This window comes from Saccharothrix sp. S26 (genome assembly GCF_021390395.1).
GTDB lineage: Bacteria > Actinomycetota > Actinomycetes > Mycobacteriales > Pseudonocardiaceae > Actinosynnema.
Window position 1 is genome coordinate 173015 of record NZ_JAJUWT010000018.1, and the last position, 57671, is coordinate 230685.

Consider the following 57671-nt stretch of genomic DNA (forward strand, 5'->3'; position numbering starts at 1 on the left):
TCGGCGCGTTCCACCCGCGCCAGGCGTGAGGGGGTGATCGCCACGCCGTAGCGTACCCGGCTGGCCAGGCAGGGCATGGCCGGTTTGTCCCAGGTGGACAGTGCCCAGAGGCGGCTCACCGCGCGCACTTCGGCCTTGGTCATCCCGAGGTCGCGCAAGGGGGTGCGCACGCCGATCTCGTCGCCGGCGCGGATGCCGGGCCGGAACGGGTCGTGCGCGTCGTCGGCGTTGACCCCGGTCGCCACCGTGTGCACGCCGTGCTCCCGCGCTACCGCTGTGATGGTGTCCAGGACGGTGGACTTGCAGAAGTAGCAGCGGTCGCGGCCGTTCGCGGCGTAGGAGGGGTTGTCCAGTTCGGCGGTCGGGGGCGTGAGGTGCCGCACGCCGAGGCGGTCGGCGAACCCGGCCGCGGCGGCCAGCTCGACGGCGGCCAGGCTCGCGGAGTCGGCGGTGACGGCGAGCACCGCGTCGGGTCCCAGGGCGCGGGTGGCGGCGGCGAGCACGAGCGCGGAGTCCACGCCGCCGGAGAAGGCGACGGCGACCGGGCCGATGCCGGTCAGGTGCGCCACGAGTCGGGCGGCGGTGGTGCCGGTGTCCATCAGTGCTCCTCGGGGCTTTCGGCGGCCAGGGCGAGCACGGTGCGCAGGGGCAGGCCGGTCTGCCGGGCGACGGTGACGGCGTCGTCGTACTCGGGCTTGCTGTGGTGGGGTCCGTGCTTGCGGCGCACCTCGATCCCCTGGACGTGCGTGGTGTCGGTGGTGCGGGGCAGGGCGGTGCGCCGCACGGCGGTCCGCCGCACGCCGAGAGTGCCGGTCTCGACCAGCATCCGCCGCTCGACCACGTCGGCGGCCTCCGGTGTCGCCAACGCGTGCAGCACGTGCGCCGGCCTGCCCTTCTTCATCGTGGCGGGGGTGATCCAGCTGTCCAACGCGCCGGAGTCGAGCAGCGCGCAGACGACGTACCCGAGGACTTCACCGGTGACGTCGTCGAGGTTGGTCTCCAGCACCACCAGGTCGCGGACGTCGGCGGGCTCGCGGTCGCCGAGCCTGACCACCGCGACGTTGGGCCGGTCGGGCAGCGTCCTGGTGCCCACGCCGTAGCCGGTGGTCGACAGGCGCATCTCCGGTGCGGGCTGGTAGTCCGCGCCGATCGCCAGCAGCAGCGCGGCGGCGGTCGGCGTCACGGTCTCGCCGGGCAGGGTGGTGCCGACGACGCGTGCGCCGCGCAGCAGGGCCGAGGTGGCGGGGGCCGGGCACGGCAGCACGCCGTGCGCGGTGCGGACCGATCCGGTGCCGATCGGCAACGCCTCGCAGTGCACGGTCCGCACGTCGAGGGCGTGCAGGGCGGCGGCCACGCCGACGACGTCCACGAGGGTGTCGTGACCGCCGAGTTCGTGCAGGTGCACCTGGTCGGGGTCTTCTCCGTGCAGGCGTCCTTCGACCTCGGCGATGGCGCGCAGGGCGGCGACCGCGGTGTCGGCGACGGCACGGTCGCGCACCCGGGCCGCCATGGCGATCAGCTCGCCCGCCTTGCGGCTCGTGGCGTCGTCGGTCACCGACACGACGGCCTTGCGGCCGGTGAGGCCGTGCGTGAGCACCGGGGTGACGGTGAGGTCCCAGTCGGTGAGGCCGGTGTCGGAGACGGCCGCTCGGATCGCGTCCAGGGGTGCGCCCGCGTCTACCAGGGCGGCCAGCAGCATGTCACCGGCCAGCCCGGTGAACGGCGAGATCACGCAGACGCGGCTCACGGCGTCCTCCGCGCCGCCACGCGGGCGAGCCGGAACGCGGCCATCGCGGCGCCGAACCCGGAGTCGATGTTGACCACGGTGATGCCGGCCGCGCAGGAGGCGTGCATCGCCAGCAGCGCGGTGATGCCTTCCAGACCGGCTCCGTAACCGGTCGAGGTGGGCACGGCGACCACCGGGCACGCGACCAGACCGCCGACCGCGCTCGCCAGCGCGCCTTCCATGCCCGCGACCACGATGACGGTGTCGGCGGCCCGCAGCCGGTGCTGCTCGGCCAGCAGCCGGTGCAGGCCGGCCACGCCGACGTCGGTGACGGTGGTGACGTCGAGTCCCACGGCGGTGGCGACGGCGGCGGCCTCCCGTGCGACCGGCAGGTCGGCCGTGCCCGCCGCGGCCACGACCACGCCGAACCCGGTCGACTCGGCCGGACGCCAGGTGAGCAGGCGCGCGTCGCGGTCGTAGACGCCGTCCGGCACGGCGGCCAGCACGGAGGCCGCCGCGTCGGGCTCCACGCGCGTGGCCAGCACAGGGCCGTCGTTGTGCCGCAACAACGTCCGAACGATTCCGGTGATCTGGTCAGGCGTCTTCCCGCTGCCGTAGACCACCTCGGGCAGCCCTTGACGCGCTTCGCGATCCACGTCGACCCGGGCGAACCCCAGGTCGACCGCGCCCGGTCCGGTCATGCGCGCGCTCCGTTCGTGAGGGTGGCCGGGTGTGCGAGGAGTTCGCCGCCGATCTCCCGAAGCAGCGCGGGTGCCTGTTTCATCGCGGTGTCGATGTGACCGGCGCGCTCGAGCAGCGACCAGGTGGCGACCACGCCGACCTCTCGCAGCCGTTCGGCGGTGAGCTGGACCGAGCCCGCGACCACGGCGACGGGCACGCCGTGCCGCCGTGCCGCCTCGGCCACCCCGATCGGCGCCTTGCCCCGCAGGCTCTGCTCGTCGAACCGGCCTTCGCCGACCACGACGAGCGAGGCGTCCCGCAAGGCGTCCTCGACGCCGATCGCGCGCAGCACGAAGTCGGCCCCCGACGTCCGCCGGGCGTTGAGGGCGGCCAACGCCGCGAAGCCGGTGCCACCGGCCGCGCCCGCGCCGGGTGCGGCGCTCAGATCCCGTCCGATCGCCTCCGCCATGGCCGTGGCGAACCGGCGGAGCCCTCGCTCCAACAAGTCAACGTCCCGGGGTGAGGCGCCCTTCTGCGGCGCGAACACCGCGGCGGCGCCGTTCGGCCCGGTCAGCGGGTTGTCCACGTCCGAGGCCAGGGTCACCCGCGCGTGCGCCAGCCTCGGGTCCAGCCCGGACAGGTCGACGCGGGCCACGGCCGTCAACGCGCCGCCGCCGGGGCCGACGGGGCCGCCCAAGGTGCCGGTGATGCGTGCGCCCAACGCGTGCAGCAGGCCCGCGCCGCCGTCCGTCGTGGCACTGCCGCCGACGGCGAGCACGATGTCCCGGCAGCCGTGGTCGAGCGCGGCGCGGATCAGCTCACCGGTGCCGTAGGTGTCGGCGGTGAGCGGTGTGAGCCAGCCGTCGGGCAGCACGTCCAACCCGCTGGCCTGGGCCAGTTCGATCACGGCCCGTCCGTCGCGCACGGCGAACGCGGCGTGCACCGGCTCGCCCGTGGGGCCGGTGACCTCCACGCGCACCTCGTCGTAGCCGGCGCGCACCAGTGCCGCCACGGTGCCCTCGCCGCCGTCCGCGACGGGCATCGCCACCGCGTGCCCGCCCGCGTCGGTCACGCCGTCGACGACGTGTGCGCAAGCCTGTTCGGCGGTGAGGGAGCCGCGGAACTTGTCCAGGCAGACCAGGATCGTCCCGTTCACCGGTCCGACCCTTCCACGTAGGGGATCGTCTGCGGGCCTTCGGGCAGCACGCACAGCCGGGCGTCGGGACCGGCCTCGGCGAGAGCTTCGGCGACGGTGGCCGAGATGTCCGCGGTCTGCCGCAGGTGCGCGGTCGCCAGCTCGGCGTCGCTGAGGTGGGAGGTGTGCATGACGACCCGGCAGTCGGCCTGGATGCGTGCCTGGATCTGGACCTGCCACTGGTCGGGCACGGTGGTCGACCGAGCGGAGATCTCCGCGAACAGCGCCGCCGGCGAGTCGGCGGAGGCGAGCACCTCGCGGTAGGAGCCGTGGTCGGGGAAGCCGTCGCGGCACTCGGCCGCGCACACGATCACCCCGCCCGGCCTGACCACCTGGTAGGCGGCCGACATGCCCTTCACCGACTGGTAGAGGTTCTGGTCGAGCGGGTAGCCGGAGTTGGTGGTCACCACCACGTCGTAGAGCTGCGGCACCGGCCGCATGGCGACCTCGCGGGCGGTGCGCACGGCCTCGGCGTGCATCGCGAGCAGGTCACCGCCGAACGCGGCGACGACCTGCTTGTCCTGGTTGAGGACCACGTCGAAGCCGAACGTCACGCCGGTGGCGTCGGCGATGGCGCGCACGTCGTCGTGCACGGGGTTGCCCTCGACGATCCCCCACGTCGCCCGCGGGTCGCCGATGCGGCGCGCGTCGTGCAGGACCAGGACCGTCTCCAGCGCGGCCAGGCCCGGCGCGACGAGCTTCGGGCCGCCCGAGAACCCGGCGAAGAAGTGCGGCTCCACGAAACCGGTCGTGATGCGCACGTCCGCGGCGACCCACTCGCTGTTCAGCCACACGGGCACGTCCGCGCCGAACTCCCCCATCCACGTCAGGCTGCCGCGGTCGCGGGCATCGTGGTTGACGATCCGCACCGAGTCCACCACCTCGTCACCGAACATCCGGCGCAACTCGGCCTCCGTGTTGCCCCGGTGCGTCCCCGTGGCGACCAGCACCACGACGTCGTCGAGGTCGACCAGGCCGTCCAGCTCCTCCAGGATCACCGGGACCATCAGCTCCCGGGGCTGGGGGCGCGTCCCGTCGCAGGCGGAGATGGCCACGGTCTGGCCGGGGCGCACGCGCTCGCGCAGCGGCGGACCCGCGACCGGCGCGCGCAACGCCCGGCGCAGAACCTCCCGCGGCGCTTCGGTGGCCCGGTGATGCTTGGGCGTGACCACGGTCGTCACCGCCGGGTCGACCCGCAGGTCCAGCCCTGTCTCGCCATAAGCCAGTCGCACGGTGCGCATCAGCCGGTCCTCACTCCGTAGACGCGGGCGGCCGTGCCGCCGAAGACCTGGTCCCGTTCCGCAGTGGAACAGCCGTCGAGGAGTTCGGCGGCGGTGGCGAACACCCGTTCGTAGTCGGCGGCCAGCAGGCAGACCGGCCAGTCGGAGCCGACCATGAGCCGATCCGGGCCGAACGCCTCCAGCGCGATGTCGACGTAGGGCCGCAGGTCGGCCGCGGTCCACCGCGACCAGTCCGCCTCGGTGACGAGACCGGACACTTTGGCCACCACGTTCGGTTCGGCGGCCAGCTCCGCCAGGCGGGTCGCCCAGGGTTCGACCTCCTGACCGGCGATGTCCGGTTTGGACAGGTGGTCCAGCACGAACACCATGTCCGGCACCGCTCGCACGGCCTCCAACGCCGCCGGGAGCTGGTGCGGCCGGGTCAGCACGTCGTAGACGAGCCCGGCATCGCGCACCGCGCGCAACCCCGCCAGCACATCGGGGCGCACCAGCCAGTCCGGGTCGGGTTCGGACTGCACCAGGTGCCGGACACCTGTGAGCCGGTCGCCGCCGGGTCCGCGGCGCAGCCGGTCCAGCTGCTCGGCGACGTCGGGCGCGGTGAGGTCGACCCACCCGACGACGCCCGCGACGAGGTCGAAGGAATCGGCCAGGGCCAGGAACTCCGCCGTTTCCTCGACGTCGGGGAGCACCTGGACCAGCACGGTGGCGTCCACGCCGGCCCGTTGGGTCACCGCGCGCAGCTCCGCCGGGCCGAAGTCACGCCGGATCGGCTCCAGGGCGGGCTCGTCGAGCCAGTCCTGCGGCCGGGCGGAGAGGTTCCAGAGGTGGTGGTGGGCGTCGATCCTGATCACTGCGCTCACTCCTGCTCCAGCGCGTCGAGTTCCGCCCACAGCGCCTCGGGGATGTCGGTGGTGGCGTGGGCGGTGTTGTCGGCGACTTCACGCGCGTTCCGTGCGCCGACGACGACACCGGTCACCGCCGGGTGCCGCAACGGGAAGCGCAGCGCGGCGGCGGCCAGCGGTACGCCGTGCGCGGCGCAGCGCTCGGCCAAGGCCACTGCTCGCCGTCGGACGTCGTCCGGGGCAGGTGCGTAGTCGTAGGTGGCGTGGGCGGTCGGGTCGGCGAGGATGCCGCTGTTGAAGACGCCCCCGACCAGCACGCCAACGTCGCGCTGCGCGCACAGCGGCAGCAGTTCGTCTGCGGCGCCGCGGTCCAGCAGGGAGTACCGGCCCGCGACGAGCACGCAGTCGAGGTCGGTCTCGGTGACGAACCGGGTGAGCATCGCGGTCTGGTTCATGCCCGCACCGATCGCCCGCACCGCGCCCTCCGCGCGCAACCGGGCCAGCGCCGGGTACGCGCCGGTGACCGCGTCCTCCCAGTGGTCGTCGGGGTCGTGGATCAGCACCACGTCGAAGGAGTCGAGACCGGAACGCTCCAGGCTCTCCGCGAGACTGCGGTAGACGCCGTCGGCGCTGTAGTCCCGCACCCGCACCAGGCCCGGCTCGCCGTGGAAGCCCTCGTCGCCGGGTGCCGTGTCGCCGGGCACCAGCAGCCGACCGACCTTCGTCGACACCGTGAACTCCGCCCGGGGTCGGGAGGCCAGGAACGCGCCGAGGCGCCGTTCCGCCAGACCGGCGCCGTAGTGGGGTGCGGTGTCGAAGTAGCGGATCCCGGCGGCCCACGCCGTCTCCAAAGCGGCAGCGGCCTCGTCCTCGGTCACCGCCGAGAACAGCCCGGCCAGCGGCGCGGTGCCCAGGCCGAGACGGCTCACCGTGACGTCGGAACGGCCCAGCGGCACCCGCTCGGTGGACCACTGCCGGGTCGCGGAGGTCATCACGCCTGGCCCAGGACGTGGCGCTGCCGCCCGAGCCCGTCGATCTCGAGCTCGACCACGTCACCCGCGCGCAGGTACGGGAAGTCGTTGGCCCCGAAGGCGACCCCGGCCGGGGTGCCGGTGTTGATCACATCACCGGGCTCCAGCACCATGAACTGGCTGAGGTACCACACCACGTGACGCACACCGAAGATCATGTTCTTGGTGTGGCCGTCCTGGCGCGGCTCGCCGTTGACGCGCAGCCTCATCCCCAACGCCTGGGGGTCGCCGACCTCGTCGGGGGTCACCAGCCACGGCCCGAGCGGGTTGAACGTCTCGCAGGACTTGCCCTTGTCCCACGTGCCACCGCGCTCGTGCTGGTAGGCCCGTTCGGTGACGTCGTCGGCGATGGCGTAACCCGCGATGACGTCGTCGGCGTCCTCCGGCGAGTCCAGGTAACGCGCGGTGCGACCGATGACGACCGCGAGTTCGATCTCGTAATCGGTCTTGGCGCTGCCGCGCGGGATGAGAACCGTGTCGTCGGGACCCACGACCGTGTTCGAGGCTTTCAGGAACACCACCGGCTCGGCCGGCGGCGGGGTCGCGGTCTCGGCGGCGTGGTCGGCGTAGTTCAGGCCGACGCACACCACCTTCCCGGGCCGGGCGACGGGAGCACCCACACGCATGCCGCTGACGTCGATCACGGGCAGCACGCCGTCCGCCATGGCCGCCCGGACCTGCTCGACCCCGTCGCCCGCCAGGAACGCGCCGTCGATGTCGGTCGTCAACGAGGTCAGGTCGTAAGCGACGCCGTGGGCGTCCAGGACAGCGGGCCGCTCTTGGCCCGCCGGGCCCACGCGCAACAGCTTCATCGGAGATCTCCTCGGCCATGGGAAGTCGGAATCGAACGGGACGTCACCCCTGGACTTGGGTTGTAGCCGTCCCGGTCCACGTGCTCGCGCAACCACCGCTCGGTAGTGGTGATGTGCATCAGCGCAGCGGCCTGGGCGACGGTGGCGTCACGGTCGACCAGTGCGTTGTAAATCGCTTCGTGCTCGGCGAGCGTGCGGCTCGCCGCGTTGTCGTCGACCAGCCCGCGCCAGACCCTGGAGCGGACCGTGCGACCGGAGATCCCTTCCAGCAGGGTCGTCAACGTCGCGTTGCCGGTGGCGGCGACGACGGCCCGGTGGAAGGCGGCGTCGTGCTCGTTGAGCAGCTCCACGTCGTCGCGGGCGGCGCGCATCGCGTCGAGGTGCTTCTCGACCACGGCGAGCTCCGAGTCGCTGATCCGCGTGGCCGCCAACCCGGTCGCCACCGGCTCGAACAGCCGGCGCACCTCGGTGAGCTCCAACAACGTGTCGCCGTGGAGCAACTCCACAGCGGACGCGATGCTGCCGAGCAGCACCTCGGGCTCCAGGCTGGTCACGTAGGTGCCGTCGCCCCGCCGGATCTCCAGCACCCGCGCGACCACCAGCGCCTTGACCGCCTCCCGCATGAGGTTGCGGGACAGGCCCAACTCGGCGGCCAACTGCTGCTCGGGGGGCAGCTTGCTCCCCGGCGGCAGCTCACCCGACTGGATCAGATCTCTGATTCGGTCGATGGCCTTGTCGGTCAGTGACATCGGTGTCCCCCAAGAGGTGGCTTACGCGGCGACAGGCTAGCAATACATCCCATCTCTACGGAAGAGGTGGGATGACGTGCGCTCCGAGAGTGGCCAGCGTCGGCGCATCTTCCTGCATCTTTAACGATCCAATGTTGCGAATCGACGCTCAAGCTGGACATCGGAGCTTCGGCAACCTATAAATCCATCCCATGTCCGGCGTTGAGTGGTTGCACCGCGGACATGTCATGGACACACAACGAAGGGGTAGTCGCGATGACTTCGACCCGAGGCCGAGGCTTTCGAGCCGGAAGTGCCGGGCACGATGACTGAGCTGATCACCGCCGTCGACGCGGTCGACGTGCGGTTCCCGACCTCGCTCGAGCTCGACGGCTCCGACGCCATGAACCCCGAACCCGACTACTCCGCCGCCTACGTGACCCTGCGGACCAGCGAGGGCGCGGAGGGCCACGGGCTCGCCTTCACCGTCGGGCGCGGCAACGAGGTCGAGGTGGCCGCCGTGCGCGCCCTGGCCCCGTTGGTCGTCGGCCTGCCGGTGGACGACGTGCTGGCCGACCTGGGGGCGTTCTCGCGCCGCCTGACCGGCGACAGCCAGCTTCGGTGGCTCGGCCCGGAGAAGGGCGCCATCCACATGGCCGCCGCCGCCATCGTCAACGCCGTCTGGGACCTGTACGGGCGGCGCGAGGGCAAGCCGGTCTGGCAACTGCTCGCCGAGCTGTCCCCCGAGCGGTTGGTCGACCTGGTGGACTTCCGCTACCTCGAAGACGCCCTCACCCGCGACGAGGCGCTGGACATCCTGCGCCGCGCCGAACCGGGCCGCGCCGAGCGCACGGCCCACCTCCTGCGGCACGGCTACCCGGCCTACACCACCACACCGGGGTGGCTGGGCTACGACGACGAGAAGCTCGTGCGCCTGTCGAAGGAGGCCGTGTCCGACGGCTTCACCCAGATCAAGCTCAAGGTCGGCGCCGACCCCGGCGACGACGTGCGCCGCCTGCGGCTGGCCCGCGAGGCGGTCGGACCCGACATCCGGATCGCGGTCGACGCCAACCAGGCGTGGGGCGTGCGGCAGGCGATCGACTGGATGACCCCGCTGCTGCCCTACGACCCGTACTGGATCGAGGAACCGACCTCGCCCGACGACATCCTGGGCCACGCCGCGATCCGGCGGGCGATCGCGCCCGTGAAGGTCGCCACCGGCGAGCACACCCACAACCAGGTGATGTTCAAGCAACTGCTCCAGGCGGGCGCGCTCGACATCCTGCAACTCGACGCGAGCCGCACGGCGGGCGTCACCGAGAACGTCGCCATCCTGTTGCTGGCGGCCAAGTTCGGCGTCCCGGTCTGCCCGCACGCGGGCGGCGTCGGGCTGTGCGAGATGGTCCAGCACCTGGCGATGTTCGACTACGTGGCCGTCAGCGGCACCACCGAGGACCGCGTGATCGAGTACGTCGACCACCTGCACGAGCACTTCACCGACCCGGTGCGCATCCGCGACGGCCACTACCTCGCCCCGACCGCACCCGGCATCAGCGCCGAGCTGCACCCCGAGTCCGTCGCCGCCCACCGCTTCCCGGACGGGCCCGTGTGGAACCGGCAGGCCACGGCATGAGCGCGCCCGAGTTCACCGGCCTGACGGCCGTGGTCACCGGCGGCGCGTCCGGCATCGGCCTGGCCACCGCCCTGTTGCTGGCTTCCCGGGGCGCGCGGGTCGCGTGCCTGGACCTGGTACCGGACGGCGTGCCCGAGCCGCTGATCGGGATCCGGGCGGACGTGTCCGACGACGTCGCGGTCCGGGCCGCCGTCGAGGAGGCCGCGCAGCGACTCGGCGGCATCGACGTGCTGGTCAACAACGCCGGCATCGGCGCCCAAGGCACGATCGAGGACAACCCCGACGACGAGTGGCGGCGGGTGTTCGAGGTCAACGTGTTCGGGATCGTCCGCACCACCCGCGCCGCGTTGCCCTACCTGCGCGAGTCCCGCCACGCGGCGATCGTCAACACCTGCTCCATCGCCGCGACCGCCGGCCTGCCCGACCGCGTCCTGTACTCCTCCACCAAGGGCGCGGTGCTCGCCCTCACCCGCGCCACCGCCGCGGACCTCGTCCGCGACGGCATCCGCGTCAACTGCGTCAACCCCGGCACCGCCGACACCCCGTGGATCGGCCGCCTGCTCGACCGCGCCGACGACCCCGAAGCCGAACGGGCCGCGTTGAACGCCCGTCAGCCGATGGGTCGCCTCGTCACCGCCGACGAGGTCGCCGCGGCCATCGCCTACCTGGCCAGCCCGCTGTCCGGTTCGACCACGGGCACCGACCTCGCCGTCGACGGCGGCATGAGCGGACTGCGCGTCCGTCCCCGCTCCTGATCCCCCCAAGTTCCCAGAGCAACGTCGCTAGGAGAACCGCCGTGAAGACCACCAACCGCACCATCGCCGCCCTCGGCGCAGTCGCCGCGCTCACCGCAGCCCTCACCGCCTGCGGCGGTTCCGACGCCGGGTCCGCCGGGAACGGCAAGCCCGTGGTCGGCCTCGACTTCCCCCGTTCCGACACCGACTTCTGGAACTCCTACATCAAGTACAGCCCCGACTTCGCCACCGACTTCGGGCTCGACCTCAAGACCACCAACTCGCAGAACGACGTCGCCAAGCTCACCGCCAACATCCAGACCTTGATCAGCCAGGGCGTCAAGGGCGTCGCGATGGCCCCGCAGGACACCGCGGCCATCGCGCCCACGCTGGAGCAGCTGTCAGCGAAGAAGATCCCGGTGGTCACCGTGGACACCCGGCCCGACACCGGCGACGTCTACATGGTGGTGCGGGCCGACAACCGCGCGTACGGCGAGAAGGCCTGCCGGTTCCTCGGCGCCAAGCTGGGCGGCAAGGGCAAGGTCGTGATGTTGCAGGGCGACCTCGCCTCGATCAACGGCCGCGACCGCACCGAGGCGTTCAACGACTGCATGAAGGCCAACTACCCCGACATCACGGTCTTCGGCGAGGCCACGAACTGGGACGGCGCGGTCGCCGCGCAGAAGCTGCAGACCGACCTGACCGCCCACCCCGACATCAAGGGCGTCTACATGCAGTCCAGCTTCGCCCTCGCCGGCACCCTCCAGGTGCTCAAGCAGAAGAACCTGCTGGTCGGCCCGGACGACCCGAAGCACGTGTTCGTGGTCTCCAACGACGGCATCCCCGAGGAGCTGCGCAACATCGCCGAGGGCAAGATCGACGCCACCGTCTCGCAGCCGGCCGACCTCTACGCCAAGTACGCGCTGCACTACCTGAAGGCCGCGATCGACGGCAAGACGTTCGCGCCCGGCAAGACCGACCACGACAGCACGATCATCCAGGTCCGTGAAGGTCTGCTGGAGGACCAGCTCTCCGCGCCCCTGGTCACCGCCGACGGCGGCACCTACGACGGCGTTCCCAGCCTCAAGGCCGACGACAGGTCCCTCTGGGGCACCGAGCACCTCTGATCGGAAGGCGAGCACCGAGATGGTTACCGCCGCGCCCGTCGCCGAGGCGACGGGCATCACCAAGCGGTTCGGGTCCACAGTGGCCCTGCACGACGCCTCCATCAGGATCGAAGCCGGGCAGACCCACGCGTTGGTCGGGCGCAACGGCGCGGGCAAATCCACACTGGTGTCCATCCTCACCGGCCTGCAAGCCCCGGACGAGGGTGAGGTCAGCTTCGGCGGCGAGCCCGCGCCGCGGCTCGCCGACCGCGACACCTGGCGGCAGCGGGTGGCGTGCGTCTACCAGAAGTCGACCATCATCCCCGAGCTGACCGTCGCGGAGAACCTCTTCCTCAACCGCCACGACCACGGCCCCGGTGGCCTGATCAGCTGGAAGGCGGTGCGCGACAAAGCACGCGACCTGCTGGAAACCTGGTCGGTCGACGTCGACGTGCGCACACCCGCACGAGAACTCGACGTCGAACAGCGGCAGTTCGTGGAGATCGCCAGGGCACTGTCGTTCGGAGCCCGGTTCATCATCCTCGACGAGCCCACAGCCCAGCTCGACGCGGCCGCCATCAACCGGCTGTTCGCCCGCATCACCGACCTCCAGCAACAGGGAGTCACCTTCCTGTTCATCAGCCACCACCTGCAGGAGATCTACGAGATCTGCGACACGGTCACGGTGTTCCGCGACGCCCGGCACATCCTCACCGCCCCGGTCGACGACCTGCCCCGCACCGAACTGGTCGCCGCCATGACCGGTGAGGCCGCAGCGGAGGCCGTCAGCCGGCGCCGAGGACCATCGGCGCACGCCGCCAAGGTGCTCAACGTGGCCGGATTGTCCCTCCCTGGTGTGTACGACGACGTGTCGTTCACCGTCCGGGCCGGCGAGATCGTCGGTCTCGCCGGCGCGGCGAGCAGCGGCCGCATCGAGATCGCCGAAACCGTCGTCGGACTGCGGACGGCCACCGGCGGCACCGTCGAGATCGCGGGCGCCCGGCCGCGGCCGGGCAGTGTCCCGGCCGCGTTGGCGGCCGGTGTGGGTTTCGTCCCCCAGGATCGCCACCACCAGGGTTACGTGCCGGACATGTCCATCGCCGACAACGGCACCCTCACCATCCCGGACCGGCTCGGCCGCGCCGGGTTCATCGACGGCCGCCGGCGCGACCACTTCGCCCGATCGATGATCGACAAGCTCGCGATCAAGACCCCGGGACCGCAGCTGCCGGTCTCCGGCCTGTCCGGCGGCAACCAGCAGAAGGTCGTGACGGCACGCGCGCTGGCCAACGACCCGAAGCTGCTGGTGCTGATCAACCCGACCGCGGGCGTCGACGTGCGGTCCAAGGAATTCCTGCTGGGCAAGGTCGAGCAGATCGCCGAATCCGGCACCGGCGTGCTCATCGCCTCCGACGAACTCGACGACCTGCGCCTGTGCGACCGCGTCCTGGTGGTGTTCCAGGGCCGATTGGTCGCCGAGATACCGGGCGGTTGGCACGACCACCAGCTCGTGGCCGCGATGGAAGGAATGAACCTCGATGTCTGAGAGCAAGACCGCCGTCGCGGTCACCGGGAACGGCTCGACCGGCGGGACCGCCGGGAAGGGCTCGTCATCCCGGTCCACCGGCAAGCGGAGGATCGCCTTCGCCCGGCTGCGCGACCTGGCGCTCATCCCGGCGATCATCGTGATCGCGATCGTCGGCCAACTGGTCAGCCCGGTGTTCCTCCAGGCCGACAACCTGATCAACATCCTCCAGACCATGTCGGAGATCGCCGTCCTGGTCCTGGCCCAGACGATGGTCCTGATCGTCAAGAAGATGGACCTCTCCCTGGAGTCCACCGTCGGCCTCGCACCCGGGGTCGCCGCATGGCTCACCGTCCCGGTCGGCGCGGGCCACGGACTGGGCCTGCTGCCGGGCGGCTGGTCGGTGCCCATCACGTTGGCCGTCGGCGTCCTGGTCGGCGTCGTCAACGCGCTGTTCATCATCCGGTTCGGGCTCAACGGCTTCATCGTCACGCTCGGCATGCTGATCGTGCTGCGCGGCATCCTCACCGGCATCTCCGGCGGCCAGACGTTCTTCCGCCTCCCCGAATCCATGCTCTACCTCGGCACCACCCAATGGCTCGGCATGCCCGCCTCGGTCTGGCTGTGCCTGATCCTCTTCGCGATCGGCATCGTGGTCCTCGGCTTCACCACCTTCGGCCGATCCCTGTACGCGATCGGCGGCAACGTCGACGCGGCCAAGGCAGCCGGCATCCGCACCGACCGGGTGCTCTGGATCGTCATCGTCACCGCCAGCCTGCTCGCCGCCCTCGGCGGCCTCCTGCTGTCCGGCCGCCTCGCCTCGGTCGCCTCCGGCCAGGGCAACGGCTACATCTTCACCGTCTTCGCCGCGGCCGTCATCGGCGGCATCAGCCTCAACGGCGGCAAGGGCACGATGTTCGGCGCCTTCACCGGCATCCTGCTGCTGTTCATGATCCAGAACGTGCTCACCCTCGGCGGCGTCCCCGCACAGTGGATCGGCGCCCTCAACGGCACCATCATCCTCATCGCCCTGGCCGTGTCCCGCATCACCGGAGGCAAAGCACAGGATTAGCAGGGTTTCGTCAGGTGGTGTCGACCTGCGGTTTCTGTGGGTGGTAGTGGCCTGGACGGGTTGTCTGCAGGTGTGGCAGACACCGGTCCAGGCCGCGAGCAGATGTTGGAGTTGGCGCAGGACGGCCTGAAGGGGCGGGCCTGCGCAGGGCTTTTGGGGTGCGGCGCAGCTTGGTGCAGATGGCCTGGGCGACCGAGGCGAGGGTGACGTGGCGGTGCCGGCCCAGCCAGGAGCGACCCTCGAAGTGGTCAGGCCGGGACCGTCCTTGAGTTCGCGGTGGTCGTGCTCGACGCGCCAGCGCATCTTGGCCGGTTTCATCGGTGGGCCATCCGGCCAGTAGCCGGCACTCGGGCCGGCTGCCGTGCGCGGCGCGGGTGATGTTGCGGTTGGCCGGACGTACCCGCAGGGAAGGAAGCGCGAGCGCAGGCTCGCGGTCGGGTTGGCGGCGGTTCTGCGGGAGCCGTGGCGCCAGAGCACGAACCGCCCCGCCGAGCGCCCGGCCTCGGTCACGAAGGCCTTGGCGGTGACGGGTTTGTCGGGGTAGGTCGTCCTGATCGGTGGGCGGCCGGTGCCCGACCAACTCGGCGGAACGGGGACCGACGAGGCGGGATGCGGGCTGGCGGAGGCCGAGACCGCCACCGCGTGGGCCAGGCCCGTGACCGGCGTCGCCGCAGACGTTCGCGTCAGAGGAGCGTCGCATACATCGGATGTATGTTCGACCCAGCGCCAGCAGGAATGAGCGAGTCGCCGCCCGAACCGACGATGCGGGCCTCAGGTGGTCGAGTCGCGGATCGTGATACCTCGAGTGACGACCAGAAGCCCTTTCCATCGATCGCCCCGGCCCACGCGGGCCAAGCATGCCGATTCGACGACTACGCACGGTCGGCTCGCGGCCCCCTAGAGGGCTCCCGTCCAACGGTAAAGCCCAGTGGTGGCTATAGCTGGCACGTCTGGCCAACTTCCGCACCCGCTGTGTGATTCAGGGGTGACGAACGGCATACATCGGATCTATGCTTCCGGTCGCCCGGCCTCAGGTTGCCCTGACGGTGCCGGCCACAGATCTGTAGACAACACCCAATGGAGGGTGTCCATGCGTAGATCGCCATCCACATCATCACTCGCGGCCGCCGTCGCGCTCGCCGTGGTGGCTGCCGGGTTGGGCCTGTCGCCCGACCGGCCCACCGCGGCCCAGGCCCAGCAAGCGCCGGACGGCAACACGCTGTGGTACGACGAGCCCGCCGACGACTGGGAGACACGTGCGTTGCCGATCGGCAACGGGTCGCTCGGCGCGATGGTGTTCGGCGGCGTGCTGTCGGAGCAGTTGCAGTTCAACGAGAAGACGCTGTGGACGGGCGGCCCCGGCGCCTCGGGGTAAAACTCCGGCAACTGGACGCAGCCGCGTCCCGGTGCGCTGGAGGAGGTCGTCGGCGCGATCGACCGGGACGGCTCGGCCGACCCCACGTGGGTGGCCGGCAAGCTCGGCCAACCCAGGTCCGGCTACGGCAGTTACCAGACCTTCGGTGACGTGCGCCTGGACATGGCCGGCCAGTCCGGCACCACTACCGGCTACCGCCGTGAGCTCAACATCGGGCACGGCACCGCGAAGGTCCGGTACACCGACGGCGGCGTGACGTATTCCCGGGAGTACTTCGCCAGCTACCCGGCCAAAGCGGTGGTCGGACGCCTGACGGCGGACCAACCGGGCAAGACGTCCTTCACCTTGAGCTACACCTCGCCCCGCTCGGACTTCACCGCGACGGCATCGGGCGGTCGGTTGACGATCCGCGGCACCTTGGCCGACAACGGGATGATCTTCGAGTCGCAGATCCGGGTCGTCACCGACGGAGGGACCGTGACGGGCAGCGGCGGCGCGCTGACCGTGGCCGGAGCGAACAGCGCGACGTTCATCCTGGGCGCGGGCACGAACTACGCCGACACCCACCCCACCTACCGGGGAACGGACCCGCACGGCGCGGTCACCGCGACCGTCGACGCCGCGGCGGCCAAGTCGTACGCGACCCTGCACTCGGAGCACGTGACGGACCACAAGTCGCTGTTCAGCCGGGTCAAGCTCGACATCGGCCAGGTGATGCCGAACAAGCCGACCGACGACCTGCGAGCCGCCTACACCGGTGGCAGCTCGGCCGACGACCGGGCCTTGGAGGCGTTGTACTACCAGTACGGCCGTTACCTGCTGATCGCCTCCTCCCGCGCGGGCTCGCTACCCGCGAACCTCCAAGGCGTCTGGAACAAGTGGACCCACGCGCCGTGGTCGTCGGACTACCACACCAACATCAACCTCCAGATGAACTACTGGCCCGCTGGCCAGGCCAACCTCCAGGAGACAGTCGAGCCGTACCTCCGGTTCGTCGAGGCGCTCCAGACACCCGGCGAGGTCAGCGCGCGGAACATGTTCGGCACCGCCGGCTGGGTGGTCCACAACGAGACCAACCCGTTCGGCTTCACCGGCGTGCACGACTGGGCGACCGCGTTCTGGTTCCCCGAGGCCAACGGTTGGCTGGCCTCCCAGCTGTACGACCTCTACACCTTCACCAAGGACCGGGCCACGCTGGACCGCGTCTACCCGCTGCTCAAGGGCGCCAGCGAGTTCTGGGTCGCCAACCTGCGCACCGACCCGCGCGACGGCAAGCTCGTCGCAACGCCGAGTTACTCCCCCGAGCACGGTCCCTTCACCGCGGGCGCCGCGATGGCCCAGCAGATCGTGTGGGGTCTGTTCACCGACACCATCGCCGCGGCTGCCGAACTGGGCGTCGACGCCGGATTCCGTTCGGAGCTCCAGTCCAAGCTCGGGGCGATGGACCCCGGTCTGCGCATCGGGACCGGCGGCAGACTCCAGGAGTGGAAGAGCGACAGCATCGTGGGCGAGTCCGGTCACCGGCACGTGTCCCACCTCTACGGCCTGCACCCCGGCCACCAGATCCGGCCCGGGACCGCGTTCGGTGACGCCGCGAAGGCGACGCTGGCCGACCGCGGTGACGGTGGCACCGGGTGGAGCAAGGCGTGGAAAATCAACTTCTGGGCGCGGCTGCTGGATGGCGACCACGCTCACAAGATGGTCTCCGAGCTGCTCAAGTCGTCCACGCTGCCCAACTTGCTCGACAACCACCCACCGTTCCAGATCGACGGCAACTTCGGCGCCACGGCGGGCATGACCGAGATGCTGCTGCAGAGCCACAACGGCGAGGTCCACGTCCTGCCCGCCAAACCCGCCGGCTGGCAAACCGGCTCGGTCACGGGTTTGAAGGCGCGGGGCAACGTCACGGTGGGCGTGTCCTGGGGCAGTGCGAACAGCGTCGACATCACCGCGAAGCCCGCGAACACCGGGAATCTGACGCTGCGCAACGGCATCTTCACCGGCCGATACACCGTGACCGACACCACGACCGGACAACCGGTCACGGGGACCGCCGACGGCGATCGCTTCACCTTCACCGCCACCGCTGGGCACACCTACCGCGCCGCGGGGAGCACGAAGTCGACCAACCTCGCGTTGAACGCGTCGGCCAGTCAGTCGAGCACCGAATACGGCGGTGTGGCCGGGCGCGCGGTGGACGGGGTGACGAACGGGGCATTCTGGTCCGGCTCGGTGACGCACACGTCGGAGCACCCGGTGGACGCGAACCCGTGGTGGCAGGTCGACCTCGGCGCGTCGCACGAGGTGAGCACCGTGAGGCTGTGGAACCGGACGGACTGTTGTGCCGATCGGTTGCGGCAGTTCTACGTGTTCGCCTCCGACACGCCGTTCACGTCGAACGACCCACAGGTCACCGCAGCGCAAAGTGGCGTGTGGAGCCGATTCGAGAGCACGGCGGTGAGCACGACGCTGTCCATCCCGATCGGCCGGAAAGCACGCTACGTGCGCGTGCAACTGACCGGGTCCGACAGACCGCTCTCCCTCGCCGAAGTCCAGGTCTCGGGCTGACCACCGATCCACGCGGTCCGGCGTGAAGTGCCGGGGAAGCGCGCACTGGCACATCGGCACGCTTCCCCGGAACGCCCGGACGGGTCAAGCCCTTCACCGGCTCCCGGACACGTTGCGCGGTGGCACGGACGTGGTCGACCGCGCCGAGCCCGGTGACCACGGACGCGACGGCCGGATGTCGCAGCGGGAACGCCATGGCGGTGTGCGGCAACGTGGTCCCGAGTCGCAGGCAGCACGATCTGACCGTCAGCGGCGCCCGCCTCGGGTCGATCTCGCACGGGGTGCGTCACCTCGCCGATATGACCAACCCGGACCGAGAGGTGCAGGCCCGGCGCATCGACCAGCAGATGGACGAGCTGCGCAAGAGGCGCGCGGACATTGCCTCGGGCAAGGCGCGGTTGGCGACCTTGGAAGAGGTGAAGCAGCATCTGCGCGAGGTCCTGGCGATGAGCGGTCTCTGCCGACCGACTTCCGTCAGCTGCGCACCATGGTCGAGGACCGCCACCAGGAAACGCGTGTCGCGCACGGCCGCCACCAAAGGCTGCTCAGCCTCGCCGACCGAGCCCTGTACGCCGGCGCGACCTGGGTCCAGGCCGACCCCGGGCAGCGGTACGTGCCGCAGGACCTGCTCGGGATCGGCCCCCTCGCCACCGTCGACATCTCGCAGGTCCAGCTGTGGCGAGACCGTGACCCGCAGAACGTTCGTCCGCCGACCCGGCGCCGGGTGACACGTCATCCCCAGCGGCCTCGACTGGCCGGCTCGGTTCGAGGGCGGCTGCACGGACGTTCCCCCGGTATCTGAGCCGAAACCATCGCACCTGCTCACGAGGACGAGTACAGCCTGCTCTACCTGACAACTGGAAGCCTGCGGTATGGGCGGCACTGGCGAACACAACTAACTTCTCCGTCATGAACAAGCAACCGAACTCCTCGCTCACCCGCAGCCGAGCGCTGCTGGCAGTGCTCCTGGTCAGCAGCGTCGTGGCCAACGTCGCCACTCAAGCCTTCGGCCTGAGCTCCTACATCAGCGCCGCTTTCGGAATGGTCGCCGTCGCCAGCGGTGTCACGCTTTTCTCCAGCTACCGCAAGAACCTTAGAGGCTCGCGGAAATGAAGCGCGTGCTCCGCGACAACTTATCGTCGCCGCGGAGCAGTGAAGTACTTGCGCCGAGAACAACTCCGAATGATCGCATCCCTGCTCTACAAGCGTCTGCGCTGGTGGACGAGGTGCTTGGCGTGACCCGGCGGGTAGTGGTCTACTTCGTACTCGCGTTGTCCCGGTTCGGCTCGATCGGGTAACGGGGCGTGGGCCCAAATAGGCACCTTCAGGTGGCCCAGCCCCCCTTCCCACAGAGGGCTGCTCGTAGGAATGCACACTGTGGCCACACTGCTGGCGCATGACGAGATCATCGTCAGATCCTTCACCTGCTTTCGGTAACTGCCACATTCTCGGACATCTTGGGGTCAAGCTGTGTTCGTGGTCATGGAGGTTTTGGGCATCTTGGCTTTCGCGTTCGCGGGAGCCATGGATGCTGCACGGTCGCGTCTGGACCTGTTCGGGATCGGCACGGCGGCGATCCTCACCGCGATCGGCGGTGGCGTACTGCGGGACATCCTCCTCGGGGTCGAGCCACCGATCGGGTTGCTGACCGCGTGGTACTTCGTGGCCAGCTTGGCGATAGCGGGGATTGTGGTCCTCTGGTACCCGCGACTGTGGCGGTTCGACATGCCCTTGCGATTCTGCGACGCGGTCGGACTGGCCATGTTCGCCATCACCGGCGCGACCAGGGCGATGGAGCACGGTACGCCGGTCTACGTGGCCGGCATCATCGGCATGATCAACGCTGTCGGTGGTGGCCTGATGCGCGAGGTCCTGGTCATGAGAGTGCCGACGATGCTGCACAAGGAGATCTACGCGCTGCCCGCGTTCGGTGGTGGGATCCTCGTAGGACTCGGCTTCACCCTGCACCTGTCCCCCGAGGTCGTGGCGGTCGTGGCTATTCAGATGGTGGTCATCGTGCGAATGTTGGCGGTGGCCCGGAAATGGAACCTCCCGACGGCGCGGATTCACCGGACCCGGAACGCGCCTTCACGCGAGCGGCGGCCCGATCCAGTTCCGTCAGCGCTGGGCTTGCACAGACAGGAGGATGTCGAACTCACGCTCGAAATGTTCCCTGTCCTGTCCGACAGGCAGGTCATCGACCACCGAACGGCGCAGCATCCGCACGGCAAGCGGGTGACCCTGGGCGCAACGCCTCAAGCCCAGCCTCGCCGGACCGGCCGTCCGTATGACGACTGGCCGAGGATGACCAGAGATGTGGGGTTTTCACAGGACAACAATGGTGGAGATCCCGTCACGGCTCCTATTTCCACAATCTGATGGGTTGCGCTGCCCTGTACGACTTACAACCGTTTCGGCCACGACACGCGTTTCCTGCACCGGCAACCCCTTGAAGCTCTTAATAGAATGATCTTGTCGGGTTGGTTGTTGTTCGGCGGGCAGGTGAGCTGGGTGGTGGAAGCGGATGGACAGCGCATCCTCCACGGCGGCGACATGATGTTTCAAGGCTGGTGGTGGCTCGTGTCCACTCCGCACGGATGATCTTGAGGAGCCGCCTGGCGGGTGCTGCCCCGGTGCTCAGCCGAGCACCCGCGTTCTCAGCCGATATCGGGCTGTGGTGACCAGTTCGATGTTGCAGCGTCTTCCTGCCGCGCGGTCGAGATGCACGTCGGCAGGACGTCCGCGCGCTGACCGCAGACTCGGCTGCTCAACCAGTGGCTCGTCGCCTGCGGCGGAAACCGTCGTTGTGCCTACGTGTACCTCGCGGCCTCATGCTCCAGAGACACAGCCATTTCGAGATCAATGCCGAAGGGTCGACGTTGATCGCTTGAAGCAGACCCGGACCGACCTCAGCCCAGCCGATCAGCCAGGAGGGATCGACGGCGTCGAACGCTGCCTTGCCGTACTGATCCGCCTCGTTGAACGCCAGTGTGACAGGCTCGCGAACATCAACAGCCGCTGCGTTGGACGCAAGACGTCGCCCAACGCGCCTGAAGGTTGTCCCGCAATGATCGAGAGTCTTGGCGGGGCGCGAGTGGTGAAGCGTCACGTCCAGGTGGCCGTCGTCATCCATCGGAGGAAGTGCCTCCAACGCCGCCGCTGCCAGGCGCAGGGCACGGCCGACCGCGGCCAGCAGAACGCTCAGCCCACTGACCGGAGAGCGCTGAGCACGCCCAGGACGGCGATCAGCACGTCCACAACCACGGCCTGTCGGCCCACACCGACAGGCCGTGGTTGCCGAAGCGGTGATCCGCTGGACGAACTCGAGACCTGGCGCTTCAGCGATCGTTCGATCTCGCGGAGTTTGCGTTCCTCGTCGCGGTTCAGCATCGTGACGGACGGCCTTCTCAGACGCAGGTCGCCCAGTCCTGGTGGCTCAGTCCGCACATGGCGTCGTGGAAATACGTGCTGACGCCCACTTGCGGCCGCCGGAACCCGATCCTGTCGCCGCGGCCCGCCTAGCGTTGTTTGCGGTCGGGGGCTCGTATCCCAGACGTGGTGCCGTCCCTCGCCGGGCCAGTGCGCCTCGCCGCCCTCCGCAGCGCCCGGTACGTGATCTGCTGGTAGCCGGGCTTGTGCCTCAGGTCCTTCTCCAACCCCGCGATCAGATACAGGTTTTGTTCTGCTGCATCGTGCGCATCTCCGATCCACTTCATGCGCGCGAGGCGGCACGCCTGCCATTGCCGAGATCCAGTCGCACCATCCCTGGGAACGCGACGGATCGCCGCACCAACCAGTCCCGAGTCATTCCTGCCGGCGGTCGCCGGCGCAGGTAGTGCGCGGGAGGTCTGCGGTCGTGCGTGCGTCGGCGGGGGCGCGGTGTGCGGGGCCGTCGGTATCGATACCTGCCGTCGCACAACGCTCCTGCAGCTTTCGGCGTCCGGCGTTGTGGATCAGCCTGTCCACTTCGAGCGTGCAGACCCCAATGCCGACTGGCAGTGACCTGCCGGCGCGCCGGAACTCCGTCTCGAAGAACCCCTGTTCGAACGGCACGTTGTGCGCGACGAGGATCACTCAGTCCAACTGCTCCGCGACCAGCTCCACCATGTCCGCGAAGCACAGCAATCCGTGCACATCGGATCCGGTGATGCCGTACACCGACGACCGCCTGGGGTCGACCAGCGTGCTCCACTCCCCCCAGCCATTCGCCGTCGGGCCCTAGCCGCACGACGGCGATCTCGATGACTCGATCTCCCTGGCGCGGCGCGAACACCGTCGTCTCCAGTTCCACCACGTCGAACGAGAAGCCGTCGAGCGCCGAGTACGAGACCGGTGCGCGCAGCAGGCAAGGTAAGTTTGCCGTGGGCGTAGGCACGCTCTCGCAGTGGTCGCCTGAGGTGTACGTCGTGTTTGCCGACAACGGTGTTCGGCACCTCTGCGACCAGCTCGACGGCGGTTGGTCCTGCATGAAGCGCAGCCGTGATCGTGTCGCCTTCGGGACGAGCTGGACCTCGATCCACTCGGCCACCGTCCGGCTTTTCCCGTAGGTGCTACATGGCTCAATGCGCTTGAGACCCGAACGATCCTCCCGAACAGCGGCACGCGCCGGTGTTCGGACGAACACTGACGCACAGGCATCCGCGTCGAATACCGGTTCGGAGTCGCAGCTGAGCAGGAGTCGAGCCGACGCGCGTCGTCCCGGTCTGACTGAGCATCGTCAGATCGTTGGGTCGTGCCGACAAAGCTCACCGGCTGGCGCGGTGGTTCCTCCATCGCACCGGCCGGTGAGGGTGTTCAAGCGAACGGCTTCACTTCGTGGCGCACAGGGCCTTGTCGAAGAAGGCGAGAACTTCCGGCGCCCCGACCCCGAGGTCGTCGTTCGTCACGACGACGGTGACCGCCCGGCCGTCCGGGGTGATCGCGGCGCGGCTCTGGAAGCCGTCGGCGTCGCCGCCGTGGCCGTACGCGGTGACTCCGCAGCTGAGCTTCATCTCGATGGTCCCCAGGCCGTAGCGCCATCCCGCGGGAAAGCCGGGGGCCTCGACCGTCTGACGCATCTCCGCCAGCTGACGGGGCTTGAGCAGTCGGCCCTCCTGAAGGGCGACCATGAACTTGTTCAGATCACTCGGGGTCGCGATGATCTGTCCTGCGGCACCGGCGATCGACGGGTCGAACCGGGTGATGTCGACCAGCTCACCGGGGATCGGGTTGCCCTTATCGTCTTTGGCGAACAGGTAACCCTGCGGGTGGGGCGCACGGATGTCGCGGTCGCCCGGTCCGGGATAGTACGTCTTCTTCAGCCCGGCACGGTTGATGACCTGGTTCGTGATCACCTCGGCCAGCGGTCGCCCAGTCGCTTTCTGCACCACGAGACCCAGCAGCACGTACCCGGCGTTGCTGTACATCCACACCCGGTCCTGTCCAGGAGCGAACGTGGGAGCCTTGGCCAGCGCGGCATCCAACAGCTCCCTCGCCTCGAAGTACCTGTCCCTGATCGGCAGGATCCCCTGCTCGGGAATGAGAGGCATCTCGCGGGTCATGCCGCTGGTGTGGTTCAACAGCTGCCTGATCGTGATGTTCCGGCCGTCGATCGCCGCACCGGCACCGGTTCCCCGCACCACACCGGGCAAGTACTTCTCGACCGTGTCGTCCAGCGAGAGCTTGCCATCGCCGGCCAGCTGCAGGGCCGCCACCGCGACGAACATCTTGGTGCTGCTGGCGATTCGCACGTAGCCGTCCGTCGGAACCTTCGACTTCGTCCGAATGTCCCCCACTCCGGCAGTGTAGTTCACCACCCGCCCGTCCCGGTTCCGCACGGACATCAGCGCCCCCGGCAGAGTTCCGTCCTTGACCAACTCCTCCAGGCCCGCCTGCAGCGACTTGTCATGAACCGGCGTCGACTTCTCCTTCAACGCATCCGCCGAGGCCACCGAGGTCACCGTGATACCGGCAACGGCCACCGCCGCGATTGCCGCCACGACCGCACGACGGCGCCGACGCGCTGGGCCCGGGTTGGTTCCGGCTGGGCGACTCAGACCTTTCAGCAAAAGACACTCTCCAAATTGGATGGTTCGCACTGACACCCCTAGTTTTGCCGCGCCTCCGGCTCCCGACGATCCCCCGCGCTGCACAACTCTGGTACAGCCAGCACTACCTCCGTCGACGCCCCGACCGGTCGGATCCCGGTGGAAACGCACGTACGGCAAGGGCTCGGGTGCGGATGCGTTGAGCACCCGCCCGAGCCCTTGCCGTTGTGTGGCTTCCCAAGCGCGGAAGCTATCTCTTCTCTACCGGGGTCAGTTCGCGCAGAGAGCGGCGTCGATGAGTGCGCCCCGGTCCGCGGCGACGGACTTGTCGGTCACCGATCCGTTGAGCGAGGTGACCGTGAGGGTTGCCGCGCGACCGTCATCGGTGGTCGCGTTGAGAGTCGAGTAGCCCGGGATGTCGCCGCCGTGGCCCCATGCGATTTTCCCACAGCTCAACGGCATGCTGAAGATGCCGAGTCCGTAGCCCTGGCCCGACTCCGGGTCCGTCGGGATGGTGGTGCGCATCTGAGCCAGCTGGGCCCGATCGAGCAGCTCGCCACCCAGCAGCGCGCGTAGGAAGGTGTTGAGGTCGTCGGGTGTGGAGACCAGCTGACCGGCTGCCCAGCCCCAGCTCGGGTCCATGCGGGTGAAGTCGAACAGCTCCTTGGTAGTCGGGTTGCGCTGGTAGCCCTGGGGGTGTCGGCCACGGATGTCCTGCTCGCCGACCTCGGGCGCGTACGTGTCGCGCAGACCGATCCGCTCGATGACCCTGGTGGTCACCAGTTCGTTGAACGGGCGACCGGTGACCCGCTGCGCGATCAGGCCGACCAGGACGTAGTTCGTGTTGCTGTAGGACCAGCCGCTGCCGGCGGGCCGGCCGTCCTCCCGGGCGTTCGCCAGGTCGAGCAGTTCACGCGGTTCGAGGTAGACATGCCGGTACGGGAAGAAGTCGCCCAAGGGCGCGAACATCGACTCGGTGTAGTCCGGCAGGCCGCTGTTGTGCTGCAGCAGCTGGCGAACCGTGATCTTCGAGGCGTCCACGCCCTTGGCCCGCACCAGGCCCGGCAGGTACTTCTCGATCGATGCGTCGAGCTCCAGCCTGCCCTCCCCGACGAGCTGCAGCACGACCACGGAGGCGAACATCTTGCTCGCGCTGCCGATCCTCACCCTGCCGTTCACCGGCACCTGCTCGCCGGTCCGCAGGTCACCGCGCCCAGCCGTGTAGTGGCGGGTCCGGCCATGCCGGTCCCGGACTGCGGCCAGCGCTCCTGGGTGCCGGTCGACACCGACGAGCTTGTCGATGCTCTGCTGTACGACGTCGCGGCGAGGCTCGGCCTGGGCGGCTGGGACCGGGCCGGCGAACGCGAGACCGCCTGCAGCGACCGCCGCCGCCGTCATGGTGGCCATCCGGCGATACCCCGAGGAAGGTCGATATCGGCGGGAAGAGGATGTGAACAAGGCAGACAACTCCTGGGTTCCACGGATGTCAGTCTTGCTGTGACCGACTGACTCCAGGCTCCTCATCTCCTCCGGAGTGGACAATCCAGCTTGCTGAACAACCGAGGTAGTGGTGGCACCCCCAAGCGCGGGCTTCTCTTGCCCTGGTGGGTGAGCGATGGCGGGCAGGTCGACTCGGTCCGATGTGGAGTTGTGCTGATGGGATGAGGTCCGGCTTGGCCAGCCTTGGGCGGTTTCCGGTGGCCCGCGACGACGCCGTCCGGACCAGACGGTTGCCGCGCAGCCAGCGGGTATCGCGCAGGCGGGACAGTCTTCGTTGCAGGAGCGGGTGTGCGCGGGAGAGAAGAGTGCATCGGCTGTTCGTTACCAGGCTGGTCGAGAAACGCTGTCGGAACTGTCCAGTCGGCCGCAACGCCGAGACTCTCAAAGGGATCGCCCGCTGAGGACGTCGCCCGATGTCGGGTTTGGCGATCACTCAGTACCGGCTCAACCAGCCGGAGCGGACAAGCGGGCTGTCGGCTGGCGGAGCTGGGGATGCCGTCCGTGCGATGAATCAGGTTCGGCATGGCTCGGAAGGTTTCGGATCACCCGAACCATTTCGCACGCGCTGAGCATCTGTGGGCGCCGAGCAGTTCACTGAAGGCATCGGTCGTGCGTAGCGGTGCCGCGACGACGTGACCACCAGATCACAAGCCCGGTCGTGAGGATCCGGTGACCGGCGGTCCTGGTGTAGTGGTGATGTCGATCGAGGGCGCGGGCATGGTCGACCGGTGCCTCACGCCACTGGTGTGGGACCGGACGCATGGCACGTCATCCGCACGGCCATTACAGCGGGCGGTGTCCTACCTGAGCGTGCTGGCCGATGTCGAGGATCAGCTTGCCGCGGTCGCGGCCTTCTACGAGCGCCTGAATGGCCGTGCCCGCGTTCTTCCAATCCTCGCGCCGGGAGATGCCTGGGCTCAGGGTGCCGTCCGTGACCCGCGCGGCCAACCAGGACAGGTCTGTGGACAGTCCGGCGCAGGCGCCCAGGAAGAAGGAGGTGATGCTGCGGTTGTTCCGGCCGTCGTGACCGGAGAAGGCCAAGGCGGGGAAGTGCTCCCCTCCGCCACTCATGTGCCCGACCGACACCAGAACGCCGTCTTCCGCGAGTCTCTCGTACGCCTGCACCATGCGTTCACCACCGACCACGTCGATGACGCCGGCGACTGGTTCGTCGAGGTCTCCTGGCTCGCGGACCACCTCATCGGCGCCCAGTGCCCGCAACTGGTCACCGTTCGCGTCCGGGTCACCGGTGGAGGCCACTACGTAGGCGCCGCCGAGTCGGGACAGTTGCACGGCGTATCGGCCCACCGCACCCGTGGCACCGGTCACGAGAACTCGGCGGCCGAGAATCGGGCCCAGCCTGTGCAGCGCGCGCAGCGCACTGGTACCCGCCACCGGAACCGTGCTGACGGCGGCGAGGTCGGCGCCGGCCGGGGCGACGCCGATCCAATCGGTCCGGACCGCGCGAAGCTCGGCCCACCCGCCGGCGAAGCCGAGCGTCACCACCGGTGTGCCGACAGCTGGACCCGAGCCGTCCGCCGCCGCCCGCACGACGACCCCGGCGGCGTCGTAACCAGGCACGCTGCCCTCCGGAGCGGCGTCCAGGTAAAGGTCACCGGGGTTGACGGAGCTGGCGATCACACGGACGACAGCCTCGTCGGCGGCCGGCTCCGGGTCGGAAACCGAGCCGAGCCGGAGGTGGCCGGGTGCGGAGTGGTCGAGGAGCAGGGCTCGCATAGGTGCCTCCCGGTTCGGTGATCGTTCCGCACCACCTTGCCACTGAGTGGCGTTTGCTTTCAAGCGGCATATGGCATCGAGGTAAGATCGCCGCATGGACATCGACTCCGTGTCGCCTCCCGGCCCACGGCCGACGCTGCGGGAGCGCAAGAAACAGCGCACACGCGAGGCGCTCGTCGACACCGCGCTGCGCCTGTTCACGCAACGTGATTTCGACAGCGTGACGCTGGACGAGCTGTGCGACCGGGTGGAGGTGTCCAAGCGCACGTTCTTCCGCACCTTCGCCAGCAAGGAAGAAGTGGCGATGGCTCCGTACGAGGACATGTGGAAGGCGTTCATCGCCGAGCTGGAAACCCGGCCGGTGGATGCGAAACGCTCGATCCTGCAGGTGCTGCAAGACGCCGTGCTCGCCGCGATGCGGACTATGAACACCGGCGACTGGGCGCACCGGCTGCTGTCCTGCACACGGCTGGCCGGCAGGACTCCGGCGATCGAGGCGCACTGCCTGTACTTCTGCGGAGTCACCGTCCGCGCCGCCCTCGACGTCCTGCACCGCAGGTTCGGGCTCGACCCACACGACCTACGCCCCCGCCTGGCGCTGGACATCCTCGCCGCCGCGTTCCACCGCGCGCTGGAGACCTGGGCGGACCGGCCGCAAGACCCGACCGTTGAGCACCTCGCCACCGACACGCTCGCGGCCTTCGCCGCCATTCCCGGCAGCCTCACCCTCACTGGTGTCGCACCGGCCAACCAGGGAGGATGACTCACCCACCCGTCCGGCACGAAGCCGTCCGGTCAACATCGTGCGCTCGAACGCCTGGCGTGATCGCCGAGGTTGCCACCTCTCCCGACTGGTCTTGGCCGCAAAGTGGCGGTATTTACCCTTCGGCAGGGTCGCCGGGTTCTCGACCTCGGCCGGGTCGGGCTCGGCTATTGGGTTCTGCCGTCGGCGCGCGGCCGAGGGCTGGTTCGCGAGGCTGTGGCCGGACTCGCCGACTGGGCGTTCGACCAGCTCGGCAGCTGGCGCGTCGAGCTGTGCATCGAGCCGTGGAACGAACCGTCGAAGCAAGTGGCGCTCAGCGCAGGGTTCGTTCGGGAAGGACTGCTGCGCAACTGGCAGGCCGTGGCTGGGCGACGGTCCGACGTGGAGATGTTCTCCCGCGTCCGACCGCTCGCATCCGGGTCGGACGACTGATAGGGCTGCTCGAGCCATCCTCGGCTCAAGCGGCGGACTCCGTCGCACTTGTATCGACGTGCGCGGAGAGGGATCCGGCCGCTGTTGCCCCACTGGCCCATGTCCGGCGGCGGCCGGCTCCACCTACCGCCGCTGACGGCGAACAGCTGCCGCCACGACCGCCGGGATTGTGCGGACGTAACAACGCACGGTGTCCCCCTCCGCTGCGTCGACGGCGTTCGTGCTCGTCGAACCGGGCCGGCATCGCCGCCGCCGAGCGAAAGGTACAGCCTGCGCTACCAAGAACCACCTGCAGTCTGGGTCGCTCTGACCAGCGGACGACATTACGTTCTGCCGTGGATCCACGATTCCATGCGGCTCGCGATTGTTCGGCGCCAGGCGTCGACGGCCTGAGCACGTCCGTCCGACTTCTCGACACAGACGACCTCGTGACAGCCACCAGCTTGCCCAGGTGGGTGGGCGACGGAGGGTGGGTCGACTCGGTCCGATGTGGAGTCTGCCGATCGGATAGGGTCCGGGCTCGGGAGGTGGAATGACTCGGGTGTCGCGGCGCCTGTGGGCGTCGCTCGATGCCGTTGCGCGCCTGATAGGCGGCCTGGCGACCGCGTTGCTCGCAATGGCCGTGCTCGTCTGGATCGGCGTGGTCGTGCTGCTCAGCTGCGTTGGTGTCGGCATTGTCCTGGTGCCCTCCGCTCTGAGTGTGCTGCGGGCGGTCGCGAACCGGGAACGGGCCCGGCTCGATGTTCTCGGCCCCGGCCTCGTGCCGCACCGGGCGCGGGCCGCGCTGCGCGACGTGACGGTGCGACGTGAGCTGGCATGGCTGTTGCTGCACGCCACAGCCGGCTTCGCCGCCGGGTTCATCGGGCTCTCGTTGCCGGCCATGATGCTGCAGAACACGACGTACCCGTTCTGGTACCACTTGCTGCCGCCCGAGGACAACTCCCCCAGCTTCCTCTTCTGGACCATCACGGGTCCCTTGACCGTCGGAGCCACCGGCGTGCTCTGCGGCGCCTTCATCATCGCGCTCGGGCCGGCTCTCGCCCGGGCGCAGGAGTGGCCGGGCCGGCACCTGCTGGCGCCCCCCGCGGGCGCCGACCTCTCGTTGCGGGTCGTCGAGTTGACCGCTACCCGCGCCGCCGCTCTCGACGCGCACGCCGCCGAGCTGCGCCGCATCGAGCGGTCGCTGCACGACGGCACGCAGAACCGACTAGTCGCGGTGAACGTGCTGCTCGGCGCCGTGCGGCGGGCCGTGGACCGCGACCCCGCCGCGGCCCATTCCGCGCTGGACCGAGCTCAGGACGCCGCCGAACAGGCACTTGCCGAGCTGCGTGCGGTGGCGCGCAGCATCCTGCCCCCGGTGCTGGCCGACCGCGGGCTCGCCGGCGCCCTGGACGGCCTCGCGAGCAGCTGCGGCGTGCCGTGTGAGTTGGTGGTGGACGTACCGGGCCGGTGCGCCGCCTCCGTCGAGGCCACCGCGTACTTCGTGGTGGCAGAGGCCCTGTCCAACGTGACCAAGCACAGCGGCGCCACGAAAGCCGTGGTGGAGGTGACCAGGCAGGGCAGCCGGCTGCTGCTGCGGATCTGTGACGACGGCCGGGGTGGCGCGGACGAGACCGGCGGGTCGGGTCTGGCGGGTATCCGCCGGCGGATCGAGGCATACGACGGGCGCTTCACCCTTGACAGCCCGGCCGGCGGGCCGACATCGATGCGAGTGGAGTTGCCGTGCGGATCGTGATCGCCGAGGACGACCCGTTGCTGCGCGAGGGTTTGGCGCTGTTGTTGCGCGCCGAGTCGCTCGACGTGGTGGCCACCGCGGACACGCCGGGATCGTTCCTGGCCGCGGTGGCCGAGCACGAGCCGGACGTCGCCATCGTCGACGTGCGGATGCCGCCCACCCACACCGACGAGGGGATCGTGGCAGCGGTCGAAGCCCGCCGCCGGCGGCCAGGTCTCGCAGTGCTCGTGCTCTCGGCGTATGTGGAGCAGACGTTCGCCACCGAACTGCTGGCCGCCGGCGCCGGCCGGCTCGGCTACATGCTGAAGGAACGGGTGGGGCGGGTCGACGAGTTCCTGACCGCCCTGCACCGGGTGGCCGCCGGAGGCACCGCCGTGGACCCCGAAGTCGTCGGTCAGCTGCTGGCCCGAAACCCGCACACCAGCGCGCTGGGCCGGCTGAGCCCCAGGGAACGCGACGTGCTCGCGCTCATGGCGCAAGGACTCGGCAACACCGCCATCGCCGAGAAGCTCGTCATCACCGAAGGCGGAGTGCACAAGCACATCCGCAGCATCTTCGCGAAACTCGACCTCGCACCCGACGACCGGGCCGATCGGCGCGTCACCGCGGTCCTGCGCTACCTCGAGGGCAGCGGACCGAAGTAACGACGGTTCGTCGGCCACCGCGGCGAGCGCAGAGCGGCGTCACGCCGCAGCGATCGACCGTAGCCTCTCCGGCCTTCAGCCGACTGGCTCGGAGCACCTCGGAAGCGTGAAGACGTGGCTGCGTTGTCCTGGCCGAGCGATTGGCTCCAGCGCTGCGAGTGCGAACCGAGCTCCACACGGATTGCGGACGCGGAGCGAACCCGGAGCTGGCGGTGAGTCGAACGACTCGGGCCTGTGGCGCAGGCTTCGAACACCGTCGTCAGCGTCCTCGTCGTCCAGACGCTTGACGACGACGACCGAAGGGCGTCCTCGCGGTGCGGACGCCCTTCGGTCGTCGTTCAGCCGGATCGGGACGGTCTGCTGCCCCAGGCGATCGTTACTCTTTGACGCCGATACCGGCGATCGGCGGAATTCGGAGCAGTCGCGCGATGGGCAGGACGGTGGTGAGCAGGGCCAGTAGCGTCGTGCCGCCGATGATGGACACCCATCCCAGCGTGGGAACGTAGGGCACGGTCCGCCCGGTGAGGGTGCGTACCACCGACACCAATGTGATCGCGGCGATGGTTCCACCGATCAGCAGGGAAACGCCAAGCAGGCCGGTCTGTTCCGCGTGAACCATTCTCTTCACCTGCTTGCGGGTGACGCCGACCAAGCGCAACAGAGCCAGTTCACGGCCACGGGTGAGGGCGGCCATGACCATGATGTTGGCGGCGGCCAGGGCGGCGTAGCCGACCATGATGCCGACCAGCAGCTTGTTCAACCAGGATCCCAGCTCCAGATCGTCGGCGAGCTGGCCGGTGAGGCTGGCGGTGCTCGTCACGGTGCTACCGGGGTGCCGGGCGGCGACGTCGGCCAGGGCGGTGGTGATGTCAGTGCCCGGTTCGCTGCGGACGAGGATCCGCTCGTAGCCGGTGGCGGCGGTGTGGCCGTCGATGACGTCCTTGGCGACGGTAGCGTCGCCGAAACCCATGCCCCGGTCGTAGATCGCGACGACGCGCAGGGTGGCCGGTGTGCCGTCGCCGAGCCACACCTCGACCTGCTCGCCGATCTCCCAGCCGTTGGAATCGGCTTGCAAGGTTGACACCGCCATGGCGGGGCCGCGCAGGTCGGCCAAGCTGCCGCTGCGCACCCGGAGGTCCATCGTGAGCTCGGCGCCGGCCGGATCGATCGCCTGCACACCGCTGGCGTCCTCTCCCCCGGTGGGGATGATCGAGGTATTACGCACTCCGGTGGCGGCCACCACGCCGGGAATCCCGCGGATTTCCGTGAGGGCGGAGTCAGGCAGACCTGCGGCGGAGATCACGGCGTGTTGGGCGAGCATCCCGTCACGGCTCTGCTCAACGGCCGCTCGCTGCTGGTTGTCCTGGAGGAACCAGATCGAGCCACCGAGGCCAACCGACAGCACCAGTGCGGTCAGCACGGTGACCATGCTTTGGGCGTTGGCGCGCAGGTTCGCCGCGGCGAGGTAACCGCTGTCGCCCCACACCACACGCAGCACCGGGCCGAGCAGCCGGGCGGCCACCCGGTTGATCCAGGGGGCGAGCAGCGCGACCGCGAGGACGAGCACGAACAGCACGCCTATCGCGGTGCCGAGGGCAGCGGTCCCCTTCAGCGCAGTGGTGAGCGTGGTCAGGAAAACACCACCGGCCAAGGCGACGAACCCGGAAAACAAGCGGATCTTGCTGTTCCGGCGGGGTTCCACAGCGATCTCGCCGAGTGCCTCCGTCGGGCGGATCAGCACCGTCCGACGGACGGCGATCAGCGCGGCACCCACCGCCACCGCTATCGTCGCCACCACCACCGCGACCGCGGTCAGCACACCGCCGCTGAACGGGAACGTGTCCGGGATGAACTCGTGGTCGACCAGTTCCCCGCGCAGCCATCGGATGGCGAACCAGCCCGAGGGCACGCCGATCACGACCGACAGCAGACTGAGCAGCCCCACCTCGATGAGGATCAACCGGGTGATCTGGCCGGGCGTGGCGGCGACTGCCCGGAGCAAGGCGAGGTCGCGTCGTCTGTGCCGGACCGCGAGGCCGATGGTTCCGGCCACGACGAACATCACCAGCAGCGCCACGTACCCGCCGAAGACAGTGCCGAGCTGGACCAGCATCCGGCCGGCCGCCGCATCCGCGGACTGTTCCAGCAACCCGCGCTCGGCGCCGGCGTATGCCTTGGCTCCGGCCTCGGTGGCCAGCTCGCGTACGTCGGCGACCACTGCGGCACTGGACGCACCGGGCTCGGCAATGACGCCGACAGCGTCGACCCGGCCCTGCCGCGGGTACACGGCCGCCGCGTGCTCGTCAGTGAAGAACACCGCAGGCAACGCGTCAGGAGCCGGCCGTGGGCCGGCATTGCGCACGAGGCCACTGATCCGGTAGACGCGGGCCGTCCCGTCCACCAGGATCGGGACCTCGTCGCCGGGCGCTGTCGAGCCGGCCAGGCGTTCATCCAGCGCGACTTCCTCACCCTTCTTCGGTTCGGCACCCGAGACCAGCTCGTAGGGGGTGAGCACCGTGCTGCTCCACCCGTGCCCGGTGGCCCCGCCGTTCTCCAGGATCGCCGTCACCGACGTGTCCCCCACAACCGTGGCCACACCCGGTACCTGCCGGAGCCGTTCGACCATCGAGGTCGGGACGGTGCCCCCTTCAGGCAGCTCTACGGTGACCTTCTCCTCGCCGCTAGTCGTGACCGTGATGTCGCGATGGGCAACAACAACGTCTGTTGCGGCGTAACGCTTCGGCGCGGCCTCGAACCGCAGGCCGGACTCCACCAGAAGTCCCATCGACATCAAGAGCACCACTCCGGCCGTCAAGGCCAGCAGGGTGGCGACCGCGCTGCCCATGCGGTAGCGCAGCATCTTCGCGGCCAGCTTCAGCATCGGTCAGCGCTCCTGCGTCATGCGAGGGCGACGACCCAGCGACGCCAGGTGCTCCGCGATGCGCTCCGCACCCGGCTGCGGCATGTCGTGCACGATCCGGCCGTCGGCCAGCACCATCACACGATCCGCATACGACGCCGCCACGGGATCATGCGTCACCATGATCACCGTCTGTCCCGCCTCGTCCACCACCGAACGCAGCAGACTCAGCACCTCGCCCGCGGTCTGAGTGTCCAGGGCACCGGTCGGTTCGTCGCAGAAGATGACCTCGGGGCGCGTCGCCAACGCCCGCGCGATCGCGACCCGCTGCTGCTGACCGCCGGACAGCTCCGACGGCCGGTGCGCCAACCGCTCGGTCAACCCGACCCGGTCGACGACCTGCCGCACCCACGTGGCATCGGCGCGTTTTCCCGACAACTGCAACGGCAACACGATGTTCTCCTGCACCGTCAACGCTCCGATGAGGTTGAACGCCTGAAAAACGAACCCGATCTTCGAGCGCCGCAGCTTCGTCAGCTCCGTCTCGGACAGTCGCGACAACTCCGTGTCACCGACCCACACCTGGCCGCCGGTCGGCTGGTCCAGCCCCGCCGCCGTCTGCAGCAACGTGCTCTTGCCCGAACCCGACGGCCCCATCACCGCCGTGAACGTACCCCGCTCGAACATCACGTCGACGCTCGCAAGCGCAGTCACCGCCTGCGGTCCCGTGCCGTAGACCTTCTTCAGGCCCTGAACCCGCACCGCCGACGCGGAACTGGCTACGCCCGCACCAGAAGATCCATCAGTCTGTACATCATGGATTGACATCACAATAAACCCGAGGTCCTATTCTTTGATTTCCAGGACAGAACCGTAATGTCGCTCGTCGGCCGAAACGACCCAGGCTGCGGGCGGTTCTTGGTAGCGCAGGCTGCACCTGCCCGCTCCGTGGCGCCGACGTCGACCCGGATCCGACGAACGCGGACGCCATCGGTGTGACATCAGCCGCCGCGGCCTCAAGATCCGGCTGATCCAGTGCACCAAGGCACTGACGTCTTCGCCCACTGCCCGAACATCGCTGCTCAGGGCTTCCATGAGTCCAGCAAGGCTGGAAGCACGCAGAGCAGAACGGCCTGCAGGCGGAGAACATCGTTCCCCGTGCCGCTCGAAAAGTCATCGTCGCTGGTAGAGCCAGGCTGTCACGGTGTTGTGACCATGTCCGGGTGTCATGAGGGAGGTGACGAACGCGGAGAGCAGGAGGGACAGCACGAAGTAGCCGAGCGCCGTGAGGGTGGCCACGCGGCGCTGCCAGCGGTAGGCGCTGCGCAGCAGGCGGATGTCGCTGTGCTGCCCCAGCGCGTGGTGGCGCGGCCGGCGTGCCCGCGCGGGCGGGGCGGGCGGCGGCTCCCAGGGGTAAGTGGCGTACGAAGGTGAGGAGTTGTACGGGAACTGCTGGTTCGGTTGGTACTCGGGGGACGAGAACGCGTCTGGCATCCCGTTTCTCCTTGCGCGGCTCAGGCCCTTGCGGACCGCAGGGAGCGGAGGTGAGCGATCCGCGACCGGGATGGAAAGTTCCCCGCCCTGTTCGACGCGGTCCTCGCCGACGCCGGTGTCCAGATCCTCCTCACCGGTGTCCGGATACCGCGCATGAACGCGATCACGGAACGCTGGATCCGCAGCTGCCGACGCGAACTCCTCGACCGCACCCTCATCTGGAACCAACAGCACCTACTCCACGCGCTACGCCAGTACGAGCAGTTCTACAACACCCACCGCCCCCACCAAGGCATCGACAACGCCCGCCCACTACGCGCCCTACCACCAGCCGTCACCGATCAAGCAGCGGTCACCCGACTCGACGTCCGCCGACGGCAACGACTGGGCGGAATCCTCAACGAGTACCATCACGCCCCCTGACCTGCACGGACGACATTTTCGGCAAGCACACGTCTACTGAAACGCTGGCGGGGTCTCGCCGCTGACGTTCGGGTGATCAGGGCATGTCTCTGCGGCAATTTGAGGTTGTCCCCGATGACCGGACATCGGATTTCATGCCACGAGGGCGAGGCCTTGACGATAGCCGACACGGGCTTCGTGCGGGGTGTGGTAGCCAAGTGTCGAATGTAGACGGTCGTGGTTGTAGTAGCCCAGGTAGGCGAACACGTCGTGTCGGGAGTCGTCGCGGGTGTCCCAGACGGTGGTGCCGATCTCGGTCTTGAGGGTGGCGAAGAACGACTCCGCGACCGCGTTGTCGAAGCACGACCCGGTCCGTCCAACCGATGGACGGATGCCGTGCCCGGCGAGCGTGGTGCGGAACAGTCCGGAGGTGTATTGCGAGCCGCGGTCGGCGTGGAATATGACGTTTTCGCTGGTCAGGCCGCGTCGAATGGCGAGGTCGAGGGCGTCGCGGACCAGTTCGGCGCGCATGTGGTCGGCCATCGCGTGTCCGATCACCTCGCGGTTGTGCAGGTCGATCACCGTAGCCAGGTAGAGCCAGCTTTCCCGCGTGGGCAGGTAGGTGATGTCCCCGACCAGCCGCCTGCCCGGCGTCGGGGCGGTGAAGTCGCGGCCGATCAGGTCGGGCACCGGCGCCGCGACCGCGTCGGGTCTGGTCAGTGACCTGCGGCGTCTGCGGGTGAGGCCGACGATCCCGCGCTCGCGCATGACCCGCCCGATCCGTTTGTGGTTCACCCGGCGGCGCAGCGCGACGACGATCCGCGGACGCCCGTAGGCGCCCCTGTCACCGGCGTGGACCTGCCCGATCCCGGCGGCCAGGCGCTCGTCCGCCTCGGCCCGCCGCGCCTTGGTAGGGGCGGCGGCGAGCCATTCGTAAAAGCCCGGGCGCCGCACGCCCAGGACCCTGCACAGCCGGGTGACGCCGAAGACGGCGCGGTGCTCGGAGATGAACCGGTAGCTGCGGGTCAACGACCCATCTCCTTGGCAAAATACGCGGCCGCCTTGCGCAGGATGTCCTTCTCGAGTTCCAGTTCGGCCACGCGCTTGCGCAGTTCCCGCAGCTCTTGGCGCTCATCGGCCGACACGCCGCCCGCCGACGGGGCGGCCTGGGCCTGTTCGGCGGTGCGGACCCAGTTGCGCAGCGTCTCGTGGTTCACGCCCAGCTCGCGGGCGACCTGCCGCAACGGCCGTTCCGAGGAACGGGCCAACGCGACGGCGTCCCTGCGGAACTGCTCGGGGTACTTCGACTTTCCTGACACGGAGGACATCCTTCCCCCAGAGCGCTGTCTGGGATCAAGGTGTCCGGCTCAAGGGGAAAACCTTACTGTCGGTCTCCCCTTGACCGCGGCTCGACTCAGTCGACCGACCGCTTTACTTCGGTCAGCCACCAGTCAAGGGGTCGATACGCCGTCCCTCGCGCCGAACAACACCGCGTTCGGCCAGGTAAACCGACCCGGATGGTGACCCGAGATGATACGAAACGAAGAGTCAAGGAGTCGTCGAGCGGCGCGCTCGACCTCGAAGAACAAACCAAGATCACAAAAGAGGGTCTTCGCAGCGTCTGACCTGCGAAGACCCTCTTGGCCGTCGAGACGACAGAATTTGAACCTGCGACCCCTTGACCCCCAGTCGCAGAACGACTGAGCGGCGTGCTTGGTCCTGTTCTCCAGGTCGATGACCAGTGTAACTGGTCGAGTAAAGGAGTCTCCGATTGAGCCGCCCGAACTACTACTGCAGTCAGTTGCGCTTGTCTGTAAGCCGATCATGCTCCTGCTGACGATCATCACATCAGCCACGGTCCAGGCCTGCGCAGCGCGGTCAGGGGGACGTCGGGCTAAGTATTTCACTGCTGACGCGTTTGGTGAAGCGTTGGGTTCTCGCCAGTTCCCGCGCGGCTACGCCTTCGGATTGCTCGGCGTCTATCGCGCGTTGTAACGGCGTCAGCAGGTTCAAGACCATGCCTTCCGCAGCTGCCTTGTCCCACATGACGTCGAGGATCCGCTGGCACTCGCGCTCCGCGGTGCGGGACGTGTGCTGGATCGGGGCCCGACCCAACACGCGAAGCTTGATCGCGCTCAGAATGTGGAAGCGGTAGGGCGCATAGTTCTTCGGGATTCGTCCGTTGCGCAGCAACCAGTCCAAACGATAGAAGGCGGCGGCCGCGGTGTAATAGACGACCGGTTGGTGACCTTCGGCGAACAGGTTCCCGCTGTCGGACGAGATCAACGATCGATACTGGCCACGACGGGTCGGTTCACCCAAAAACATGGCCGTGTAGGAGCGGATTAATTGTGCGCGAGTGATGATGCGAGTCTTTTCGACCCTGTGGTGCGCGTACTGCTTGGTTCGACGTTCGTAGAATAGCCTGCGCTCTGGATCCCGACTGTGACCGAAATAGTCCTCCAGGAGCCGGTGGAAACTCTCGCGGATCGTGAGGTCTTCTTCACTGATGGTGGTTTGGCGGTTGGTGGCGCCGACGATGCCGTTGATGACGTCCTCGTCGTGCGAGTGCACGATTCGCACGCTCACCTGCACATTGTCGGTCAACTCGTCCCGGTGCTCGAACAGCACGTGACAGGTCTGGCACCCGTTCACGATCTCGAAGTCATCCAGGTAGACGTCGTCACCCACGACGTGCAAACCACGTGTGACAATCGTGATGCCGTTGTTCAGCACAGCAAATCTCTCACGTCGCGATGGATCACGCAGAGTGTTCGCTATCTCTCGGTTTACCGGATTCTCGTCACCGAGATAATCACGAACGTTACCGTGGAACAACGTTTTACGCAGCCTGCCCGACTCATCGACCAGTATCCGCATCACCAGGTCCCGTGCCGACAGCAAACCGAGTAACGCCTGTTCGACGTCCGACACCTTCGGCAGCGACATCTTGCGCGGCATCGGGAATTGGACCGCCACCTTCGTTGTCGCCCGTCGGTACAACTGCCGCAGGTCGTCGCGGGTTACGCAGCGGAACTCGACCCGTTCGAACCTGCCAAGGCCACGCAGACGCTCACTGGCCGACGCCGCCTTGCTCGCCACCATGTCGGCGACACGATCGCCGGTCGTGACGTAGTGGACGTGGAGTTCTGGCAGCGCACCCGACAGCTTCGCGATATTGCCGTACACCGCCTCCAGACATTCCCGGAAGTTGACGATGTCCTCGGAAGCCGCGTAGGGCAGGCTGCCGGTACCGGTGATGTGGCTGAGGTTGTCAGCCAGGTCGGAGATCACCCGGGCCTCGAACCCCGCGGTGGTTTTCGCCTGGATCACGACGATCTGCACGTCCACCCGTCGAGATCGCTCGATGTGAGCGCGGACGTCGGTGGAGTCCTGGAGCAGGATGCCGTTGACGAGCACGGCGAGCGCGTCGATGCCGAGGTCGTTGCCACCGCCCGTGCGGAACTCGTCCGGGTTGAAGTCCTCTTCGTAGTACGAGTTCAGCACGCAATACGCGGCGAACGCCTCGAACACCTCGCTCTCGGTCAGCTCGGCGAGGGCGTAGTTCTTCTGGAACTCGTCAACCAGTCCGGTGATGATCCGGTCCATCGCGGTGGCCTTTCCTCGCTGAGCTCAGTCAGTGCGTGCCCGGACCAGGACTTCCTCCGGGGTGAGCGCACTCGGCGGGTGGTGGCTCAGGCACATGGGCGACCTGACTTTCTGGAACGGCCTGCCCTCGGCGACCGCGTAGAACTCGCCCGCGCTCAGCCGCGAGATGTCCAGCACGGTGCTGGACTTGGCGGCCGCCATCTCCTTGGCCGCCGCCACCTGCGCCGGGCTGTTGATGAACCCGAAGTACTGCGTCGCTGCATTGCCGACTATCTGGTTGTGAATGCCTTTCGGGGCCTGGGTAGCGAACACCAGCCCCAGACCATACTTGCGCGCCTGTGACGCCAATGCGAGCGTGCTCGTGGTGCAGGCGGTCATCACACCGGACGGGGCGAGAGTTTGCGCCTCGTCCATGACGAACAAGCCACCAAGCGGACGGTCGCCGGCCGGGTTCGCCTTGATCCAGGCGAACATCGCCATCTGGAGCTGGTTGACGAAGCTGCGGCGCTGGTCGTCGTTCGGCAACCCGATCATGCTGATGATCGAGATCCGCGCGCGTTTGCCAGGTGCGGGGGTGAGCAGCACGCTCGGGTCGAGCGGCACGCCCGAACCACCGAAAAGGGGGTCGTTGATCATCGCGGCGAGGAGGGTCTGCGCCACGTCACTGGCAATCGCGGTGGCGTTCGCGAGCCGGGTGACCTCCTCCGGGAGGTCGGAGAGGTACTCCAGGAACGACTTCAGGCCCGCGCCCCCGGACCGGGCGAAGGATGTCAGCGCCTCACGCAGCACGGCCTTCGTGCGCTCCGCCTTGGCCGTCGAACCGTCGGCGCGGGCACGCGGTGCGAGCGCCGCGACGGCGATGTCCAACGCGAGGGTGAACTCGTCCGGGTCACCGAGAACGTCCGCGAAGTCCGGCAGTGGCTGGAAGCTGATGGGGCGGCCTGACTCCCGGCGTGGCGTCCAGACCACGACGTCGGTGTTCGCTAGGTAGTCGGCCGCCTTTTCGTGGTCGTGCGCCTTCCACCCGGTGGGCGGCTGAGGCCAGGCGTCGCCGAGACGAGCCAGGTCGTTGTTGGGGTCGAGCACGATCGCCGACACACCTTGCAGGGCACACTCCTCGATGATGCGACGGATCAGCACCGTCTTGCCCGAACCGGAGCCAGCGAAGATCACGGTGTGCTTGCGCAGTGACTCCAACGACACATACACGGGCTCTCCGGTCTCCAGCCGGTCACCGAGGGAGATCGAAGCCGAGGGAGCGGGCGGGTGCTGTCGCGACGCGTCGGGATCATCGGTCGGCCACAGCTGTTCGATCGTGTCGACCGGATCCGGTGCGGGTGGGTCCGGCGAAGGCGGTGTTTCCCTCCCGGGTGGCCCGAACACCAGGCGGAACAACGCCGTGTTGCTCGCCGGCTTCCGCAGGTGCAGCCACTCGTGCAGCTCAGGCCCCGGTTTGTCGAGCATGGACTCCAGCGCCGCGAACGTCCGCAGGTCGTCCATGTCGACCTTCTCCACCAGCACCCCACCGGCGGTACGGAACTCAGCGAGCTTCTCCTTGGTCTTCGGCGTGGTCATCGACCATGGGCCGGTACGCAGAAGGTAGGCGTGGCGTTTGTCGATGTTTGGGTCAACCTCGGATATCGCGCGCAGTCGCTCGATCCGGTTCTGTGCCGCGAGAGCGCTGTCGGTCGCAATCCCGCGGAACGACCAGTGGATCGCGTCCTCGGTGTTGTCGAGGACGAGCTTCAACCGGGAGTGCAGAGCCGGGTTGCGACCGCCCCACACGTCGTCGACCCTGTAGTCCCGACCCTGCTCACCCAACTCGTGGCGGTACGCGGTCAACGCTGCGCCGAGGAGTGCGGTCATTCGCTTGTCCTCGGTGTTCTTGTGGACCGCAGGGCTCGGGTCCACCTCATTCAGCAGCCTGGCGAACGACTCGTCCAACCGCAGAAGCTGTTCGTCGTTGAGCGAAGTGAGCTCAGAGGCGGGGATCCCGCGCTGGCGGACGGTCACCACCTGGTCGAGCGCGGTCAGCTCGACAACCTCGTCGTTGTCTAAACAGGACTTGATGTGCTCGTCGATGCGTTTGAACAGCTCGCGCGGCGTGTACTGGGTCGCGCCCGCGAACGTTTCCGGGCGGACGGGCCAGGTCGGGTACGGCGGCGTGAACGCGCAGTCCTTGAACCGCGGCGCGAACCGCGCGGTGACCAATGCCTGCCCCGTCTGGGCCGTGGACACGGTCCGAAGCCGCAGTTCGTCGCGGAACCGGTCAACTGCGGCACGGTGCGAGAACCTGCGGATCGCCTCCCAGACTGGGAACTGGCACGCGACAACGAGCAACGAACGCCGAGCCGCTTCCCGCAACTCCATGAGTCCCGTGCCGATTTGGTCGAAAAGCTCACTGCGCGGCAACTCGAACGGCGACTCGCGGCTGGAGCCGGTGGCGATACCCGCTTGGGCGACCAGCGTGTCGATCTGGTCGATCGCAAGCAGGGTCGCCCCGGTCATGCCGAGCAGCCCGGAGATCTCGCGAACCATCTCGTGCGGGTGTTTCGGGTCGGGGTGGATGCCCCACGCGGCCCGCTCACCGGGAACGGACTCGCTACCCGACGTCAGATAAGCCTCGCCGATCTCCTGCACGGCCGGGTCGATGGCCGAGAGCAGGATCAGTGCCCGCGCCGTGTGGCGGGACTGCCGGCCTTCCGTCGGGTTGACCTCACGCAGCGCGACGACGACCTGGTCGAGGGCTTCCTTGGTCACCGGCTCGTGGCCGATCACTTGGCGGCGCACGTCGTCTGGCAGTGACAGCACGTCCGACAGACGGTGCAGGAACGAGGTCAGCTGCGAGAGGCCGTTGGTGTCGGGTTGGTACAGGCCGTTGCGGAACGAGTGCACGATGTTCTGCCAGAAGTTGTTCCCGTGCACCAGGCTGACTAGGAAAAAGTAGCCGCCGCGACTCTGGACTTCGACGCGCACGGCACCCAACAGGTGGGTTTTACCCGCGCCTTGCTGACCCGTCACCGCGATGCCGAGCGGGTTCGTCGTCGGGTCGACGTCGGCGTCGGCGAACGCGCCGAGCACGGTGTTCAGCACGTCGGCGTTCAGCTCCGCCACGTGTGCGGGCGGCGGCGCCCACACGGCTGCGGGAGTTGGCGCCCAATCGAAGCGCAAGTTCTTCAACGCACGACGTTCCGCGTGGTCCATGTCGGCCTCAGGAAGTCTTGATGGACAGCAGGTGCTTCTCTTCACCGCCGAGCCGGACGGCAGCCCGACGATCGGCCTCCGTCAGGAGCTTCTGGTTCATCTCGGGAGTGAAGAAGACCGATGGCATCTCGGCGATGCGGTGCAGGGCCGCGTCGAACTCCGGTACACCCACGTCTGGCAGCGCCCGACGCAGTTCGGCGAGCCCCACCCACGCTCCAGAGTCGGTGACGAGTTCGTGGTACGCGGTGATGATGCGTTCGTCCACCGTGGACTCGGTTTTCGGCTCGGGTTCGGGTTCCGGCTCCGCGTACACGTCCGCGAGTTCCCAACCGGTCTTGACGAAAACGATGTCCACCCACTGCGCCAAGCCGTAGAGCAGGCGGTCCTTCCGCTGCACGCCGGGAGGCGGTGCGTCCGCGAACTGCTCACGACAGCGCTTCCAGCCGGGTTCGGTCAGGTCGTGCACCCACGCGTTCTTGTGCACCTTGGACTGCTGCGCCTCGATCAGCTTCCGGTCGATCAGACTCTCCCGGACGGCCTTTTCGATGGTGAACCCGTATAAATCCCGTATTTCGGTGTTGGATGCGGTACGACCGATCATCAACAGCGCCAGCAATGCAGATTTCTCCGGGATGCTGAGCGGTGTGTTTGCCATGTGCGCTCCGGTGTCCAGTGGTGATCCGCTATTCGACCTTAGTCGCGTCACAACGCTCGTGCACGCACGTCCCCCAGCTGGACCAACCGTTACGTGATAACAGAGAACGATGCGGTCGCGATTTGACAACAGCTTCGGGTCGCCCATTCGTTCGAATTCCAAGTCACGTTTCCCGATATTCACCGACCACGTACTCCTCGGCGAGTTTCGCGAGGTGCAACGCCAGCGGCACGGCCAGCGGAACGTAGTCGTCGGCGTATCTGAGCTGGTGGGCCAGAGCCGCCCAGATCCGCGGGTCCTCGGGCTCGCCCGTGGTCGTCATCCGGCTCGCGAGGACGGTCAGCTCGCGGATTTCCGGGTTCCAGCCTGCCACGGTGACGCCGCTGGACGCGGCCCCGTCACGGTACTTCACCGCCTGGTTGGGCTTGGCGCCCTGGATCGGGATCTCGGTGATGCTCTGGAAGACGCGGTTGTCGGACCCGACGTCGAACGACTGCCACACGCCGCTCGCGTGACCGGCGAACTTCTCGTCATCACGCGGTGCGTACCACTGCGGCACCTCGTCGCGCCCGCCGCCGTCGCGGATCACCACGACCCGCAGACCGGGGCCGAACAGGGCGGTGCGCTGGGCGGGCCAGGGCCCGAAGCCCAGGGAGTCGGGCACCATCGCACTGTTGGTGAGCCACGGCCACGAGTGACGCATGTTCCCCGCCTGCACCAGCAGCAGCGTGGGTGTGTCGCGGATCTGGAAGAGCAGGGATCTGATCCGGCGTTGCGCGGCCGCTTGTTGTTCCGCCAGAGACAGCCACGTGCCGCGATCCTGCTCCAAGTCGACGTCTCCGTGCAGGCTCAGCAGCAGCTCCGGGTACGACACCCAGCCCTTGCGTCGCTCGTCCCAGCCCTCGACCCGCCGGCCGTGGTCATTCGAACGGATGCGCACCGCCACCAGAGCGCGCCGTGCGGTGCGAGCCGTCGTGTGGTTCTTGCGGATCATCCAGAGCCCCACGTGCTGGAGGTCCAGCGGGACCGCCGCGCCGAGGGTGTGCTTCGGCGGCAGCACCGCGCCGAGCTGGCGCAGACCGTCCAGGATCGAAGACCGCGCCCGTTCGGCTAGCGCCTTCGTCTCGGTGGTGATGAACTGGCTGACCCGACGTGCGTCCGCGCAGCCGAGGCGGATCGCGGCCTTCGGGTCCCGGCCGGGACCGAACTTGTCCGCGCCGCGCAGCTCGACGAGGACCAGACGGATCGGCGCGTCCAGTGCCGGCGTGCCGAAGTGGCGGTTGATCAGCGCGCGGCGCTCCCGGGTCGCCGTCGCGACCGCGCGCGCATGAGCCTTGCCCCACGAGCGGGGCACCTGCAGATCCGCAGTGATCTCCTCCCACGTGGACGCGTCTAGCCGCACTTCCAGTTCAGGGGTGCGCCAATGGGGCGCGGACGCCGGATCGAGGTTGAGCACTTCGCACAGCGCGGCGACGAGCGCGTCGCGGGTCCGGTCGTTCTCGTAGCGGATGTCGATAGTCAGCGGCCGGCCGTCGAGCGCCACGGCGCACGCCAACCGACGTGCGTGGCCCTTCACCACCTTGCTCGCTGCCTTGGCCTCGGCGTCCTTGTCCCGGCGCCACAACTCCGGTTTGGCGAGGAGCGTGACCTTGGTCAGGTCCGTGGACCGGCGCAGGACCCCGGCGAGCGACTCCTCGACCCACGCGTCGAAGTGGCGGCGCTCGACGGGCATGAGCCCCGACTTCGCGTCGTGCGACCCCATCAAGGTTGAGTGAACAACCCACACCGAGACACCGTCGCGGCCCTGTGCCCACTCGGTCGGGTTGTCGATCAGCTCCTCCGCGGTGGGCAGTGTGAAGGCGGAGCTGTACTCCGGGAGCAGGTCCATCAGGCTAGTGGAACGCCATGCCGGTGTGCCAAGCGCGGAGTCGTGCCGCAAGCCGTTGGCTATCAACCTCGGCACGCCGCCGTCCCGGAGCGTCCAAGGCAGTGGAACCTGCAGGTAGGCAGTCACGCCGCGTCGCGGGTCCAGCTTCACGGGTTCACCGGTTACCCAGCGGCGGACGCCATACGTGATGTGCACCCTGGGCCGCCCGGAAAACGGCACGGTGTGCAGGGAGGCCCGCATCAACAGCGAGTGGTACCAGTCACGGCCACGCCTGACGTACGGCTGGGGAGGCCATGACACCAGCTCGGTTCCCCGTGTCGAGGACACCACGCGGAAAGACAGCTCCGTGCCTTCGTACTGGTACGTCCGCGCGGCAAGCCGTGCCGCGACGACCTCGGGCACGAGATGGTAAAGCCGGCGGTGTGGATCTGCCGTGCCGCCCCGGGTCAGCGTGGTGTCGGTCAGGTCGACGGATGTGGACGCCCACTGTGGCATGGCGTCATCGAGTGTGTCGAGCAGGGCGTCCACCTCCTCACCGTCGGCCTCACCCCGACGGGAAAGGATCCGCGTCAGCCAGGCGTTCGTAAGACGGCTCATCGCGTCCCGCGGCACGACGTCCGCCGCGTACAGCCACGGCAACCGCTCATCGGTTGCCGCACCCGGAGCGGCGAGCACGTCCGGCACGGCGGCTTGGAGCAGCGAGTTGAACTGCCTGATCGGTGCGGTCCACCGCGGGTCGGCGCGGGTGAACTGCTTGGCGTACCGCCGCACCACCTCGGTACGCCACTCCGGGGCGAACGCGATGACCTTGAAGTCGTGTGACCACGGGTCACGACCGAGGTCGTAGGCGGTGAGCCGAACCGTTGGGGTCATGGGTTGCGCATGCCTCCCGTCGCGTTCGCCAAGCACATGCCGAGCGCCGACCACAGCGGTCCGTAGAGCTCGCGCACGAGCTGCCGCTCGGGTCCGGGTATCGCCGGATCGACATCCGGGGAGCAGTAGCGGTCCAGCACCGCGTGCATGGAGACCAGCAGGCTCGTCTCCGCGGTGTCCTCGTGCCCGAGTGCCAGGTTCGGGGCGAACGCCGCGTCCACGAACACGACCCTCGCGGGCACCCCGCCTCGGACCAGGCGGCCGATGACCTGCCAGATCACCACCAACAGATCCCAGGTCACCGACTCGCGGTCATCACCCAGGTCCCGCCACGCCATGCTCCGTCCCACCACCCGTCGCCACTGCGCGCGCGCCGCAGACCGGAACGCCCGGCCAGCTTCGTCCAGTGAACCGGCCGAGGACACCATCGCCCGGAACCGACCGTCGCGGCGGACCCTCGATGCCCAGTCGTTCACCGCGTGCACGGCGAGAGCCAGGTCGTCGGGCCGCGGGCTGGGGCGGACGAGGAAGAACACGGAGCCGATCGCCGCCACCCGCTGCTCGTTAAGGATGTTGTGCCCGCGTTCCACCGCAAGCAGCGGGGCGACCAGGATGTCCGCGCGGGTCATGGCGAGCGTGTCCACGTCACCGCGACGCAGCACCGGTGCCTGGTGCTCACCGGGCTCGGCGATCTCCGCGTCGTCCGGGACGAGCCGGAACACCTTGTCTCGCCACCGCTTCTTGCCGTGCAGCAGGTCGGCGACCAGCTCGGCCTCGTCGTAGCTGCCGACCAGCAGCAGGATGCGGCGGCGGTAGTCGTCGGCGATGTCCGCCAGCTCGTCTTCGAGCACGCTCGCGTGCTCGTCCGTCGATGCCGCCAGCCGAGTGACGATGCCGGTCAACGCGCGTGACCGGCCGTCGAGCGGCGTACCGGAGACGCGCAGGGGTGTCTTGCCGTCGCGCACGGGTGCGAACCGGAAGTCGCTGTGCGACGCGATCCGCTCGATCTCCGCGCGATCTGGGGCGAGCAATGCCCGCACGGGGACGTCCACGTGGTACCGGCTCGACGAACCGGCCCAGCTGCTGCCCGACAGCAGCACGACGTGCGGTCCGGGCCGGTTGTCCGCCTCCGGCAGGTCCGCCATGGCCTTGAGCAGGTCCCGGCCGACACCGGTGCAGTGGAAGAACTTCAGCTCGCCGCTGACCACGCCGCCGTCGTCCCGGCCTTCCGGGAGGAACTGGAAGCCGATCACGTCGCCCATAGGCGGTTCGGGGATCACCGGGCCGTAATCGTCGGGTACCCGGAAGCCAAGCGCGGCATCCAGGTTGAGCGCCGCCTCGACCCGCGGCCACATGACCGTCATCAGCGCCAACTTCGGTTCCAGCGCCGCAAGCAGCAGGGTGAACTCGAACCGGGTGGCCCACTGGTCGAGCCACTCGCGACCGGTGCGGTCCTTGGTGACGCCGGTCAACTCGGCGAGCACGTCCCGCAGCTCCAGCCGGGTGCGCCGCAAGGACGTCGCGTGCAGCAACTCGCTGGTCAACCGCACGAGGGACGGGTTCGCGGGCGGGAAGCTGCGACGTTCACCGAACGGGTTGTCGCGGAAGCGGTCGAGTTCTTCGAGCAGCGCGGCACGAGCCGCCTCGAACGGGTCCGGCACGGAGTCGGACCCGCGCGGATAGCGGTCCGCCGCGAGTCTGCGGTGCAGGAGCCACGCGCTGAAGTGGCCCGCCCGCAGCCACTGCCGCAGGTCGTGGTCGCGCACCAGCAACGCGTAGATCCGATCCGTCGCGGCGCAAGCCGTGTTCACCGCGGCCGACCACATCTGGACGTCGTTGTCCGACAGCGGGATCCGGGCGCGATCCACGAGCTGGCCGATCTTGTGGGCGTGGACCTTGTCGAGCCACGACACGGCGCCACGCCCCACGAGCGTGGCCATCGGTGCGAACTGGGAGTCGAGCGTGATCTGCACGCGGTCGACCTCGTCGACGACCACGATATCGCTGCGCCGGCACGCCAGTTCCATGAACCGGATCCGCTCGGCGTTCTGCGGCCACGGCACGGCGGTGAGCACCAGGCTTTGCGGCGTCGCCACCCACACGTCCGCCTCCACGAGTTCGCGGGCGGAGTGGTGGCGCGGGCAGGCCGACCAGAACGGACACGCTCGGCGCGCTTCGGCCCGGGCCTTGACGCTCTTCGGCCGCAGACTGGTGCAGGGGGCGTCGTGGTAGGCCAACGGCGGCCGGTCGTCACCGCGGAGGGCGGCCAGCGCGCAAGACGTGCTCAAGTGGTCGAAGCCCGCGTCGACGTGCCCGAGGACGCCAGGCGCGCCGCGACCGGCGAGCCTGCGGTGCAGTCGCTCGGCGTGCCGGACCCGCGTACTCGCACCGATCACGGGAGCGGCCCTGACACCGTGCGTCCCGAACAGCTCGACCAGTTTCAACGCTTCCGCGACGTCACCGACGACGAGCGTGACGCGCAGGCCCAACTTGGCCACCGCATGGACCGTCAGCACGTCCCGCAGAGTGCTCTTGCCCGCACCGACGATGCCGAGCAGGTGGGTTAGTCCGTCGAGGTCGAGCGTGCCGTCTTCCGCGAAGCGCTCCCCCGCGAGCGGCATCAGGGCCACCCGGTCGAGCCGCCCCTCCCAGTCGGCGTAAGCGGTCGCGTCCATGTCCCGTGCTGTCACCAGCAGCGCCGACTTGTCGATCGTGATCGATTTGCCCGCACCCCGTTGCGGTTCATCGAGGTCGTGGCCCACCGGTCGCCGATGGTCGAGCGCGGGCAAGGTCACAGTCGTCATGTCCTCACCGGCGATGAACGTGTGCGGGCCCGGTCCTGCGACCCGGAGCTCGCTGCTCGCGAACGGCGCCGCTGCGCGGAGCAATCGCTCGTAGATCGGCCAGCGTTCCGGTGCGGTGGACACGGGACGGCGGGCGGGCGGACGGCTCGGGTCGATCAGGCGGTAGCCGCGCAGCTCCTCCTCCACCTCGTTGTAATCGGCCAATGCCGACCGCCACGCGGCGGGACTCCTCATGGTCCACAGTTCGTACCGCACGGTGCGCAGAGTTTCGTCGAAGCCGGCGATCCCTCGTTCGCGCGCGAAGGGGAAGCCGCTGAACAACGGCCACGCCTCGATGGCAGGCCGTCCCGGCAACACCGTCTGGGCGGCGAACAACCCGAGCTCCGTGGTGAACGCCTTGTGCAGGGCGTCGCCCGGAATTCGGTAGGCCGTTGACAACGGCGCGGTCATGGCCTGGAAGATCCGCCTTGAGCTCCGCATCACACCTCACCCCACGTCGCCGAGCCGCCCGCCAGGTCCACCAGCTCGGCGTCGGCCACGAGCGTCGGCGCACCGACCACGAGCCGTCCGAACACCGCCCGGTAATCGGGCCTCGCCCGCAGGCGCTCCGCGGGCACGATCACGAGCGGATTGCGGTCCCGCCAGGCTGACCTGCCCACCGCGCGGGCGAGCAGTGCCGGGTCGCCGTGATCGAACACCAGCACGAACCTGTGCCCGCCCTCGGGCCAGTCGATTCGCAGGCCCTCGACTTCACGTGTGACCGCCGCGCCGTGGCTTCGAACCAGCCCGACCACGGCCTGCTCCACTCGGGCGACACCACTGATCACCCTCCGAGCCGCTTCGGCGAGCACGAGGCTCCCAGTGGCGGACAGCAACTCCGGTAGCTGCTCCCCCGCCGGACACGCCTCCCACTCGCACAGCCAGCCACCGCTGGCGAGTGGTGCGGACAGCGCGCGGCAGACCGTGCAGCGGGCCGCCTGGCCGCGTCGCACGAGCGCGAGCGGGACCGGCCGGTAGAGGTCGCGAACCAACCGCCACGTGCGGCGTGCGGCACGGTCACCGGCGAAGGCCGTGACCTCGTCGTCCGAGACGATCTGGTACTCGGCCAGGAACTCCCGGCACGCCAGGTGCCGGTCCGGTGCCGCGGCTTTCTCAAGGTGGTCGCGGATCGGGTCCGGCCGCACGGCGTTGCCGTCCTCCGCCCACTCCCGACACAGGCCCGTTGGACGAGAACGCCGGACGTCCACCAACAGCCCATCGCCGCCCAAGACCTCTCGGGGAAGACGCAGCGGCCAATCGATCAGCGGTCGGGCACCGCACCACATGACCAAGTCCGGCAGGCTGCGGGGCGGTCGGGTACCGCGCGAAAGGCACGTCAGGGTCAGTCGATCGAGCACGGATTGCGCGCGGTCCGGGTAGGGCATCGCGAAGCCGGTCTTCAGGTCCTCGTCGCCGAGTTCCAGCACTGCTAGGGCGACCGCGTGCACCAGGGCGATGTCGTCGTCCGCCATGGTCATGATGCGACCTCGGCCCGACCGGACGGGCACCACCGCACCACTTCGCAGGTGCGGCAGTCGGCACCCGGTCGTGCGGGAAACTCGTCGTCACCGTGCCATGACGCGGCCAACGACGTGACCACCGCCTCCGCCTCGGCACGCGTAGCGGGATCCTGCACGTCGTAGATCCTTAGATCGTTGCCGTCCGGGTGGAGCAGCTCCAGTTCGACCCGGGGGTTGGGGCCGGCATCGCGAATCGCGTGCTTGCCGAGCAGCACGATCGCCAGGGCCAGCTGGGGGATCGCTGACAGCGTGCGGTAGACCCGGTCCGGGTCCGCGCGAGTGGTCTTCAGCTCGCGCCAGACCAGGGAGTCACCGTCCCGGTAGAGCAGGTCGGGTTTCGCGATCACGACGACATCGGCGGCCGTGTCGTCGAACACCAGGTTGGGTTCGATGCGGAGCTCGGTCGGCGCCAACGAGAGCGGGCACACCTCCGCGTGGTGCCGCAGCATCGCCGTTCCGGCCGCGATCTCGTCCACCGGCAAGGCGCGGTCCGGCCAGCTCTCCGGTACGTCCGGGACGCACACCCCACCGGACCGGTGGCGATGTTCGACGTAGGCGTGGACGGCACGGCCCCGTTCGGCGGCGGGACTGTGCTCGAACGTGGCGGCCTTGGGCAGCCGCAGCCGCCCGAGGTGGTCGCGCGCCGGACAACCGCGGTACTTGCGGGCATTACTGACGGACCAGGTACGACGCGGTCGAGTCCGATCCGCGATACCGAGCACGCCGGGTGTCTCCGCCCGCGCCGGGCACACCGACCGGAACCGGCACGCGACGCACGACTCACCAGGCCGGTACTCGTCGCCGTCGACGGCGTTCTTGAGCGCGTCCCGACCGTGCTCGCGGTAGTGGTCGAGCGTTTCCGCCCGCGTCCGGTCGTACAACAGCTCGGCCTGGCCGGTCAGGCAGGAGAACTCCCTGATGCGGATCCGTTCCGGCGCGGGGTCCCCGCTCGCTGCGACGAACCCCGCGACGGCCAGCTCACCCGTCCCGCGGCGGCCGTTGCGAAAACCGATCATCCGCAACTCGTTGACGCCGCCGGCGGAGCGGAACCGCCTGCCCCACGCGTTGATCTCGTAGTGCCGGACGCCGCGCGGATCAGGCGCCGCCAGCCTGACGACCTGCCTCCACGGTGTGGGGACGGGCGTGGCCTCGTCGCCCTCGAACGCGTCGAGGTAGCCCGCGACCGCATGCCTGGTCCAGTCGGCGAGCCCGTCATGGTTGCGGGAACCCCGCGTGGGAGCAAGCGCCCGGCGCACGGCCACCGCCGGCTCCACACCGCCAAATTCCACGAGGTCGAGCGCGGTCATGAACGGGCCAAGGGGGAAATCGTTGAGCGTGGTGGGCTTCGGCCGTTCGTCCGTTGGGCGCAGTCCGTGGCGCGCTTTGAGTGCCTCCGACATCGGACAGCGGAAGTCGGTGGAACCGACGCTCGCGACCGATACAACGACTTTTTGCGGATTACCCGAAATTCCCTGCGGCACCTGCCAATGCCCCATGCACCCTCCCTCCCCGTAGGCCGAGATCATGTCAGAACCGCACTACTCCGCTGGGGTGAACCTTGTAACGGGACAGCAGGTTGCCCGGATGATGTGACACGGTGGAGTTTGAGTCGCGGAAGGGTGAATTCGTGAAGGTCGGCACAGTGCTCGCTGATCGTTTCCGCTTGACCGAACCACTGGGCGAAGGCGGCATGGGCCGCTTGTTTCGCGCGCTCGACCTCGAATCTGATCTTGAGGTCGCGGTGAAGGTACTGCCGGTCAGGTTCCACGAAACCGACACGTGGTACGCCTCCAACAACCGAAAGCTGGCGACGGAGGGCGACATCGGACGGCAACTCCACGACGTCGAAGGAACGCCTGTCGTACATCAAATCGGAGTCCACGGTGAACTGTCCTATGTGGTCATGGAGATCGTCGAAGGGATCTCACTCGCAGAGTTGATCAAACGCAACAGGTCGATCAAGCGGCGGACGGCGGTGGCGATCGCCTGCCAGGTTGGCGAGATACTCGACGCGGTACATCGTCGCGGTTTCGTGCACCGTGACGTCAAGGGCGACAACATCAAGATAAATCGGCAAGGCCAGGTGTATCTCCTCGACTTCGGCATCGCGAAGCACATCGACTCGACGAACGCCTTCCAAGGAACACGCGGTTATGCACCCTACGAGCAGGTGAGACAGGAGCGCTTGACGTTCCAGAGCGACATCTACGCGCTGGGGTGCCTGGTGTGCGAGATGGTCGCGAACCGACTCCCCTTCCTGGCTGAAGACGGGTGGAACGTCGGCGATGTGCCCGCCGAGGTGCCGCCGAGGGTTGTGCACCGCCTGGGTTCCAATCTGGCACCGATCGTGCTGCGCATGATCGACCGCGATCTCACCCGCAGATACGCGACGATCGCCGAAGCGGTGGGAAATCTGCGAAAGCTCTTGCCACCACCCGAGGCACCACCGGATCCGCAAGCTCCTGACCCCGATCCCGAAGCCTGGCTGCGCGTCAATCCCCTGCGAATTCCGCCGATTGAAAGCTAGGGTGCCGTGAGTTGACGCAGCCTGGCCAGGAGGTCCTGATCGTCGGGCGAGGGTTTGGGCAGGTCCTTCAGCAAGTCCACCAGTAGGTCTTGGGCACGTTGCCAAGCCTCACGCGCACCGGCCGGATCGCCGGTCCGGGCGAGCGCATTGCCGAGCAGCTCGCGAACGCGAGCCTCGTTGAGCGCGGCACCGGTTCGGCGGTACTCATCGGCGGCCTGCTTCGCCGGGACCACCGCAGCGGCCGGGTTGCCGAGCTCCAGGTGGCAGCTCGCGATCGTCCGACGTGCCGCAGCAAGGCCGTACCCGTCGTTCCCGGTCTCCACCGCACGCTGCGCGAGGACGAGCGCCTCTTCCGGACGCCCCGTCTCCAGGAGGACACCGGCCATGCCTGATGCCGTGTACGTGATACCCCGTCGATCATCAACGGCCTCGTAAGTCTGGAGGGCGGTGCCGTAGTGCTCGGTCGCTTCGGCCATGTCCTTTCGGCTCTCGTAGATCGCACCGAGGACTTGATGGCTGTGCGCCTCGCCGACGATGTTGCCGACTTCCCGCTCCAGCGCGATCGACTTGTGCAGGACGCTCACCGCGCGGTTCAGGTCGTTCAACTTGCGTCGAGTCGCGCCGAGCTGCCGGTGCACGACCGCCTGGTACCGGAGCTCGGTGGTGTGGGCGGCTGTCTCCGTCGCATCGGTCAGGAACTTCTCCGAGTCCCGCCAATGCCCACGCTGGCGCTGGTAGAAGACGAGCACCAACGAAAGCTTCCACTGGTAGGACTCGTAGTTCCGATACACGGGCTGCGTCAGCACCGAGGTGAAGACGCCGTACTCCGCGTCGAACCAGTCCATGGCCTCGTCCCTGGAGAACTCAGGAGCTGTAAGGCCGAGGGGCGGCGACGTGTCCGGGAACTCGCGTCCCGATTCGAGCGCCAGGTCGCAGGCCCAACCCACCCAGAACAGGTAGTCGAGCACCCGCGTCCGCGCTGCGGCAAGAGCCTCGTCGGTCAAGTCGGACTCGGCTTGCCGCGCGGCGAAGAGGCGCAACTCCCCGAGCAGTTCGAACCGGTCCTCTTCGATCTCCTCGACGAGGTGGCTCTCCGTCAGCTCGTCCATCCACGATCGGAGTTCAGCCTGCTGCAGACCGGTGAGGAAGCTCAACGCGGCCGCGCCGATGACCGGCCCCGGATGTACGCCGAGCAGTCGGAACACGTCCGCGGCGGCTGGTGACAACGCCCGGTATGACCAGGCGATCACCGTCTCGAGCTTGATCGACCGGTTCTTCGGCACCGGCGCGTCGAGCAGCGCGGACGTGTCGCGGAGGTCCTTCAAGATCGTGTCCAGACGGTGGGTCTTGCGCTGCTCCGCGCGCGCCGCGACGATTGTGATCGACAGGGGCAGTCTGCCGCACGCGATCACGAGATCCCGGGCCGCTCCCCACTCGTCCTTCACCCGCCTGTCGTGGATCAGGTCGCGCAGCATCGCGACACCGGCTTCCAGCGCCAACCGCTTCACGGTGACCTCCTTGCCGCTCCCGGCGGAGCGGATCGCCGGCATCCGCCGTCGGCTGGTGACGACGACCGCGCACCGCGGGCCGGCGGGTAACAGCGGTTCGATGTGCTCGTAGTCGGGTGCGTTGTCGAGGACCACGAGGACCGCCCGGTGGGCCAACAGGCTGCGGTACTGGCCGACGGGGTCTTCGGTCGGCATCGCACCGAGCGCGCGGACGAACGACGTGAGCAGACGGTCAGCCGGCACGGGGTCGCGCTCGTCGAACCCGCGCAGGTCGCCGTAGAGCACGCCGTCGGGAAACGCGTCGAGCGAGCAGTGCGCCCAGAACAACGCGAGCTGTGTCTTCCCGACGCCAGCCGGGCCGACGACCGCGACGGCTCGTGCCTGGCCGGCGAGCAGCCAGTCGAGCTGTGCCAACTCGTAATCACGTCCGTGCAGGGTCTCGACCGTTCGGGGCAGCTGGTTCGGCCTGAGCGGGCGAGACATGGTGATCTTGGTCGCGGTGCCGGCATCCGCCAGGGCGTTCCTCACCAGGGTGGTGAAGTTCGCAGGCAGCCCCTGTGCGGCCTTGCGTCGACGTTGGGTGAACTCGGCCGCGATCCGGGTGATTTCGCCGTCATCGCCCATGTGCCCCAGCGCCTGCAGCAAGGCTCCGCACACCTCGCCGTCAAGCGGCCAACGGCTTAACGCCTCTCGCGCGTCCGTCACGGCCTCGTCCACCCGGCCGGACCCCAGATTCACGGTGATCAGGTTGAGGTAGGTCTTGCGGTGCCGGGACGTCAGGTCCGCGACCTGGTCTTGGAGGTGCGCCTGCCCGACGTTGTGCAGCGGCTCTCCCGGTTGCCACAAGTCCAGGGCTTCACGCAACGCACGCCGCCGTTCTTCACCTTCGGATGACTGGGCTCGGTCGAACAGCTTGCGGAACTGCCAGTAGTCAATATGCCTAAGGTCGAGGTTCAGGCGGACGCGGCCGCGCTTGTTCGGCAGCACTTGGTTACCGACCAACTTCCGCAGGTCGCGCGCGTAGTTCCGGATCGTCGCCAGCGTCAGCGAACCTGGGGTGCCGCCGAGCAGCTCTATCAACTGCTCCCGCTCCACGGCGCGCTCGCGGTCGAGGGCCAGGGCCGCCAACAAGGCACGGGTGCGGTCCGTCAGCCGCTGTTCGACACCGTCTACGAACAGCGCTACCGGACCGAGAACCTGAACGCGGATGCCGTTGTCCTCCATCACGGCTAGTGAAGCAGAACTGTGTGCGGGTGCCGCTCTTCCACACGCAACCCACACGATTGGCACACGTTCGTCGGAGACGCTTCCGCCGTCCTGAGCGAGCTGGAGGGAACGGAGGTCGGATGGCGACGAGGAGCTGGACACGAGCACCTCTCGAACGAACACGTGCGGTGCGGCGAGTGGTCCTCGCGGTCGCGCACACAGTCGCCTCGGGGCAACGGGTACTCGACGCGCTCTCGGTGATCGAGAGCGAGCCCGAGGTGCAGGTGGTCTTCACGAGCCCACCGGACAAGGTGGGCAGCGGGGTCGACCAGTTCCTGCGCAGGGCGGCTGCTCTGACCATCCCGTGGCACGACGCGATTGGAGGGCGGTTCGACCTCGTCGTGACGGCGTCGAGCCGAACTGTCGGTGACCTCGGCGGCGGGCCTGTCCTGCTGTTGCCGGACTCGGCGCCGCGTAGGGCGTTCCCGGATGTGCCCGGGTACGACGGACTCACTGGCATCAAACAAGCCTTGGCGCGACCGGGCGGCACCGCACACCCGTTGTCGGTCGTCGGGCTGGCCCACCACGAGCAACACCGGTTGCTGCGCGACCGATGGTCGGGGGCCGCACGCCACGCCATCGTGATCGGTGACATGGGCTTCGACCGGTTGGCCGCGAGCATGCGGCTCCGTGAGCGCTACCGGTCGGTGCTCGGGGTCGATGCGGGCAGGCCGGTCCTGCTCGTGAGTTCGGGACGCGGACCGCAATCGCTGTTCGCGAGGGCACCGGGCCTGCTCGACCGCCTCGTCACGGAACTTCCCGACCACCTTGTGGTGTGCCAACTGCACCCGGACGTGTGGGACGTGCACGGTCGCCGTCAAATACTCGCCTGGACAGCGGACGTGCGACAGGCCGGGCTCGTCGTGGTTCCGCCCGACGCGGACTGGCGGATCCCGCTGGTAGCCGCCGATCGGGTGATCGGCGACAACGGCCCCGTGACTGCGTACGCGGTGGCGATCGGCAAACCGGTCGCACTGGCCCGGGCCGCGCCATTGGTGCCACCTACCGTGCGAGTGCTGGACCCATCTCGCCCGTTACGCGACCAGCTCGACGAGTTCACCTCACCACTAGGGGCCGCGCGGGCGGCCACCGATCGCCTCACCTCAGTGCCGCACCGGGCGGCCACTGTCCTTCGCGCGACCTGTGGTCGGGCGATGCGCTTGCCTGACCTGGGCACACCCTCGGTTTGCCGTCCAGTGCCGGTCGACCGGTTCTCCACCTCCTGGTCCGCGTGACCACGACATCCAGAAAAGAGAGAAACATGTCGAACAACAAGTCGTCCCTCGTCCACCTTGATGGGAACGGGGGTACCGCCGACAGCCGCTGAAAGCACGCCTGCGGGAGGTCCGACCGCGGACCTCCCGCAGGCGTCGTACCCGCGATGGAGCCCTTGACGCGGAGTTCGCCCGTACTAGACAGATACCGCCCAGCTCCGCGCTGAGGTGCCCGACCGTTCGGAAGGCCGTTTCGTCCCGTCCAGCATTAGGTCTACCAGCCGACCGCTTTATCCCGGTCAGCCACCAGTCAAGGGATCGATACGCCGCTGCTGACGCCGAACTACGCCACGTTTAGCCAGGTCAGCTGACCTGGTTGTCGCCCCGAGGTGACACGAATCGAAGAGTCAAGGGGTCGCTGAGCGACGTGCTCGACCTCGAAGAACGAACCAAGATCACAAAAAGAGGGCCCTCGCAGTGTCTGACCTGCGAAGACCCTCTTGGCCGTCGGGACGACAGGATTTGAACCTGCGACCCCTTGACCCCCAGGGTGGATCAGATCATGGTCTGACCTGCGGAAATGTTGAAGTGGCAGGTCGCGGCGGTGCAGTTGAACGCCCTTGAGGGCAGCCCGATCCTGTTGCCCCGCCTTGACTTCTCCCAATTTCCTCCCATCTTCCTCCCATGACGACCCCGTATCGA

Annotated in this window: 44 protein-coding genes and 2 pseudogenes (1 of these 46 cut by a window edge); 19 read left to right on the top strand and 27 right to left on the bottom strand. The window is 68.5% G+C overall.

Features of this window, described 5'->3' with window-relative positions:
• The 9 genes in view from larE to LZG04_RS27770 are tightly spaced (each overlapping or abutting the next) and all read right to left on the bottom strand, a layout consistent with a single transcriptional unit that may run on beyond the window.
• A protein-coding gene (larE, locus tag LZG04_RS27730) for an ATP-dependent sacrificial sulfur transferase LarE (protein ID WP_233822225.1) crosses the window boundary here: on the bottom strand, window positions 1-599 show its 5' portion. 220 nt of this gene lie to the left of the window's left edge; only the first 599 of its 819 coding nucleotides appear in the window; the start codon lies at window positions 597-599; its stop codon lies beyond the left edge, outside the window.
• Window positions 599-1747 carry a nickel pincer cofactor biosynthesis protein LarC gene (larC, locus tag LZG04_RS27735; RefSeq protein WP_233822227.1) on the bottom strand — a complete coding sequence of 383 codons (1149 nt, stop codon included), beginning with the start codon at window positions 1745-1747 and terminating at the stop codon, window positions 599-601. The genes larE and larC overlap by 1 nt, the downstream gene beginning before the upstream one ends.
• Window positions 1744-2427, bottom strand: coding sequence for a nickel pincer cofactor biosynthesis protein LarB (larB, locus tag LZG04_RS27740; protein WP_233822229.1), 684 nt, complete (start codon window positions 2425-2427; stop codon window positions 1744-1746). Before larB ends, larC begins: the two co-directional genes overlap by 4 nt.
• Window positions 2424-3563: a glycerate kinase gene (locus LZG04_RS27745; protein ID WP_233822231.1), complete on the bottom strand. Its 1140-nt coding sequence runs from the start codon at window positions 3561-3563 to the stop codon at window positions 2424-2426. The genes larB and LZG04_RS27745 overlap by 4 nt, the downstream gene beginning before the upstream one ends.
• Complete coding sequence (gene larA, locus LZG04_RS27750) at window positions 3560-4843, bottom strand: nickel-dependent lactate racemase (RefSeq protein ID WP_233822233.1); 1284 nt, start codon at window positions 4841-4843, stop codon at window positions 3560-3562. The genes LZG04_RS27745 and larA overlap by 4 nt, the downstream gene beginning before the upstream one ends.
• Window positions 4843-5703, bottom strand: coding sequence for an amidohydrolase (locus tag LZG04_RS27755; RefSeq protein WP_233822235.1), 861 nt, complete (start codon window positions 5701-5703; stop codon window positions 4843-4845). Before LZG04_RS27755 ends, larA begins: the two co-directional genes overlap by 1 nt.
• Window positions 5700-6677 carry an aldo/keto reductase gene (locus tag LZG04_RS27760; protein ID WP_233822237.1) on the bottom strand — a complete coding sequence of 326 codons (978 nt, stop codon included), beginning with the start codon at window positions 6675-6677 and terminating at the stop codon, window positions 5700-5702. The genes LZG04_RS27755 and LZG04_RS27760 overlap by 4 nt, the downstream gene beginning before the upstream one ends.
• Window positions 6677-7528 carry a fumarylacetoacetate hydrolase family protein gene (locus LZG04_RS27765; RefSeq protein WP_233822239.1) on the bottom strand — a complete coding sequence of 284 codons (852 nt, stop codon included), beginning with the start codon at window positions 7526-7528 and terminating at the stop codon, window positions 6677-6679. The genes LZG04_RS27760 and LZG04_RS27765 overlap by 1 nt, the downstream gene beginning before the upstream one ends.
• Window positions 7525-8277 (bottom strand): FadR/GntR family transcriptional regulator, encoded by a 753-nt coding sequence (locus tag LZG04_RS27770; RefSeq protein ID WP_233822241.1) that lies wholly within the window; start codon window positions 8275-8277, stop codon window positions 7525-7527. Before LZG04_RS27770 ends, LZG04_RS27765 begins: the two co-directional genes overlap by 4 nt.
• Window positions 8278-8581: 304 nt before the next feature.
• Here LZG04_RS27770 and LZG04_RS27775 point away from each other — a divergent pair, with 304 nt between their 5' ends.
• From LZG04_RS27775 to LZG04_RS27820, 11 genes and pseudogenes are all read left to right on the top strand, one after another.
• Window positions 8582-9889 (top strand): L-fuconate dehydratase, encoded by a 1308-nt coding sequence (locus LZG04_RS27775; protein WP_233822243.1) that lies wholly within the window; start codon window positions 8582-8584, stop codon window positions 9887-9889.
• Window positions 9886-10644: an SDR family NAD(P)-dependent oxidoreductase gene (locus LZG04_RS27780; RefSeq protein WP_233822245.1), complete on the top strand. Its 759-nt coding sequence runs from the start codon at window positions 9886-9888 to the stop codon at window positions 10642-10644. Before LZG04_RS27775 ends, LZG04_RS27780 begins: the two co-directional genes overlap by 4 nt.
• Before the next feature lie 41 nt (window positions 10645-10685).
• Window positions 10686-11750 carry a sugar ABC transporter substrate-binding protein gene (locus LZG04_RS27785; RefSeq protein WP_233822247.1) on the top strand — a complete coding sequence of 355 codons (1065 nt, stop codon included), beginning with the start codon at window positions 10686-10688 and terminating at the stop codon, window positions 11748-11750.
• A gap of 19 nt (window positions 11751-11769) precedes the next feature.
• Window positions 11770-13275, top strand: coding sequence for a sugar ABC transporter ATP-binding protein (locus LZG04_RS27790; protein WP_233822249.1), 1506 nt, complete (start codon window positions 11770-11772; stop codon window positions 13273-13275).
• Complete coding sequence (locus LZG04_RS27795; protein ID WP_233822251.1) at window positions 13268-14326, top strand: ABC transporter permease; 1059 nt, start codon at window positions 13268-13270, stop codon at window positions 14324-14326. The genes LZG04_RS27790 and LZG04_RS27795 overlap by 8 nt, the downstream gene beginning before the upstream one ends.
• Window positions 14327-15416: 1090 nt before the next feature.
• Window positions 15417-17498, top strand: a pseudogene (locus tag LZG04_RS43110) (glycoside hydrolase N-terminal domain-containing protein); the annotation flags it as partial.
• 6 nt (window positions 17499-17504) lie between these two features.
• Window positions 17505-18269 carry a glycoside hydrolase family 95-like protein gene (locus tag LZG04_RS27805; RefSeq protein WP_233822324.1) on the top strand — a complete coding sequence of 255 codons (765 nt, stop codon included), beginning with the start codon at window positions 17505-17507 and terminating at the stop codon, window positions 18267-18269.
• A 194-nt stretch (window positions 18270-18463) separates the two neighbouring features.
• Window positions 18464-18706, top strand: a pseudogene (locus tag LZG04_RS43115) (DUF3375 family protein); the annotation flags it as partial.
• Window positions 18707-18756: 50 nt separating this feature from the next.
• Window positions 18757-19071: a hypothetical protein gene (locus tag LZG04_RS27810; RefSeq protein ID WP_233822253.1), complete on the top strand. Its 315-nt coding sequence runs from the start codon at window positions 18757-18759 to the stop codon at window positions 19069-19071.
• Between the two features lie 107 nt (window positions 19072-19178).
• Complete coding sequence (locus tag LZG04_RS27815; RefSeq protein WP_233822255.1) at window positions 19179-19382, top strand: hypothetical protein; 204 nt, start codon at window positions 19179-19181, stop codon at window positions 19380-19382.
• A gap of 357 nt (window positions 19383-19739) precedes the next feature.
• Window positions 19740-20648 (top strand): trimeric intracellular cation channel family protein, encoded by a 909-nt coding sequence (locus LZG04_RS27820; RefSeq protein ID WP_233822258.1) that lies wholly within the window; start codon window positions 19740-19742, stop codon window positions 20646-20648.
• A gap of 388 nt (window positions 20649-21036) precedes the next feature.
• Here LZG04_RS27820 and LZG04_RS27825 read toward each other — a convergent pair whose 3' ends face one another.
• Together LZG04_RS27825 and LZG04_RS27830 are read right to left on the bottom strand one after the other, a co-directional pair.
• Window positions 21037-21402: a hypothetical protein gene (locus tag LZG04_RS27825; protein WP_233822260.1), complete on the bottom strand. Its 366-nt coding sequence runs from the start codon at window positions 21400-21402 to the stop codon at window positions 21037-21039.
• 671 nt (window positions 21403-22073) lie between these two features.
• Window positions 22074-22343 (bottom strand): exonuclease domain-containing protein, encoded by a 270-nt coding sequence (locus tag LZG04_RS27830; RefSeq protein ID WP_233822262.1) that lies wholly within the window; start codon window positions 22341-22343, stop codon window positions 22074-22076.
• 167 nt (window positions 22344-22510) lie between these two features.
• On the opposite strand from LZG04_RS27830, the gene LZG04_RS27835 reads away from it, so the two are divergent.
• Entirely contained in the window at window positions 22511-22816 is a 306-nt protein-coding gene (locus LZG04_RS27835; RefSeq protein WP_233822264.1) for a hypothetical protein, read from the top strand.
• A gap of 261 nt (window positions 22817-23077) precedes the next feature.
• Here LZG04_RS27835 and LZG04_RS27840 read toward each other — a convergent pair whose 3' ends face one another.
• The 3 genes from LZG04_RS27840 to LZG04_RS27850 form a co-directional block, all read right to left on the bottom strand.
• The gene (locus LZG04_RS27840; protein WP_233822266.1) at window positions 23078-24247 is read right to left on the bottom strand and encodes a serine hydrolase; all 1170 of its coding nucleotides are present in this window, start codon (window positions 24245-24247) and stop codon (window positions 23078-23080) included.
• Window positions 24248-24565: 318 nt separating this feature from the next.
• On the bottom strand, window positions 24566-25693 hold the full coding sequence (locus LZG04_RS27845) for a serine hydrolase (RefSeq protein WP_233822268.1): 1128 nt from the start codon (window positions 25691-25693) through the stop codon (window positions 24566-24568).
• Window positions 25694-26578: 885 nt separating this feature from the next.
• Complete coding sequence (locus tag LZG04_RS27850) at window positions 26579-27532, bottom strand: zinc-binding dehydrogenase (RefSeq protein ID WP_233822270.1); 954 nt, start codon at window positions 27530-27532, stop codon at window positions 26579-26581.
• 94 nt (window positions 27533-27626) lie between these two features.
• Between LZG04_RS27850 and LZG04_RS27855 the strand changes: the two genes are divergently transcribed.
• From LZG04_RS27855 to LZG04_RS27870, 4 genes are all read left to right on the top strand, one after another.
• Entirely contained in the window at window positions 27627-28295 is a 669-nt protein-coding gene (locus LZG04_RS27855; RefSeq protein WP_233822273.1) for a TetR/AcrR family transcriptional regulator, read from the top strand.
• 105 nt (window positions 28296-28400) lie between these two features.
• Complete coding sequence (locus LZG04_RS42005) at window positions 28401-28727, top strand: GNAT family protein (RefSeq protein ID WP_308199349.1); 327 nt, start codon at window positions 28401-28403, stop codon at window positions 28725-28727.
• A gap of 541 nt (window positions 28728-29268) precedes the next feature.
• Window positions 29269-30462, top strand: coding sequence for a sensor histidine kinase (locus LZG04_RS27865; RefSeq protein ID WP_233822277.1), 1194 nt, complete (start codon window positions 29269-29271; stop codon window positions 30460-30462).
• Window positions 30450-31106, top strand: coding sequence for a response regulator transcription factor (locus LZG04_RS27870; protein WP_233822279.1), 657 nt, complete (start codon window positions 30450-30452; stop codon window positions 31104-31106). The genes LZG04_RS27865 and LZG04_RS27870 overlap by 13 nt, the downstream gene beginning before the upstream one ends.
• Window positions 31107-31482: 376 nt before the next feature.
• Here LZG04_RS27870 and LZG04_RS27875 read toward each other — a convergent pair whose 3' ends face one another.
• From LZG04_RS27875 to LZG04_RS27885, 3 genes are all read right to left on the bottom strand, one after another.
• Entirely contained in the window at window positions 31483-33987 is a 2505-nt protein-coding gene (locus tag LZG04_RS27875; protein WP_233822281.1) for an ABC transporter permease, read from the bottom strand.
• A gap of 3 nt (window positions 33988-33990) precedes the next feature.
• Window positions 33991-34794, bottom strand: a complete 804-nt coding sequence (locus LZG04_RS27880) for an ABC transporter ATP-binding protein (RefSeq protein ID WP_267938089.1) — start codon at window positions 34792-34794, stop codon at window positions 33991-33993.
• 345 nt (window positions 34795-35139) lie between these two features.
• On the bottom strand, window positions 35140-35460 hold the full coding sequence (locus LZG04_RS27885; RefSeq protein WP_233822285.1) for a hypothetical protein: 321 nt from the start codon (window positions 35458-35460) through the stop codon (window positions 35140-35142).
• Window positions 35461-35583: 123 nt separating this feature from the next.
• Between LZG04_RS27885 and LZG04_RS27890 the strand changes: the two genes are divergently transcribed.
• Complete coding sequence (locus LZG04_RS27890; protein WP_308199350.1) at window positions 35584-35883, top strand: integrase core domain-containing protein; 300 nt, start codon at window positions 35584-35586, stop codon at window positions 35881-35883.
• 132 nt (window positions 35884-36015) lie between these two features.
• On the opposite strand, the gene LZG04_RS27895 is transcribed toward LZG04_RS27890, so the two are convergent.
• From LZG04_RS27895 to LZG04_RS27935, 9 genes are all read right to left on the bottom strand, one after another.
• Window positions 36016-36891: an IS3 family transposase gene (locus LZG04_RS27895; protein WP_233822289.1), complete on the bottom strand. Its 876-nt coding sequence runs from the start codon at window positions 36889-36891 to the stop codon at window positions 36016-36018.
• Window positions 36888-37181 carry a transposase gene (locus LZG04_RS27900; RefSeq protein ID WP_233822291.1) on the bottom strand — a complete coding sequence of 98 codons (294 nt, stop codon included), beginning with the start codon at window positions 37179-37181 and terminating at the stop codon, window positions 36888-36890. Before LZG04_RS27900 ends, LZG04_RS27895 begins: the two co-directional genes overlap by 4 nt.
• A 559-nt stretch (window positions 37182-37740) precedes the next feature.
• Window positions 37741-39471 (bottom strand): AIPR family protein, encoded by a 1731-nt coding sequence (locus LZG04_RS27905; RefSeq protein ID WP_233822293.1) that lies wholly within the window; start codon window positions 39469-39471, stop codon window positions 37741-37743.
• Window positions 39472-39495: 24 nt separating this feature from the next.
• Window positions 39496-42651 (bottom strand): ATP-binding protein, encoded by a 3156-nt coding sequence (locus LZG04_RS27910; protein ID WP_233822295.1) that lies wholly within the window; start codon window positions 42649-42651, stop codon window positions 39496-39498.
• A 31-nt stretch (window positions 42652-42682) separates the two neighbouring features.
• Window positions 42683-43330: a hypothetical protein gene (locus LZG04_RS27915; protein ID WP_233822297.1), complete on the bottom strand. Its 648-nt coding sequence runs from the start codon at window positions 43328-43330 to the stop codon at window positions 42683-42685.
• Between the two features lie 163 nt (window positions 43331-43493).
• The gene (locus LZG04_RS27920; protein WP_233822299.1) at window positions 43494-46145 is read right to left on the bottom strand and encodes a pPIWI_RE module domain-containing protein; all 2652 of its coding nucleotides are present in this window, start codon (window positions 46143-46145) and stop codon (window positions 43494-43496) included.
• A complete protein-coding gene (locus tag LZG04_RS27925) occupies window positions 46088-49375 on the bottom strand; it encodes a hypothetical protein (protein WP_233822301.1) in 3288 nt (1095 codons plus the stop codon). The genes LZG04_RS27920 and LZG04_RS27925 overlap by 58 nt, the downstream gene beginning before the upstream one ends.
• The gene (locus LZG04_RS27930; protein ID WP_233822303.1) at window positions 49375-50412 is read right to left on the bottom strand and encodes a hypothetical protein; all 1038 of its coding nucleotides are present in this window, start codon (window positions 50410-50412) and stop codon (window positions 49375-49377) included. Before LZG04_RS27930 ends, LZG04_RS27925 begins: the two co-directional genes overlap by 1 nt.
• On the bottom strand, window positions 50409-51761 hold the full coding sequence (locus tag LZG04_RS27935; RefSeq protein WP_233822305.1) for a PD-(D/E)XK nuclease family protein: 1353 nt from the start codon (window positions 51759-51761) through the stop codon (window positions 50409-50411). Before LZG04_RS27935 ends, LZG04_RS27930 begins: the two co-directional genes overlap by 4 nt.
• A 290-nt stretch (window positions 51762-52051) precedes the next feature.
• Between LZG04_RS27935 and LZG04_RS27940 the strand changes: the two genes are divergently transcribed.
• Complete coding sequence (locus LZG04_RS27940; RefSeq protein ID WP_233822306.1) at window positions 52052-52981, top strand: serine/threonine-protein kinase; 930 nt, start codon at window positions 52052-52054, stop codon at window positions 52979-52981.
• Here LZG04_RS27940 and LZG04_RS27945 read toward each other — a convergent pair.
• Entirely contained in the window at window positions 52978-55713 is a 2736-nt protein-coding gene (locus LZG04_RS27945) for a tetratricopeptide repeat protein (RefSeq protein ID WP_233822308.1), read from the bottom strand. The two genes, LZG04_RS27940 and LZG04_RS27945, sit on opposite strands and share 4 nt — an antisense overlap.
• Before the next feature lie 179 nt (window positions 55714-55892).
• On the opposite strand from LZG04_RS27945, the gene LZG04_RS27950 reads away from it, so the two are divergent.
• Window positions 55893-56990: a hypothetical protein gene (locus LZG04_RS27950; RefSeq protein WP_233822310.1), complete on the top strand. Its 1098-nt coding sequence runs from the start codon at window positions 55893-55895 to the stop codon at window positions 56988-56990.
• Window positions 56991-57671 lie beyond the last annotated feature (681 nt).

Coding starts and splice junctions, on each gene's coding strand:
- larB (WP_233822229.1), bottom strand. CDS start 2,427: ATGACCGGACCGGGCGCGGTCGACCTGGGGTTCGCCCGGGTCGACGTG.
- larA (WP_233822233.1), bottom strand. CDS start 4,843: ATGCGCACCGTGCGACTGGCTTATGGCGAGACAGGGCTGGACCTGCGG.
- LZG04_RS27760 (WP_233822237.1), bottom strand. CDS start 6,677: ATGACCTCCGCGACCCGGCAGTGGTCCACCGAGCGGGTGCCGCTGGGC.
- LZG04_RS27765 (WP_233822239.1), bottom strand. CDS start 7,528: ATGAAGCTGTTGCGCGTGGGCCCGGCGGGCCAAGAGCGGCCCGCTGTC.
- LZG04_RS27770 (WP_233822241.1), bottom strand. CDS start 8,277: ATGTCACTGACCGACAAGGCCATCGACCGAATCAGAGATCTGATCCAG.
- LZG04_RS27775 (WP_233822243.1), top strand. CDS start 8,582: ATGACTGAGCTGATCACCGCCGTCGACGCGGTCGACGTGCGGTTCCCG.
- LZG04_RS27780 (WP_233822245.1), top strand. CDS start 9,886: ATGAGCGCGCCCGAGTTCACCGGCCTGACGGCCGTGGTCACCGGCGGC.
- LZG04_RS27790 (WP_233822249.1), top strand. CDS start 11,770: ATGGTTACCGCCGCGCCCGTCGCCGAGGCGACGGGCATCACCAAGCGG.
- LZG04_RS27795 (WP_233822251.1), top strand. CDS start 13,268: ATGTCTGAGAGCAAGACCGCCGTCGCGGTCACCGGGAACGGCTCGACC.
- LZG04_RS27805 (WP_233822324.1), top strand. CDS start 17,505: ATGCTGCTGCAGAGCCACAACGGCGAGGTCCACGTCCTGCCCGCCAAA.
- LZG04_RS27810 (WP_233822253.1), top strand. CDS start 18,757: ATGGTCGAGGACCGCCACCAGGAAACGCGTGTCGCGCACGGCCGCCAC.
- LZG04_RS27815 (WP_233822255.1), top strand. CDS start 19,179: ATGAACAAGCAACCGAACTCCTCGCTCACCCGCAGCCGAGCGCTGCTG.
- LZG04_RS27825 (WP_233822260.1), bottom strand. CDS start 21,402: ATGGATGACGACGGCCACCTGGACGTGACGCTTCACCACTCGCGCCCC.
- LZG04_RS27835 (WP_233822264.1), top strand. CDS start 22,511: ATGACTCGATCTCCCTGGCGCGGCGCGAACACCGTCGTCTCCAGTTCC.
- LZG04_RS27845 (WP_233822268.1), bottom strand. CDS start 25,693: ATGACGGCGGCGGCGGTCGCTGCAGGCGGTCTCGCGTTCGCCGGCCCG.
- LZG04_RS27850 (WP_233822270.1), bottom strand. CDS start 27,532: ATGCGAGCCCTGCTCCTCGACCACTCCGCACCCGGCCACCTCCGGCTC.
- LZG04_RS27855 (WP_233822273.1), top strand. CDS start 27,627: ATGGACATCGACTCCGTGTCGCCTCCCGGCCCACGGCCGACGCTGCGG.
- LZG04_RS27875 (WP_233822281.1), bottom strand. CDS start 33,987: ATGCTGAAGCTGGCCGCGAAGATGCTGCGCTACCGCATGGGCAGCGCG.
- LZG04_RS27880 (WP_267938089.1), bottom strand. CDS start 34,794: ATGTCAATCCATGATGTACAGACTGATGGATCTTCTGGTGCGGGCGTA.
- LZG04_RS27885 (WP_233822285.1), bottom strand. CDS start 35,460: ATGCCAGACGCGTTCTCGTCCCCCGAGTACCAACCGAACCAGCAGTTC.
- LZG04_RS27905 (WP_233822293.1), bottom strand. CDS start 39,471: ATGGACCGGATCATCACCGGACTGGTTGACGAGTTCCAGAAGAACTAC.
- LZG04_RS27915 (WP_233822297.1), bottom strand. CDS start 43,330: ATGGCAAACACACCGCTCAGCATCCCGGAGAAATCTGCATTGCTGGCG.
- LZG04_RS27925 (WP_233822301.1), bottom strand. CDS start 49,375: ATGCGGAGCTCAAGGCGGATCTTCCAGGCCATGACCGCGCCGTTGTCA.
- LZG04_RS27930 (WP_233822303.1), bottom strand. CDS start 50,412: ATGACCATGGCGGACGACGACATCGCCCTGGTGCACGCGGTCGCCCTA.
- LZG04_RS27935 (WP_233822305.1), bottom strand. CDS start 51,761: ATGACCGCGCTCGACCTCGTGGAATTTGGCGGTGTGGAGCCGGCGGTG.
- LZG04_RS27945 (WP_233822308.1), bottom strand. CDS start 55,713: ATGGAGGACAACGGCATCCGCGTTCAGGTTCTCGGTCCGGTAGCGCTG.